Origin of the sequence: Pararobbsia silviterrae, from assembly GCF_003628125.1 — a bacterium.
GTDB classification, from domain to species: Bacteria; Pseudomonadota; Gammaproteobacteria; order Burkholderiales; family Burkholderiaceae; genus Pararobbsia; species Pararobbsia silviterrae.
This window is the reverse complement of record NZ_RBZU01000008.1, coordinates 117,419-174,948: the sequence shown is the minus strand read 5'-3', so window position 1 is coordinate 174,948 and position 57,530 is coordinate 117,419. Positions and strand designations below refer to the sequence as shown.

The window sequence follows — 57,530 nt, the reverse complement described above, 5'->3', positions numbered from 1 at the left end:
GGCAAGCGCGAGATCGAGACGATACTTGCCGCGCTTGTCGACGATGCGTCCCCAGACGAGCATGCAGAGCGCGCCCACCGTGAACGGCACCGCGTTGACGAAGCCGATCGAATGCTCGTCGACGAGCGTCTTGAGGATCTGCGGCTGCCAGAGCACGAGACCGTTGTTCGCCGTGACGATCGCGAAGTAGATAAAGCCGAGGATCAGCACGTGCGGATTCGTCAGCGCCTGGAACACGCTCATCTTGTGACGCGCCGAACGCTCGGCCGCTTCCGCCGCGATGGTCTGGTCAAGCCAGTCGCGCTCGTCGTTCGCGAGCCACGTCGCTTGCTTCGGCGAGTCGATCAGATAACGCAGCGTGATCACGCCGAGCACGACCGAAGGCAGCCCTTCGACGACGAACAGCCATTGCCAGCCGGCGATATTGAACACGCCGTCGAGGCGCAGCACGTAGCTCGACACGACCGAGCCGAGCGCCGTCGAGATCGGATTCGCCAGCATGAACATCGCGACGACCCGTGCGCGATAGCGCGCGGGAAACCACGTCGTCAGAAACAGAATCACGCCGGGGAAAAAGCCGGCTTCGGCCGCGCCGAGCACGAAGCGCACGACCATGAAGCTCGTCGCGCCGCTCACGAGCGCACCGCAGGCCGACACGACGCCCCAGGTCATCATGATCCGGGCCAGCCAGATCCGCGCCCCGAACTTCGAGAGCGCCACGGTGCTCGGCACTTCGAACAGGAAGTAGCTGAGAAAGAAAATGCCCGCGCCCCAGCCGAACGTGTAGGCGGTCAGGCCGATGGCCTTGTTCATCGTGAGCGCGGCGAAGCCGACGTTGACGCGATCAAGGAAGGCGAAGAAATAGAGCAGGATCAGAAACGGCAGCAAGCGGCGCATGACCTTGCGCATCGTGCGTTGTTCCAGCGTGTTTTCAATGTTCATCGTGTCTCCTGACGATGCGGTGGCTGATCCACCTGTTCTTGTCCAACGATGACCGCTACACCGCATGACGCGGTGAGCGGTACGGTCCACAACGTTCACCTGCCCGCGCTTGCGCGCGTCCTTTTGAAGCCGGCTCAGGTCGGCTTTTCAAGTCACCGTCTTAGGTCGGCTTTTCAGGTCACTTTCTCTGGCCACCTTTTCAGGCCGCCGTCTCGAGCAACGCATACACCGCATCGGGCCGCGGAATCGGTGCGACCGCGCCGTAGCCCGTGGTCGCGAGCGCGGCAGCCGCGTTCGCATAACGTGCCGCATTCGCGATCGAATCGCCGAGCGCGATCCGCGTGATGAACGCGCCGTCGAAGCAATCGCCGGCGCCGGTCGCATCGACCATCGCGACGCGATGCGCGGGGAAGTGCGTGCGTTCCCCCTCGTGCGCGACGATGACCCCGCGCGAGCCCAGCTTCAGACACACCTGCTCGAGCCCCATCGACACGAAGCGATCGAGGATCGCGTCAGGGTCGCTGAGTCCGGTCAGGATCTGTGCGTCCTCGAAGCTCGGCAAGAAATAGTCGACGTATTGCAGCGTCGCTTCGACGATCGCCTTGGCCCGCGCCTGCGGCCAGAGCTTCAGGCGGACGTTCGGGTCGTAGGCGATCGCGACGCCCGCGGCGCGTGCGCGTTCGACCGCCGCGAACACCGTGTCGCACGCGGTTTCGCTGATGGCCTGGCTGATGCCCGACACATGCAGGAATTTCGCCTGGTCGATGAGGTCGAGCGGCAGATCCTCGGGCCGCATCCGACTCGCGGCCGAACCCTTGCGCATATAGCTGAACTCATGCCCGGCTTCGCTATGCGTGACGAAATACAAGCCCGTGTGCGCATGCGGATCGATTGCGACGCCGCGCACATCGATCTGCTCCTCGTGCCACAAGTCCAGAAACCGCCGTCCGAATGCATCGTCGCCGAGCCGCGTGATATAGCCGACGCTGCCGCCCTGCCGCGCGACCACGCAGCAGAAATTCGACGTATCGCCGCCGAATCCCTGCAGAAACTGGCGCGGTTCGACCGGCGACTGATTCAATTCGAGCATCGGCTCGCCGATCGAAAGAATCGCCGGTCCGCGCGCACGCCCGACGTCGTCAGATGCGGCCATATTTCTCGATTCCCTTTTTGAACGACTTCTCGTCGATGATCAGGCGCGCTTGCTTGAGTTCGCGATCGTCGATGTCCTGTGCGAGCTTCAGCACGGCTTCGGCATGCGCGAGCGGCACCACGACGACGCCGTCGATGTCGGCCACGATGATGTCGCCCGGATGCACTTCGATATCGCCGCAGACAACGGGCACATTCGCCGCGAGCGTTTCATAACGACCGACCGTCGTGCCGGGCGTGATCGAACGCGCATAGACGGGGAATCCGTAGTCACGACGAATTTCGGTGATGTCGCGCACGCCGCCGTCGAGGATCGCGCCCGCGTGTCCGTTGGCCACCGCGCCCGCGGTCATCAAACCGCCCCATACCGCGACGTTGAGCTCGCCCGCCACCGAAATCACGAACACGCTGCCTTCGGGCGACGTGTCGATCGCGTCGAGCGCGAGCTGCGGCGGCAGCTTTTCGGTCGTCGGTCCTTCGAGGATCGTCACCGCGGGGCCCACCACTTTCTTCTCGTTGATTCGCGGCTTGATCGATTGATCCATATAGCCGCGCTTGCCCGTGATCTGGTCAATCGCGTCGGCAACCGAAGCGGTCGCGACGCCGTGAAATGCTTTGATCAAATCGACGTTTTCCATAAATGACTTTCCTGAAGGTTAAACACGCGTTAAATACGGTCCGTGTCGACGGCGTCCGTCGACACGCAACCCACAACTCGGGATCCGCATTGCATTACGCGGACTGCGTTTCCCACTTGTTGAGCCAGCTTTTGGGCAATTCGCCGCGCAGCACGCGCGCGACTTCTTCGGCGGCCTTGCGCTGAAGTTCCGCGACGGAATCTTCCGAATACCAGCCTGTGTGGTCGGAGAGCACCGCGTTCTCGCACGAGAACAGCGGATGATCGGCCGGCGGCGGTTCGCCTTCGAACACGTCGATGCCCGCGCCGAAAATGACACGGTGTTTGAGCGCGTCGACCAGTGCGGCTTCGTCGATCAATCCGCCACGCGCGGTATTGACGATGATGGTCGTCGGCTTCATGAGCGCGAGACGCCGCGCGTCGATGATCCGGCGCGTGTCGGGCGTCAGCGGCGAATGCAACGAGATGTGGTCGCTCTGCGCGCACAACGTATCGAGGTCGACCATCTCGACGCCCGGCGCGCCGCTCGCATTAAGGAACGGGTCGTACACGAGCACGCGTTCGACGCCCATGCCGCGCATCTTGCGTTCGAAGGTCCGTGCGATGCGGCCATAGCCGACCAATCCCAAGGTGCTTCCGGCAATGCGGTACATCTTTTCGCTGCGCGACACATTCCATGCGCCCGCGCGGACCGCGCGATCGCGCACGACGGTGTGCCGTGCGACGGACAACAACAGCGCAAGCGCCTGATCGCTGACCTCCTCGACGCCGTAGTCGGGCACGTTCGCGACGTAGATCGCGCGGTCGCGCGCGGCGGCCAGATCGATGTTGTCCACACCGATGCCGTACCGCACGATCGCGCGCAAACGCGTCGCGGCCTGAACGACCTGCGCATTGACGGGCGACTCGCGCACGAGGATCGCATCGGCCTCGGCGACCGCCGCGATCACGCGCGTCACGTCGCCGCGACACGGTTCGAGAATCACATCCGCATCGACAGCGTTCAGGATGCGTTGTTCGGTTTCATAGGTCCCGTATCCATCGTCGATGATCACGACGCGTTTGCGGCCACTCTGTTCCATCCACCTCTCCACGACGAGCGAGCCTAAGCCCGCGTTAACCAATGTGACCCACGTAATCCATGCGCGCATCGCGCGGGCGCGGACCCGAAGGCCCGCGCCGCCTGCTTAATGAGCCGTATAGCTCGGGCCCTTCGCTTGAATCTTCCAGATGCGGAAGTTGGGGACTGCGGGATGATCGAAGTCCATCGCGTTATCGACGAACAGATTCAAATGTCCCGATGCGAGATACAGACTGCCGTCCGGCGCCCAGCTCAGCGTGTCCGGCCACACCATTTCCGGATTGATCACGTAAGTGGAAATCGCACCTGTCTTCGCGTTGCGGAACATCAGGCCGTTCATTTCGAGGGCGGTCATGTACAGATTGCCTTCGCGATCGGCCGTCATGCCGTCCGTGTTCGACGGCAGCGTGGCGACACGCTTGACCGATGTCCGCAGCACGGCTTCGCTCGTATCGAAGTCGCGCAGCAGCGCCGTGTCGATCGAATAGAGCGTATGGCCCGACAGGTTCGTCCAGTAGAGCGTGCGCTTGTCGCCCGACAGCGCGATACCGTCGGCGCCGGTACGCATCGGCGACTTGCTCGTCACGTCCTGATTGTCGATACGGAAGTGGAAATTCGCTTCGTCGGTCGTGAAGACGGTCTGATCGAGCACGCGGCGCGCGCGGTTGTTCTTCGCGTCATAGGCGATGAGGCCGCCGTGCAAGTGATCGCAGAAAATGCCCGAGTCCGTGATGTACGCGAAGTTCTTGTCGTTATCGACGACTACGTCGTTGAGGAACGAACACTTCTTGTCCGAATCCTGATCGTTGAACTCATAGCGCTGAATCTCGCGATTGGTCTTGAGATCCCACAGCACGAGCTTCTCCGCGCCGGGCGCCGACGGCTGACCCGCGATATGCCCTTGATCGAGAATCCACATCACGTCGTTGCGGTCGATTTCGAAGCCGAGCACGGCCTGCAGCGCCTTGCGGTCGCCGACCTTGTTCATCTCGACGCTCGGGAACGGCTGCAGCACCCACTGGCCGTCCTTCTTGACGAGCTTCGACAGCGTGGCGGGCACTTCCGGGCCGCCCCAACGCGCGGTGCTCACATACATATTGCCCTTCGAGTCGACCTTGACGCCTTGAAGCAGGACCTTCTTGTAGATCTGATTGTCGTTATAGGCCTTGTCCGCCGCGGCATCGCCCGTGTCGAACGGCAGACGATTCCATTCGGCGACGACTTCCGTCTTCGGAATCGCCGGTTCGGCCGCGGCAATCGATGCGGAACCCGCGAAAAACAAGGCGCCCAATGCGGCGGCGATCTTCACGCGGCGCGACAACACCGCGCGGCCCACGAATGAAGTGATGCGTGTCGACGAAATATGACGCTGTGCGCTCATCTGTCCCCTCCTGAGGATGTCCCGATGATTCGTTGTTCGGTACGTTTTTAAATGGCAGCGGATACACGCATCGTCATCCGTCACACATCTCGCGATGTCGTCGAACGACGTGTCGAACCCGCTGAACTGATATCTTAGATATCAGTTCAGCGGGTGGCAAGTAGATGCGTGGTATATTTCGTCTCACGTCGGGACTTCCCCTATCCGCCACATCGATCACCATGAGCATCGACACGATGGCCGCGAACGCAAAAGTCGAGCGGCCCAGGTCATTGACAGCCATTGCAAAGGACAGCATCCGTCGCGCGATCGTCGACGGCGAGCTTGCGTTCGGGACTCAACTTTCGGAAAGTGCGCTTGCCTTGCGACTGGGCGTCAGCAAGACACCCGTGCGCGAAGCGCTGCTGCAACTCAAGCTTGAAGGACTCGTCGAGATTCAGCCGCAATCGGGCACGTTCGTGCTCGATCTGACCGAGGACCAGGTCCGCGAAATCTGTCGTTTCAGGGAAATCATCGAGCTTTCCGCGCTCGAACTGGCGATCCAGCGTGACGCGAAAGACCTCGCGCAACACATGCAGGCAGCGTTAAAAGTGCCCAAGGCCGTATCGTCGACCCAAGCGGCGCCGCGCGATGTCGACGCGCGGTTTCATGGCGCGATACTCGAATGCTGCGGCAACACGTACCTGCAGTCGGCCTATCAATTGATCGCGGACAAGATTCAGTCGTTGCGCTCGCGTCTGTCGAGCGACGACACGCATGTCGATGCGTGCCACGACACCCATTCGGGCATCGTGGCGCTCGTGCGTGAAGGCAACGTCAAGAAGGCGTGCGCGGAATTGCGTTCGCATATCCGCAGCACGGAAGAGTCGTACATTCGCGCGAGCCGCGGTCCGCGCGGCGCGTAGCACGCAACGCGGCCGCGCGGCGGCTTAGCCCATGAGCTGCTTGTAGTTTTGCGGCGTGATGGGCATGACGCCCGTCGAGGTCATTTCGGGCAGCGGATTGATGCCGATTGCCTGCGGATTGTTGGCGACCTTCAAGGCATTCGTGTTGAGCCAGTGCAGGAAGTGCAGGCCCGTGAACGATTCCGTGTAACTCTTTTGCGCCACGGAACCCACGACGATCCCCTCGTCGAAGAACTTGAGCATGTCGGGATTGCGGTCCATCGCAATGATCTTGACCTTGCCGGCCAGACCCGCTTCCTTGACCGCGATCGCGGCGCCCTTGCCGCTGTCGCCATCGGTGCCGCCGATGCCGACGACGCCCGGATGCGCTTGGAGCGACTGCGCATAGGCGGTCGGCGCAAACGACGGATCGGCCTTGTCGTTGACGACATCGACGACTTCGATGCCCGGATACTTCTCCTTGAACACGGCCTTGTAGCCTTCGACGCGTTCAAGCACGTTCGGCGCGGGGAACATGCCGAGAATCACCTTGCCCTTGCCGCCGATCGCCTTCGCGAGCATCTCGCCGCCGACGCGTCCCGCTGCGTGACCGTCGATGCTGATCGTCGCGACGCGCTTGCTCTTCGGTACGTCGCCCGTCAGCGTAATGACCGGAATCCCGGCTTCGACGGCGCGATTGATGCCGCCCACGAGCGCATCCGCGTCGCCCGGGAAAATCAGAATGCCTGCGGGCTTGTTCGCGACGATCTCGTCGAGTTGTCGCGCCTGGCCCGCGGTATCGAAGTCAAGCGGCCCCGTAAACGACGCCTGCACGCCGAGCAGCTTCGCCGCATCCTGCAGACCGCGCCGATGCTCGCTCCAGAACGGCACCTGGGTCACGATCGACAAAAACACATAGTTGCTGCCGGTCGCCGCCTGAGCCGCGAGCGGCAATCCGCCGCTCGCCACGGTCGCGGCCGCCGCCGCGCTCAACTTGAGCAGATTGCGCCGGCTCAAGCCGCGTTCTTCGATTTCGTCCATCGTTTGTCTCCTGGGTTTGATGGGTATGACTCAACATCAAGCGGCGCGCCGTTGCAGCACTCGGTCGAGTGCGACAGCCGCGACGAGGATCACGCCCGTCACGACCATTTGCCAGAGCGCCGACACCTGCAACATCGTCATGGCGTTATTGATGAGCCCGACGAAGACGACCCCGAGGAACGCACCGAGCACGGTGCCCGCGCCGCCGCCCAGGCGAGCGCCTCCGATGACCGCGGCCGCGAGCACCTGCAGTTCGAGTGCATTGCCCGCGGTCGGCGTGCCCGCGTCGAGACGCGAGGCGAGCAGAATCCCCGACAAGGCCGCGAGTACCGACGTCAGCGCGTAGGCGACGGTCCGGACACGATCGACGAAGATGCCCGAGAGCTTCGCGGCGTTCTCATTCGCGCCGATGTAGTACACCTGGCGCAGATAGCGTGAATGGCGTAGCGCGACATCGCCGATCGCGACGACGACGAGCATGATCAGCACGATCATCGGCACGCCGGACACCGATGCGCTGCCCACATAGCCGAACGCGTCGGGCAGGCCGCTGATCGAAAAGCCGTCGGTCAGCACGAGCGCGGCGCCGCGTGCGACGGACATCGTGCCGAGCGTCGCGACGAGCGGATTGACGCCGACCTTGGTCACGAGCCAGCCGTTCGCGATGCCGACCGCCACACCGAGCACGAGCGTCAACAGGACCGCGACGGAGATGGGCACGCCGTGCAGCATGAGCATGGCGGCGACGGTCCCCGACAACGCGAGCACCGACCCGACCGACAGATCGAAGCCCCCGGAGACGAGCAACACGGTCATGCCGACCGAGATGATCGCGGTCGGCGCGAGGCCGATCGTGAAGGCGCGGAAATTCGCGGGCGTGAGGAAGTTCGGCGAGATCACCGACATCACGATCATGATGGCGACGATCAGCAACAGAAGCGCGAGCTCGCGCGCTTTCGCGAGCGAGCGCAGCGGGTTCTTGAGCGAAGCGGCGAGACGCGTGTCTCGAATCGGATGCAAGGGCGCGGTCATGACAGTGGATGTTCAGCGTCGGAGAATGAAATGCGCGCGGCGCCGACCGCGCAGCGCATGATGTCGTCTTCCGTGGCTTGCGCCGCGGAGAGGTCGCCGGACAAGGCGCCTGCATGCATCACGAGGATCCGGTCGCACAGTCCGAGCAACTCGGGCAGATCGGACGAGATCACGAGGATGGCCATGCCCTGCTCGGCGCGATCGCGAAGCAGCTTGTGAATATCGAGCTTGGCGCCGATATCGATGCCCCGCGTGGGTTCATCGATGATCAATACATGAGGATCGGTCAACAGCCATTTTGCGAGCAGCACCTTCTGCTGGTTGCCGCCCGACAGGCGACCGACGGGCTGCTGAATGTCGCGCGATCGGACATTGAGGCTGCGGCGCTGCGCCTCGGCGACTTCATCGCGTCGCGCATACGCGATCATGCCGCGATGCGCGAATCGATCGAGCGACGCCGCGATCACGTTGTCCGCGATCGACTGCTCGAGAAACAGCCCCTGCGTCTTGCGTTCGGCCGGCAGATACGCAATGCCGAGCGCCATTGCATCGTGAATCCCGCGCAGATGGCGCTTCGCGTTGTCGATATGAAGTTCGCCCGCGCTCGGCGCCTGCACGCCGGCCAGCACCTGACCGAGTTCGCTGCGGCCGCATCCCGCGAGTCCGGCCAGACCGACGATCTCGCCACGCCGCAACGTCAGATCGATGTCGTTGAAATGCGGCGCATGGCTCAGCTTGCGCGCCTCGATCGCGGGCAAGCCGATCCGCGTCGCGCGGGGCAACTGGGTCGACGCCATCTCGCGTCCGACCATCTTCCGGACCACGTCGTCATGCGTGGTGTCGGCGGTCTTCATCGTGTCGATCCGGCGTCCGTCGCGCAGCACGGTGATCCGGTCCGACAAGCTGAAGATCTCGTGCAAGTGATGGCTGATATAGACGAGCCCGATGCCGCGCGCCTTGAGGCGCGCGATCACGCCGGACAGCGCTTCGACTTCATCGGGGGTCAACGCCGACGTCGGCTCGTCGAGAATCAGCACACGCGCATCGAGCGACAACGCCTTGGCGATTTCGACGAGCTGCCGCGTGCTCGTCGGCAAACGATCGACGGGCGTGCGCGGATCGACATGCACGCCAAGCGTCGCCAGCACGTCGCGCGTCGCATCGTGAAGCTGCTTCCAGCGGATCAGCCCGCGCCGCACGGGAGCGCGATTCGGGAAGACGTTTTCGGCGACGCTGAGCTCGGGCATCAGGCTCAACTCCTGAAACACGGTCCCGATGCCCGCGAGCTGCGCCGCGCGCGGATTGTCGAACTGCACGGGCGCGCCGTCGATCGTGACCGAACCCGTATCCGGCGACACGACGCCGGACAGGATATTCATCAACGTCGACTTGCCGGCGCCGTTCTCGCCGACGATCGCATGGACTTCGCCCGCGAGCAGATCGAAGCTGACGGCGTCGAGCACCTTCGTGTCGCCGAACGACTTCGAGATCCCCGTGACGGACAGGAGCGGCGCTTGCATGATCAGATGCGGCCGAATTCGGCGAGCAGGTCTTCGACGGTCTTGCCGCGGCCGACCCACTCGCGCGTCTTCTGTTCGCGCTCGGCCTGTTCGGCCGCGAGATCGAGCAACGCCTCGGCGCGCGCGAGCGGCACGACGACGACGCCGATCGTGTCGGCCACGATGAAATCGCCGGGCGAGACGAGCACGCCGCCGCATGCGATCGGCACGTTCAGCGAGAGTTCTTCCTTGCGTTGCGAGAACATCGTGTGCGTGCCGCGCGGCGTGATGCCGCGTGTCCAGATCGGCCAGTTGATGTCTTCGAGTTCGTCGATATCGCGGCCCGCGCCGTCGACGATCATCGCGCGAATGCCGCGATTCTTCGCGAGACCGCCCATCAAGCCGCCGCACACGGACGTGTCCGTGTCGCCGCCCGCATCGACGACGATCACGTCGCCGGGCTGACCCATTTCGAGCGCCTTGAGCGGATCGACGAGATCTCCGCCCGACAGTTGGACCGTCAAGGCCTGGCCGACCACCTTCGCCTTGAATGCGGGCTTGATCGACGCGCTCATGACGTTCTGCCGATACATGACGTCGGCGAAGATGCACGAGATCGAATAGCTCGGCAGCAAGGCATCGAAACGCGCGAGAAGATCGGGACGTCGTTCGAAATCGTTAAAGACTTTAAGCATCGCTTACGCCCCGGTGGTGTGAGCCGGCTGGTTCACGGGATTGTTCGGCTTCTGACCCGACAGCACGCGCGCCACTTCCGACGCGGCGATTTCACGCGCCTGCTGGATCGACTCTTCCGAGTAGTACGCCGAGTGCGGCGTCACGATCACGTTCGGCAACCCGAAAATCGGGTTGTCGTTCGGGGACCACTGCTTGCGCTTGGCCGGCTCTTCTTCGGGATCGTCGAGCCCCGCGCCCGCCACATGACCGGATACGAGCGCGCGATAGAGCGCGGCGTTATCGACGGTCGGACCGCGGCCCGTATTGACGATGAACACGCCCGGACGCATCGCGGCGAATTCGGCATCGCTCAGGAAGTGCCGCGTTTCGGACGTCATCGGCACCTGCACCATCAGATAGTGCGCATTCGCGAGCAACGTCGCCTTGTCGACGCGCACGGCCCCATGCGACGCGACGAATTCGTCGGTCACATAGGGGTCGTACACGATCGTCTCGACACCGAACGGGCGCACGCGCGCGGCGATCGCGCGACCGATCGGGCCGAACGACACGATACCCATCGTGCGTCCCTTGACCCGATGCACCGGCGCGCCCGACTGCCACTTCCAGACGCCCGAATGCGTCGCGCGGTCGTACTGGGGCAACTTGCGCAACAGCGAAAGCCAAAGCGCGACCGCGTGATCCGCGACCTCTTCGGTGCAGTAGTCGCGCACGTTCGTGACTTGAATGCCGCGCCGCGTGGCGGCGTCGACGTCGACGATGTCGACCCCGACGCCATAGCGCGCGATGACCTTGCATCGCTGCATGACGTCGATGGTGCGTGCGCCGACGCGCGCGTACTGGTTCATGATCGCATCGCAGTCTGCTGCATGCTCGAGCAGCTGATCCTCGCTCTTGGCCTGCAACGCCACGACTTCAGCGCCGATTTTTTCGAGGATGCCGCGCTCGATATCGACATTGCCGTAGTCGTAGTCCGTGATGACCACTTTGAATTTCGCCATTTCGGTGTCCGTGCGTGTTCTTGTATTTGCGCGCCGTGCTTAGTAAGCGCCGGCCGAGTACGTCAGTTCGTACGAGTGGCTGTACAACTCGACGATGTTGCCGAACGGGTCTTCGCAATAGACCATGCGGTACGGCTTCTGACCCGGGTAGTAGTGACGGACCTTTTCCATGCGCTGGCGTCCGCCGTGCTGCTCGATGAGCTTGATGCGCGCTTCGAGATCGGGATCCTGGACGCAGAAATGGAACAGGCCCGGACGCCAGTATTCGAACGGACGGCGCTCGTCGGTCGTCTTCGGAAACTCGAAAATCTCGATGCCGATGCGATCGGCCGTCGCCATATGGGCGATCCGGAACGAACCCCAGCCCGGACCGAACACGTCGTCGCACATCACGCCGATCGCGCTATCGTCCTGCTTGATCTCGGTCGGGGCCATGATCAGATAGAGGCCCAGCGCCTTCGTGTAGAAATCGACGGCCTTCTCGAGGTCCGGGACCGTGATGCCGATGTGCGAAAAGCTGACGGGTGCTGACATTGCAAGACTCCTGGTGAAAAAACAAAGAATGAAAAGGGATCGCGGTCACGCGCTCTTGCCGCCCACGAGGCGCGACACGCCATGGCCGAGTTCGCCGCGCCACATGTCGACGCCGACGGCCGCCACGATGATCACGCCAATCACGACGTTCTGCACGGAAGGGGGCACCGCGTTGAGGTTGAGCCCGTTCTGCACGACGACGATCGTCATCGCGCCGAATGCCGTGTTCACGATATGGCCGCGTCCGCCGTTGAGGCTCGCGCCGCCGATGACCGCGGCGGCGATCGCCGACAGCTCCATGCCGACGCCGTAGTTCGGCGAGCCCGAATTCAAACGCGCGCTCATGAGCACGGCGCCGATTGCCGCGGCAAGGCCCGCGATCAGAAACGCGAGCAGTTGCGTGCGGCGCACATGAATGCCCGACAGACGCGCCGCGTTCACATTGCCGCCCACGGCATAGATCGAGCGGCCCGGCGCCGTGTAAGTCAGGAACGCATAGGCGATGCCGTAGAGCACGACGACATAGATCAGCGGCAGCGGAATGCCGAAGAGCGTGCCGTAAAACAGGCGTTCAAGATCGGACGACACCGAGAACACCGGCGACCCGTTGTTGAATGCGAACGCGATGCCGCGATAGGCCGACAATGCCGCAAGCGTCGTGATGAACGGTGGAATGCGCAGGTAGGCCGACAAGAACCCGCAGACGCCGCCGAGCACAATGCCGAGCACCAGCACTAGGACGATCGCCACACCGAGCGGCACGCCCCAGTTCCGCACCATGAGCGCGAAGACCATCGTCATCAGCGCGATCGCCGAACCCGGCGAGAGATCGATGCCGCCGCTGACGATCACGATCGTCGAGCCGATGGCCACGATCGCGACGATCGACACCTGCAAGGCGAGATTCGACAGATTGCCGAGGTCGAGGAAGCGTGGCGTCGTCAGCGCGACCAGCAGGCTCACGAGCAGCAATGCGACAAGTGGTCCGACCAGCGGACTCGAAAGACGGCTCTTCGTTTTCATACGATGCTCAACTCAATGGAATGAACGGGCGCGGCGCCCGCTTCGGACTCGCCCCATACGCCGCGCTGGCCCGCCTCGCGCAACTCGGCGGGCGTACGCTGCGCGACGAGACGGCCGTGGCGGATCGTGCAGACGCGATCGCTCATCGCGACGAGCTCGTCGTAGTCCGACGAGATCAGAATCACGCCCTTGCCCGCGGCCGTCAGTCGATTGATCAATCGATAGACCGCGATCTTGGCGCCGATATCGATGCCTTGCGTCGGTTCATCGAGGATGAAGACGTCGGCATCGGCATGCAGCCAGCGCCCGATGACGACCTTCTGCTGGTTGCCGCCCGAGAGCAGTCCCACGGTTCGATGTTCGGCATGCGGGCTCAATTCGAGTTCGCGCAGCAGTTCGCGGCACTGCTCGCGCTCGCGCGCGGGATGCAGCGTGCCGTACCGGCCCAGACGCCGGAGATTGGCGATCGAGATGTTGGGAAAGCCCGTGAAATTGAAAAACAGACCGTCGCTCTTGCGGTTTTCGGGGACCAGGGCGATGCCCGCCGCGATCGCGTCGCGCGGGTGCCGAAGACGCAGCGGTTCGCCGCGCAGCACGATCTGTCCCGCCTTCAGACGATCGAGCCCGAAGATCGCGCGCGCGATCTCGGTACGCCCCGAGCCGAGCACGCCGCCCAGGCCGAGCACCTCGCCGCGATGCAAGGTGAAGCTCACGTCGCGCACGCGATTGTCCGTCGAGATCGAGCGTGCTTCGAGCAGCACCTCCGTGCGCGCATTGCGCTCTTTCGGATAGTGCTCGCCGACGTCGCCGACCATGCACTTGACGATATACGGAATGTCGATCTTCGACTGCGCCGCGCTCGATACGACCTGTCCGTCCTTGAGGATCGTGGCGACATCGACGAGCTCGACGACTTCGTCGAGCCGGTGCGAGATGTAAAGGATCGCGCGGCGTTCGGCCTTGAGCCGCTTCAGCAATCGATGAAGCACGTCGATTTCCTCGACGCTCAGCGCCGTCGTCGGCTCGTCTAGAATGATCAGACTCGCGTCGGCGGCGAGCGCTTTCGCGATCTCGACGAGTTGCTGCTGCGCGACCGGCAACGATGCGACTTCCGCATCGACGTCGAGCTCGACGGCCATCGATTCAAGTACGCGGCGCGCCGATTCGCGCATCGCCGCCCAATCGAGCTTGCCGCCCTTCGTCGGCGGACGGCCGAGATAAATGTTCTCGGCCACGCTCAACGCGCCGACGACCGAGAACTCCTGAAACACCGTGGAAACGCCGAACTCGCGCGCCGCGCTCGGACTGCTCAGCACGACCGGTTCGCCATGGCGCAGCAACCGCCCCGAGTCGGGCTGATGCGCGCCCGACAAGGTCTTGATCAGCGTCGATTTCCCGCTTCCGTTTTCGCCGAGCAATGCGTGGATCTGTCCCGCGTGGAGCTGCAGACAGATGCCGTCATTGACCTTGACGCCCGCGTAGGCCTTCGTGACATCGACGACTTCCCAAAGAGGTGGACTCGTGTTCATGCGTTTCACCGGCTGACTCGGATTCGCTCAAATTCGCTCAATACGCCTTCGAGGGCTTCGGATAGAGGCTGGCCGGATCCTTGAGGATCGGCAGCACATTGGTCTTGTCGACGATCTGCGCCGGCGTTTCGACAAAGCCGCCCTTGTACTTGTGGGACAGCACGTCCATCGTGACGTCGAACGCCGTTTCGCCCATCTGGAACGGTGCGGTATTGACCGTGGCCGTCACCGTGCCCGCGGCGATCTGTTCGAGGCCCGCGGTGTCGCCGTCGTTGCCGAGCAGCATGACCTTCGAGCGGCCGAGCGCCTTCGCGGCTTGCGACGTGCCCATGATCATGTAGTCGTTGGCCGCGAAGATGACGTCGATGTCGGGGTTCGCCTGCAGCATGTCCATCGCGGCCGTGTTGCCGCCTTCGACGTTCCAGTTGCCGCTGAGCGTCGACACGATATTGATGCCGGGCTTGCCCTTGACCGCATCGAGGAAGCCGCCGACGCGCTCGGTCGAGTGATAGCCTTCCTGGCCTGCGATCACGCCGATCTTGACCGACTTGGCGGGCATGTGCGCGAGCAGGTAGTCGCCCATCAGATGCGTGCCCTTGCGCTGCGAATAGCCGACGACCGCGTGCACGGGGGTCGGGAAATCGAGAATGTCGGAGTTCACGATGACGACCGCGATCCCCTTCGCGACGGCCTGTTTGACGAGCGGCGCGGCGGCGGCTTCGTCGTGGGTCGACAGGATGATGGCGTCGACCTTGCGCGTGATCGCGTCCTGGATCATCCCCATCTGCCCGTTGATGTCCGCGCCCGATTGCGGCGCGAGCATGAAGGTATTGACGCCTGCCTTGGCGGCCTTGGCCTTGATCCCCTCACCGATCGCGATGTAGTAGTTGAACTCCGTCGCGGGCGGCATGTACGCAATCGTGTATCCGCCGGACTTCGAGGGCAGCTTGCCGATATCCGCTTGCGCCGTCGGCTTGAGCGGCTGCGGCGCGGGATAGTCGGCGGCGTGCGCGATGACCGTGGACACGGCAAACGCGGCGGCAATCGCTGCACGGGCGAAGATCTTCATGGGTTGTCTCCTGCTTTTATTGGACTGTCGATGTTGAATGGACGTCGCGTCAGCCGGCGAAGGACGGGTCGGCAAGACCTCGCACGCCGGGCCGGATCGCGAAAAGCGCACCCGCGAGCGGATCGCGGGCCAACTGCTCCGCGCTCGACTGCAAGCGCGATGTCGTGATGAACAGCGTGTCGAGCTGCTCACCTCCGAATGCACAACACGTCGGCTTGATGGTCGGCATCGGGATCACACGATCCAGCGTGCCGTCGGGCGCGCGACGCTCGACCCGGCTGCCGTTCCACACGGCATTCCATACATACCCTTCGGCGTCGACGCACGAGCCGTCGGGAAGTCCGCTGCCCTCTTCGAGTTCGTAGAGGGTTCGACGCGCATCGAGCGTGTCGTAGTCGAAGGCCTCGACGCGGCGCGTCGCGCTGTCGGCGAAGTACATCGTCGATCCGTCGGGACTGAAGCAGATCGAGTTCGCGCATGCGACGCCCGTGAAGAGCGGCGTCACCGAGAAATCCGCTTCGAGACGGCAGACGGACGACACCGGCTTGCCGTCGCGCTCGTCCATACCGCCCGCGACGAGACGTCCGGCACGATCGGTCCGGCCGTCGTTCAAGCGTGTCTGCGGCAGATCACTTTCAAATGCCACGATCGGATCCCACGACGCGATACGCGGATCCCATGCGACGAATCCGCTCGCGGCGCCGAGCACGAATCCGCCGCCGCTGCGCGGCGCGAAACAGCAAATGCGCTCCGGCATCGCATGACGCTTCGACTCGCGCGTGACGGGATTCAACGACCACAACAGCTTGCTTTCGATATCGGTCCACCAGAGCAAGCCGTCTTCCGGATTCCAGAAGACGCCCTCGCCATGGTGATTGCCGGCGTCGACGGCCACGCTCAGTGACGCATCGACGATTTGAATACGGTGCCCTGCTTCGTTGAGAACCATCCTCGCCTCTCGGATTGGCATATGACATCTGGTACACCAGTTAGTCTAGGCAGATCTGAGGAGAGAACCATCCGGGTTTACGCTTTATTTTTTATTTATCAGGCATAAACCAATAATTCCTCATCCCATATGATCGAACAACTGGTACACCAGTTCCAGATCATGAGCAGAATGACACGATCGCCAACGAGGAGGCGAGAGCACGCGTCAGGCAAGACCGATTCAGGACGAAAGGCGCTCAAGTACGAGAATCCCACATTGTGCGAGGGACAAAGCCGGGTAATTTTCCCTGCGGCGCCGAAACCATGGAAGACACCGATCTTCATTTTTACCGGCTTCACCGGTATGATCCAGGCATCTGGTATGGCAGATTATTTATCATGGAACCGATCAAACGGGCTGCATCGCTGAAAGACTCGGTCGCCGACACGATTCGCATGTCGATCGTGACCGGAGAACTGGCGCTGGGCCAGCCGCTGTCCGAACGCACCCTCGCCGAAAGGCTCAATGTGTCGAAGACGCCGGTTCGTGAAGCCCTCGCTCAACTGCGTCTCGAAGGCCTCGTGCATGCGTATCCGCAACGCGGCGCCTTCGTCTTCACGCCGAATCGCACGGAAGTCGTCGAGATGTGCGAGCTGCGCCAGGCGCTCGAAGCGGCCGCGCTAAAGATGGCGATCGAACGGCATCCCGATGATGCGAAACGCGCGCTCGAAACCATCGTGCATCGCATGGAAGCCGCGCTCGGTCACGAGGATCGACGCGCCTACCTCGCCGAAGACACGCAGTTTCACCAGGCGCTGTTCATGACGTGCGGCAACGGCCTGCTGATGCGCACGTACGAGATGCATGTCGGCAAGATTTCCGCGCTGCGGACCCATCTCGCGCAACGTCAGGGACATACCGCGCTGTCGTTTGCGGAACACAAGAGCATCCTGCAGGCCGTCAAGGATCGCGACTCGGAACACGCGCTCGCCATTCTCGACACGCATATCGCGCGAACGCGCTTGAGTTATTCGGCCGAAGTCGAGCGCTCGAACGACGCGCAGTCAAACGATTCAGACGATTCGAAATCCGCCGGTTAGTCGCCGGTTATTCGCCGCTTAGTCGATCAATACGCATCCGTCGGTGAATGCGACCGCGAAGCCTGCTGCCGCACCGCATGGATATTCATGCGCCGCGAGACATCGAATGCCTGCCCTCGGTCTCCGGCGCGTCCCCCTTTCGAGGAGTCCGTCATGCCCGATATCGACGACCGTTCGCCGATGACCCCGTATCAGTTGCCGTTTCCCAAAGAGGCGCAAAAGGAGATCGTCGTGCCGTTCGCGATCCCGACCGACGAGCGCGTCTGGGTCCCGCAAGCGCCCAACGTGAGCTTCCGCCCGCTCTGCCTGAACGCGTCGCAAGGGTATTGGATGAACCTGCTGCGCGTGCGCAAGTCCGGCGTGCTGAGCCGGCATCGCCATCCTCAGGGCGTGCACGGCATGGTCCTCAAGGGACGCTGGCGGTATCTCGAACATGACTGGGTCGCGACGGAAGGCAGCTACGTCTATGAGCCGCCCGGCGAGACGCATACGCTCTACGTCCCCGAAGACGTCGAAGAAATGATCACGTATTTCCAGGTCAACGGCGTCATGTTCTATTGCGACCCGTACGGCAATTACACGGGCTATGAAGACGTCTTCACCAAAATCGACATGTGCCGCAAGCACTATGCGGCCGTCGGTCTCGGCGAAGACTACGTCGACCAGTTCATTCGATAAGTACACGAAGCGGACACAGATACCATGACATTTGAAGCTCATCTGCTGGCCGGCAAGATCGCGCTCGTGACGGGAGGACACTCCGGCATCGGCGCCGCCATTGCAAACCAGCTTGCGCAGCTCGGCGCGCACGTCACCGCGGCGGGCTTGCCCGCGCCCGCGCACGTTCCCGATGCCTTGCGTCCGGACGTGCACCGCCGAGAACTCGACGTCCGCTCGACTGACGACGTCAATCAGCTCGTCGGCGGCTTCGAGCGGCTCGACATCGTCGTCAATTGCGCGGGCGTGATCCGGCGCGGCGACGAACATTCGCCGGACGTCTTTGAAAGCGTGCTCGACATCAACCTCAACGGCACGATGCGCGTGTGCTCCGCCGCGCGGCCCTTGCTCAAGGCCGGTGCGGGCTGCATCGTCAATACGGCTTCGATGCTGAGTTTCTTCGGGGGCGGTCTCGTGCCCGGCTATAGCGCGAGCAAAGGCGCGGTCGCGCAACTCACGAAATCGCTTGCGATCGCTTATGCGTCGGATGGCATTCGCGTCAATGCGATCGCCCCGGGATGGATCGCGACGCCGCTCACGCAGGCGCTGCAGGACGACGGCGAGCGGTCCAAGACGATTCTCTCGCGCACTCCGCTCGGCCGCTGGGGCAATCCCGACGAGGTCGCGCAGGTGGCGGTGTTTCTCTGTACGCCCGCGGCGTCGTTCATGACGGGCGCGATCGTGCCGATCGACGGCGGGTATCTGATCGCGTAAGCGATGCACGCGGCGCGCGTCGAGGCTCGGCCTCGCGCCGCATTCGGTGCATTCGGCGCACGCGGTGCATCCGTCGCATCGCGACGCCGCGCGATCCGTTTCGATCGTCAGGCGTGCGGTGCGGCGACCGACTCGCGCGTCACGAGACTGCACTCGATCTTCGTGACCGGATAGTGCCGCCGATCACGGGGCTGACGCTCGGATTCCTGCAGATGTTCGACAGCCCAGCGCCCCATCGCGCGATGCGGCAGCACGCACGTCGTGAGCTTGGGACGCAGATGACGCGACACGTCTTCATCGTCGTAACCGACGACCGACACATCGTCAGGCACGGACAGCCCCGCTTCACGCAACGCATCGTAGCAACCGAGCGCCGTGCGGTCGTTCTGGCAAAAGATCGCGGTCGGCGGATGCGGCAGCGCGAGCAGGCGGCGCGTGGCGTCGTAACCGCCCGTCGTCGACCAATCGCCTTGCATGACGAGACTCGGATCGAACGGAATATCGGCGGTCGCCAACGCGCGCCGATAGCCTTCGAGGCGACTGCTCGCGGCATCCATCCACATCTCGCCGACGATCGTCGCGATACGGCGATGCCCGTGTTCGATCAGATGGCGCGTGGCCGTCTGGCCGCCCGCGATCTCGCTCGGAATGACCGACGCGAACGCATGGTCCTGCGTATAGCAGTTGAGCAGCACGACGGGAATATCGAGCGTGTACAGCATCGGATGCGGCCGAAGCTCGCGCGTGATGATCGTCATGTAGATCAGCGACGTCGCGCCGAGCGACAGCAGCGTTTCGATCGCCTTGGGTTCCATGACGGCGTCCGAGCCGGTCTGCGCCGAGACGAGCACGCGGCCCGTGCGCCAGGCTTCGTGATGCGCGCTGTCGATCGCGATCGCGGCTTCGGGACTCGTCGCGATCTGATCGACGAGAAACCCGATCGTCCCGTCTCCGGCCGGCTGCGGGGAGGGCTGTTGTTCGAGCGCGCGGAACGTGGTCGCCGTGTAGCCCATCGCCAAGGCGATCTTGACGACGCGCTCGCGCGTCTCGGGCGAGATTTTCACGCCGTCGACCCCATTGAGCACGAACGAAACGGTCGCCTGCGAGCATCCGGCTTCGCGCGCCACGTCGACCATCGTCACGCGCCGGCCCTTGCGCCGTACGGCGCCCGGCGCGGGCGGCGAGGCAGACGGTGGAGCAGACGGTGAAGCGGGCAGCGAAGCAGACTCTGAAGCCGCCTGTGAAGCGACTTCGGGCTTCGCGCTGTCGTCGGCAGCTTTTCTTCCCATGAGAAAAGGGTCGGTGATCGAAAAGCTTAGGATTGTAGCGTCAGGCCGCGCGCGTCGAGCGGCGTCATTCGAGATTCGTGTGGTTCGCGCGCATCTGCGCGTCGCCGACGCCGAGCTTGGCCTTGAGACGCAGGATTGCGATCTCGAACAGCACGAACAAGCTGCCTTCGAAGATCGAACCCATCGGCAGGATCGACGTCACTTGATCGCCCTGGTCGTCGGCCATGGTCTGCGCCGGTACGACGACGACGTCGGTCGCGGCGGCCGGCACCGATCCCGCCGGCTGCGCGGTGATGACCAGCACGCGAGCGCCCGCGCGACGCGCGACCTGCGTCATCGTCAACGCCGTCGGCAGTTCGCCGGGACCGGCCGTGACGAGCAGCAGATCCTCCGGTCCGAGGGCCGGCGTCGTCATGTCGCCGACGACGGACACCGAGCGGCCCAGATGAAACAGCCGCATGGCAAAGCCCTTGATTTGCAGGCCTTCGCGCCCGCAACCGAAGACGGCCACGTGACGCGCCTGCGCGATGCGTTCGATAAGTCGCTCGATATCGTCGTCGCGGATCCGGGTGACGGTGCGGCCGAGTTCGGCGAGGGCGGCTTCGAAAAGAGAATGGGAGGTGGACATGGGGAAGCAGCGTGGTTTCAGGTTGCGTGTTTTTGACGGCGGCGCTGCGTGACCGTGGCTTGCAGCACGACGACGGCGAGCAGCATCAGGCCGCGGATCACGCTTTGCCAGTAGGCCGACAGCGAGATCACGCCGAGCCCGTTTTCGAAGTTGAGCACCGTGAAGAGCGTGCCCATCAGCAGCACGCCCGCGAGCGTCGCGAAGACCGAGCCCGCGCCGCCGCTCAGCAGCGTGCCGCCGATCACGACCGAGGCGATCGCGAACAATTCCCAGCCGACGCCCTCGGTCGGCTGGCCCGCGCCGAACTCGGCGGCAAGCAGGACGCCCGCGAGGCCCGCGAGTGCGCCGCTCGCCGCATAGACGGCGAACTTGATCGTGTCGGGGCGCAGCCCCATCAGACGCGAGGCTTCCTCGCCGCCGCCGGTCGCAAGCACGCTGCGTCCCGCGGACGTCCGGTTCAGGACCAGCGAGCCGAGCGCGTAGAGCGCGAGCGCGATGACGGCCGGAATCGGGAACGGACCGACGTCGCCTTGGCCGATGTCGATAAAGCCGCTCGTGTACGACACCGCGATCGACTGATTGTCGGCGAGCAGCAACGCGCAGCCATCGGCGGCGAGCATCGTCACGAGCGTCGCGATAAACGGCAGCAGCCGCGCGCGCGTGATCAACAGGCTGTTGACGATCCCTGCCGCGAGCCCGACGCCGACGCCGGCCGCGAGGCCGGGCACGAGGCCGTACGGACTCGCCTTCGCGGCCGCGACGCTCGCGCAGGCGGCCACGGCGCCGACCGACAGATCGATGCCGCCCGTCATGATCACGAAGCACATGCCGAGCGCGACGAGCGCATACATCGCGTTGTTGCGGCACACGCTCATCACGTTGTAGAGCGAGAGGAAATTGTCGTAGCGCAGCGCGCCGAATACGACGAGCGCGACCAGCGCGATGACCGCGCCGTGCTTGTAGAGCTGTTCGAGTCGAGACGACACCATCAGGTCCTCCGTTGCGCTTGTTGGAGCCATACGGCCAGCGCGATAACCGCCGCCTTGACGACGAGCGCCGCGGCATCGGGCACGCCGTTCGCGAGCAGCGTGTAGCGGATCAGCTGGATCGTGAGCGCGCCGAGCACGGTGCCGAGCAGACGCGCCTGACCGCCCGTCAACGCACTGCCGCCGACGGCGACTGCGGCGATCGCATCGAGTTCGTTGCCCAGTCCGATCTGGTTCGAATCGCTCGCGGAATTGATCGCGATGACGACGAGGCCCGCGACACCCGCGCACAGCCCCGACACCGCATAGACCGCGATCTTGATCCGGCGCACGGGCAGCCCCGCCATCACGGCGGCCCGTTCGTTGCCGCCGACCGCGAGCACATAGCGGCCGAAGCGCGTGCGCCGCATGGTCCAGACCGCCGCGAACACCATCGCGGCCATGACGAACACCTGCGTCGGGATGCCGAACAGCGCGCCCTGGCCGATCCAGGCGAATTCCGGCACCGTGAACGTCTGGAGATTGCCGTCGACGAGCACTTGCGCGATGCCGCGTCCCGCGATGAACAGGATCAGCGTGGCGACGATCGGCTGAATGCCGAATCGCGCGACGAGCCATCCGTTGAACACGCCGAGCAGGCCCGCGACGGCGACGGCCGCGACGACCGCGAGCGCGACCGCGATGCCGATATGACCCGCGCCGGCCCACGCCCCCATGAAGATCATCGGTGCGATCACGCCCGAGATCGCCATCAGCGAGCCGACCGACAGATCGATGCCGCCCGTCGCGATCACGAGATTCATGCCGACCGCGACGATGATGATCGTGCAGACCTGCGTGAGGTTGATGTTGAGCGTCTGGACCGACAGGAAGTGCGGCGTGATCGCGATATTGAGGATCAGCAGCACGGCGAACGCGGCCAGCGCGCCGTGACGCGACCACCAGGCGAGTCCGCCCGCGGCGCGTGCGCGCGTCGGCGCGGGCGACGGGGAAGCCTTCATCATTGCGATGTTCCTTCAACTGAAGCCGTGCGACCGTGCGCCATCGCATCGACGATCGATGCACGACTGATGTGTTCGCCTTCGAGATTCGCGACGCTGCGACCGTCGCGCAGCACGACGATGCGATCGGCGCCTTCGAGCAGTTCATCGAGTTCCGACGAGATCATGAGCACCGATTGCCCCTGATCGACGAGACCGCGAATCAGACGCTGGATCTCGGCCTTCGCGCCGATGTCGATGCCGCGCGTCGGTTCGTCGAGGATCAGCAGCTTGGGCTGCATCGCGATCCAGCGCGCGAGCAGCACCTTTTGCTGGTTGCCGCCCGACAGCTCGCGAATCTTCTGCGCGGGCGAGCTGCACTTGATGCCGAGCTGCGCGATCAGCGTCTGCGCGCGTTCGGCGAGCTTCTGCTCGTCGAGCACGCCGCCGCGTCCCGTCTTCGCGAGCACGCAGATCGTGATGTTGTCGGCGACGCTCATGTCGGGGAAGATGCCCTCGACCTTGCGGTCTTCGGTGCAGAAGGCCATGCCGGCTTCGACAGCATCGGCCACCGCATGCGGGCGGTAGGCCTCGCCGGCGAACCGCATCGAGCCCCGCGTCGGCGCGTCGGCGCCGAATACGAGACGCGCCGTTTCCGAACGCCCCGATCCGAGCAGACCGGCCATGCCGAGGATCTCGCCCCGCCGCAGCTCGAAACTGACGTCGCGCGCGAGACCGTCGGCGCCGATCGAATCGACGCGCAGCAGCGTGTCGCCCGCGTGGCCGCCCGCGCCGTGCGTGAACGCGGTCGTCTTGCCGTGCGCTTCGTTCACGTCGCGACCGAGCATTGTCGAGATCAGCTCGGATTTGCCGAGCGCATGCGCATCGGCGGTGTGGACCCAGCGGCCGTCGCGCATGATCGTGATGCGGTCGCTGACCGCGTAGACCTCATCAAGCTTGTGGCTCACGAAGATCACCGACACGCCGTCGGCCTTGAGCTGGCGAATCACCGTGAACAAGCGCTCGACTTCGCTGTCGTTGAGCGACGAGGTCGGCTCGTCCATGATGACGAGCTTCGACGAGAAGCCGATCGCGCGCGCGATCGCCGTCATCTGCTGCACGGCGGTGCTGAATTCGCCGAGCGGCCGGCTCACGTCGATATCGATATCGAAGCGGCCCAGCAGCGCCTTCGCCTCGTGGCGCATCGCGCGCCAGTCGAGCAAGCCGCGCCGGCGCGGCGCGCGACCCAGACAGATGTTCTCGGCCACCGACAGCAGCGGCACGAGATTGATCTCCTGATAGATCGTGCTGATGCCGCGCCGCTGCGCTTCCTGCGGCGAATGCACCTCGAACGGTTCGCCGAGAAAACGGACCTCGCCGCCGTCGCGTTCGATATAGCCCGTCAGCGCCTTGATCAGCGTGGATTTGCCCGCGCCGTTCTGGCCCATCAGCGCATGCACTTCGCCGTGACCGATGCGCAGACGCGCATCGGCGAGCGCGACGGCGCCGGCGTAGCGTTTCTGGAGGCCGCGGATCTCGAGCAGCGCGCCGGCATCGGGCGCGCTCGGGTCCGTGCGCCTTGCGCGCCCTTCGCCTTCGTCAGCCGCGGGCGATGCGGCGTTCAATACGCCCATGCGAGCGCTTCCTTGGCATTCGACGCGTCGTAGAAGCGGTCCTCGTTCTTGATGAACGGCGGCAGCGTGCCGCCGGCGGCATACGCCGACAGCGCGGCGAACGCCTTCGGTCCGAACATCGGGCTGCATTCGCACGAGCAGCCGAGCTTGCCGTCGACGATCGCCTGCACGGCTTGTTTCTCGCCGTCGATCGAGACGAACAGCACGTCCTTGCCCGGCTTGCGGCCCGATGCTTCGAGCGCGGCGATCGCGCCGAGCGTCATCTCGTCGGTATGCGTGTAGATGATGTCGGCTTCCGGGTGTGCCTGCAGCAGGGTCTGCGCGGTCTGGCGGCCCTTGTCCCGCGAGAAGTCGCCGCTTTGCGAGGCGACGATCTTGAATTGCGGATGTTGCTTGATGAATTCGTCGAAGCCTTTCTTGCGATCGTTGGCCGGCGTCGAGCCCGTGGTGCCCTCGATCTCGAGGATCGTCGTGCGCTTGCCCGCGTTGGCGACAAGCCACTGCGCGACGCGGCGGCCTTCGTCGACGAAGTCGGAGCCGATGAACGTCACATAGTCCTCACCGGGTTTGGCGAGCGCGTGGTCGACGTCGCGGTCGAGCAGGATGACGGGGATGCCGGCCTTCTTGGCGTTGAGCACGGCGGGCACGAGGGGCTTGTCCTCGCGCGGCGTGAGGAAAATCAGGTCGACGCGCTGCGCGATCATCGAATTGACGTCGGCGGCCTGCTTGGCGGCGGAGCTTGCCGCGTCGGTATAGACGAGCTGGTGACCAAGCCGGGCCGCCTCGTCGCGCATGCTCTTGGTCTGCGCGATACGCCACGGGTTGTTGCTCTCGCTTTGCGCGAAACCCACACGGTATTTGTCCTTCTTCGCGAGTTTGGGCAGCGACGCAAAGGCTTGCGACGGCAACCAGCCTGCGGCAGCGGTGATGCCGGCGGCAATGAGTAACTTTCGACGGGTCAGCTCCATGCGGGTCTCCTGTTGGCGTAGGGGAGTGAACGCGCGGTCATGTGCGTTCAGGCGGAGCGCAGTATATAACAAGGTTATTTATATTTATAAGTTAGGGTTAGCACGCAGCACGCAGCACGCAGCACGCAGCACGCAGCGCGGATGGGCGGATGGGCGGATGGGCGGATGGGCGGATGAGCGGATGAGCGGGTCGGCGGGTCGGCGGGTCGGCGGGTCGGCGCAACGTCGCATGAAAGCGACGCGCCCGAGGGACCCCGTTGTCTCCCGCGCGCTTTCCGGCAATAATCGGCTCTCAATTGAGAATGGTTGTCATTCTCAATTCAAACGAACGCCAGCCGCCGCTGGCTTTAGGGATGAAGGAGCCCGACCGTGGTCCATCTTCGACGCATGAGCGCCCGTCCTCCGGGCGTGCCCGTCTAGGCGCGCGGCCATGATGTCTCAGACACGCCGACCCGACCTTTGGGACGCCGCGCTGGAACAAGCGGCCGAGTGGTACACGCTGCTGCGCTCCGACGAAGCGATGGACCACGACAGGCAACGCGGATCGAACGAGCTCGCGAAGCACGACGCGCACCGCGACGCACGGTCGCCGGTCGAACGCGCGAGCCTCCGATTCCAGCCGCTCGCGGCGGGTCCGCGGCGTCATGAAGCCGCGGATGCGTATCTCCCGGCCCATGCCAGCCTCGCGCGTCGTCTCATCATCGTGTGCCTCGCGCTTCTGAGCAGCGCGGGCGTGTCGCGCGAGCATCAGACGTGCTTCACCCAGGACGCCCCGCCCGATCGCGAACCGGCAGACATCGCCCGTGAGGCATCAAGCCAAGGCGTGCTGATCACCGAAAACGCGCCCCTCGAAACGTCGACGACGAACTGCGACGGTATCGCTCAGGCAACCTGTCGCGCGATCCGATTGACGCGACGCATGTCGCTTAGCGGTTAAACGCCGTATATCGACATCGAAGCTGGGCGATGGGTGAAGCGGCCATCTACGCCACGCACGGATCTCCCCCGAAATGATCGAGGGAATTCCCTAATGGCTGCGTATAAGGCCGCCCTAAAGTATTCGCAATTTAAGACGCGATGCGCCGATCACTGTGTTTTGATCGGCTTATCGGATATGACATTAAAAAAAGCGAATGCGAACCCTCGCTTTGATTCGGCGTATCGCCAGCGCTGGGATCGGCGCATCGCGCATCGCGACACGCCGTTTGTTTTCTCTGCGCTCGTGATTCGTGATCAATGATTTCCCAAGCGTCACGATTCCACGGGCCAGCGCATGAGACGACGCACAAAGCACATGGTGTCGCATACATGCTCGATTGCCTCATCAGACCCACGAGACCAAATACATGGAACACGACGTCTTTCAAGAACATCCACGAAAGTTGTCGATCTACCCGACCGTCAAAGCAAGCTTTCTATACGTTTGGCAACAGCGACGATCGTTCGCGATGCCGTTGATCGTCCTGTGCCTGTTTCAAATCTTGGCGTTGCTCCTGCTTCCGAGGCTGTCCGTTTACGGCCTGGGTCGCGCGAATGTCTGCGCGTTTGTGCCGTTATGGCTCCTCGAAGTCGCGTTCCTGGTCGGACTGCAACGCAAGCTCCATCGACATGCGGCCGGCAACGACGAGCGGATGTTTGTCTTTGACCGTACGTGGCGTCACAGTCTGCTCGCCGTCGCCAAAGTCTTTCTCTGCGCCTCGGTCATCCCCTCCGCGATCGCCGGCATCGTGATTCTGCTAAGCGTGATGATTTTTCATCCGCGCTATGTCATCGCCATCACGATTGTGCTGCTTGCCGCGAGTGTGATCGTCTCGATCGTGTTGTTGATGAAGCTGGTCCTCGCCCTTCCCGCGGCGGCGCTCGATCGATCGAACTACCTGTCCTTGTCGTGGAACGCGATGCGGGGCAATGCATGGCGCGTGTGGTTCGCGATGGTTTTGACCTACGGACCCTTCCTCGTCGTGGGGAGCCTGTTATCGTGGCAACGGCTCGCGAGCTTCTTTCATCCCGCAGCCCTTGCAACCACGCCCCTTAACGCCACGTACTGGCTATCGTGGATCGGCGGCACAACCATCGAAACCATCGGCACGATCACCACAAACGTGATGCTATGCATGACCTACGGAAGCCTGATTGGCGATGTCAGGTCCGGCAAGGACGTCGATGACCATCCGCTCGGCATCTGAACCCCGATCGCACCTACCGCTGCAGCTCGACGACGAAGTCGTAGTGTTCGTTGAGACAGTAGGTGTTCGTATATTCGATCGGCACATCGTCGTGTGAATACGCGGTGCGCGTGACGAGCAGCAACGGCGTGCCTTCGGCGATGTGCATGATGCGAGCAAGCTCGGCGTCCGCGACCGCCCCGTTGAAATGCTGCCGCGCCCGCACGACGGGCCGCCCGATTTCCTCGAAGTACGAATACAGCGAATCGCCGATCAACGCCGCGTCGGACAGAATGCCGTAGGGCACGGTCGTACGGTGAAGCGAAATGATCGTCTGATCGGCGCGCCGCAAACGCGCGACCGCGACGACCTCTTCGTCCGCCCGGAGTCGAAGTTCGCGGCGCTCGTCGGGGTCCGCCGTGCGGCGCTGAAACGAGATGAGTTCGCTGCGCGGCACGAAGCCCGACGGCCGCACCATCTCCGTGAAGCTGTCGAGCCGACCGAGCGTTTGTTCGAAGCGCGGGGGCACGCGACGCTCGGCAATGAAGGTGCCCGAGCCCTGATTGCGCGTGATGTACCCATCGTCGCCCAACTGCTTGAGCGCACGCCGCGCCGTCACGCGCGAGATGCCGAGCGACTCCTCGATGGTCCGCTCGGAAGGCAGGGCATCGCCCGCGCGCCATTCTCCGTTGTCGATGGCCGCGACCAGCTTGCGGACCAATTGGAGATACATGGGCGTCGGGTCGTTCTCGTCTGGCTTCAGGCGTCGAAGTCGTCGATCCATAACAGTGTGCGCAATTGACGGCCGGATAATACCACTTCAAACCCACTGCGCTGCCTCTGCGATCCGGCGGACGCGATGCCCGCCGGATCGGATGTTCGCCGCGGTCGCGGCGTCCTCGCAACGCTAGTGCGTACGCGTGACCTTGCTCAAGTGCATCGGCGCATCGGGATTGCGCCCGCGCGCAGACGCGAGCCGCTCCGCCATCAGATAGAACGATTGAATGGCCGCAACGGGATCGAGCATCGCATGGGCCGTTTCGACGAGCGGCAAGGCAGCCGCGCGGACGGATGCCGGTGCCGCCAGCAACACGCGCGCGCCGCGTGCGCGCATCGCGTCTGCGAACGCGATCAAGCCGCTTTGTTCAGGACCGCGCGGCGCGAAGACGAGCAGCGGATACCCCGCGTCGATCAACTCCATCGGACCGTGCCGGACCTCGGCGCTCGAAAAGGCTTCCGCCTGGATGCCCGACGTTTCCTTGAGTTTGAGCGCCGCCTCAAGCGCGATCGCGAGCCCCGCGCCGCGCCCGACGACCATCATGCGACTCACGCCTGCGTACGCCTCGACCGCCTCGCTCCAGTCGAGCGACGCCGCCTCTCGCATCGCATCGGGCAGCGTCGCGAGTCCTTCGAGCAACGACGAGCGATCGGTCACGCATTGCTGCCAGTGACCCACCAACTGCACGGCACGCGTGAGCATGCCGATATAACTCTTGGTGGCCGCGACACTGCGTTCTTCGCCGGCAAGAACCGGCAAATTCCACGACACGGCCTGAGCCAGCGGCGAATGATCGGCATTCACGCAAGCGAGTGTCGTCGCGCCAAGCCGATCGAGTGCTCGCATGGCATCGATGAGATCGGGACTGCGCCCGGACTGGGAAAACGCCACCGCCAACTGCCCTTCGACGCGTAACCGCGCCGCATGCAGATTCGCCGTCGACATCGGCAGCGAGAGTGCGGGCACGCCGAGCTGTGTCATCAGCAAGGTCGCGAAATACGCGGCCGCGTGATCCGAACTGCCGCGCGCCACGGTGAACACCGTCGTGGGATTGAGCCGCGCCGCGCGTTCGGCGAGCGTACGCGCCGTGTCGTCGTCGGCGAGTTGCGCCGCGACGCAGTCGGGCGCGGCAAGGGCTTCGTCATACATATACGTCAATCGGGTCTCCTTGCACACGTGTGCGAACAACGTTGAATTGACGATCTGACATCGGAGCGCGTGTGCTCATGCGCGCACCCTCTCGTCGCGGCTCATCTCGCGCGCGAGCACGAGCGCGCCGTGAGCGGCATCGCTCTCGGGGTCGACGAGCCGTCGGACCCAACTCCCCGAGACGCGCGAGCGCAGCGCAGCGCCCACGCCGCCGCACAGCGCGATCGGCAAATCGCCATGACGATCGAGTGCATCGACCATCATCCGTACCTGATCGACGGCTTCATCGAGAATCGCCGTGGCGACGGGATGCGTACCAAAGGCGAACACAGTGGGCGCGAGTCGCGCGTAGTCGCGTGCTTGCGCACGGCCTAGCCATGCGATCAACGCGTCGCGCGAATCGATCGGCATGCGCGCGGCGAGGGCTTGCGCGAATGCATCGCACGTCACCCTTGCGTCGAAGGCCTGTTGCACATGACGGCTTGCACGCAAGCCGATCCATGCACCGCCGGCTTCATCGCCCGCGGGAAATCCATAGCCGCCGACCTGCACGCGATTCCCGTCCGCGCGCATCGCCTCGCCCACGCTGCCCGTACCCAGCGCAATCATGGCGCCCGGCCGGCCCGCATGCGCGCCGGCCAGCGTCGTGAAGGCGTCGGTTTCCACGCGCAGACGCTGCATCGCCGGTGCATCGCGAAGGAACTGCTCGCGCCATGGCAGATGATGCGCGCCCGCCATGCCCGCCACCATGACGCAGCGTGACCAGGGCATCGCGTGGATCGAGGTATCGAGCGCCTGCGCGCACAACCCCGCAACGACATCCCACGCATTTGCGACACCCAGCGAAAGCGCGGACGCCGGTCCTTCAGCCAAGCGGATCGACGCACTGCCGGACCTCGATACGGCGATACGCGTGCCCGTGCCGCCTCCGTCGACACCGATCAGGATCGTCGAGTCCCATGCCGCTTCGCTCATGACTGAACCTTGCGTCGGCCGTGCTCGTCGAAACGCAGCACTTTGGCGGGCACGGGAGCAAGACCGACGCGGTGCCCGATCGCGAATGCCGCATGCCCGGACGCGCGTACGGTCACGTCGCCGGCTTCGGGGCTGTGGACAAAGAGATAGGTGTCCGCGCCGAGATATTCCATATGACGGATCTCGCCCGACCATCGCGCATCGCGATCGACGAGTCGAATATCCTCGGGCCGGATGCCGATCGCGCTCGCGCCGTCGCGGCGCGCCTCCTCGCCCTCGATCAGGTTCATTTTCGGCGAGCCGACAAATCCCGCGACAAAGCGGTTCGACGGCTGCTCATAGAGTTCGCGCGGCGTACCGATCTGCTGAACCCGTCCGCCGTCGAGCACGACGATCCGGTCGGCCAGCGTCATCGCTTCGGTCTGGTCGTGCGTGACATAGATCATCGTTGCGCCGAGCTTGCGATGCAGGCTCGCGAGTTCGAGCCGCGTATTCACGCGCAGCGCCGCATCGAGATTCGAAAGCGGCTCGTCGAATAGAAAGAGCTTGGGTTGACGCACGATCGCACGCCCGATCGCCACGCGTTGCCGCTGACCGCCCGACAACGCGGCGGGGCGACGCCGCATCAATGGATTCAGCGCGAGCATCTCGGCGGCGAACGCGATGCGTCGCGCGATTTCCGGCTTGGCGACGCCTTCACGTTTGAGCGCGAGGCTCATATTGTCGGCCACGCTCAAATGCGGATACAACGCATAACTCTGAAAGACCATTGCGATGCCACGGCGTGCGGGCGGCGTCGCGTCGACCACGGTTCCCGCGATCCGCACATGCCCCGACGTGTGATCCTCGAGGCCCGCGATAATGCGCAGCAACGTCGATTTTCCGCATCCCGACGGCCCCACGCAAACAATCAACTCGCCTTCTTCGACATCGAGATCGATGCCGTTGAGCACGTGCGTATCGCCGAAGCGCTTGGTCACGTGTTCGACATTCAATGCACTCATGGCTAGGCCTCGCGATCGGAAAAAGTGGCGCGCATCATGCGGGAAGATCGATCGCACGACCTTCGCGCATGCTCTGCTCGGCCGCGAGCGCGATTTTCAGCGAGCGGATCGCGTCGTCGTGATGTCGTGTGAGATCGCGGCCGCTTCGGATCGCTTCCGCGAGAAAAGCTTGCTCGCGATCGCATAGATCCTGATGCCCCGGTTCGTCGTCCATCGAGATCCATTCGTCGCGGACTGCCTCGGCGTTTTCCGATGGCCCCGGCGCACGGTGGATGCGCAGCTTGCCGGTCTTCGTATGGGTATCGACATCCGACGAACTCAGCGTGGGCTCCGTGACGATCGAGACGGCGCCGAACGGACCGATCACATCTTTGACGAAGCACGCCGTCTCCGACATCATCGGCCCCCATCCCGCTTCGTACCAGCCGAGCGATCCATCTTCGAAGAGCACTTGCAGGTGCCCGTAGTTGACCTGATGCTCGGCAATTTCCTCGGTCAGGCGCACGCCCATGCCGCGCACTTGAACAGGACGCGCATCGGTGATCTGACACATCACGTCGACATAGTGGACGCCGCAATCGACGATCGGCGGCGTCGTCTCCATCAGCCGCTTGTGGATGCGCCACGCGTCGCCCGTCGATTGCTGGTTCAGATTGAGGCGCATCACGTACGGCGGCCCCATCCGTCTCGACTGATCGATAAACGTGGTCCATGACGGATGGTGTCGGAGGATGTAGCCGATGACGAGCGTACGACGCGCGCGTCGCGCCGCATCGACGACGCTTTGCGCTTCGTCGAGCGACGCGGCAAGCGGCTTCTCGACAAACACATGCGCGCCCGCGTCGAGCGCGCGAATCGCGAGCTCGGCATGGCTATCGGTATAAGTGCAGATAGAGACCACGTCAGGCTTGAGCGCGAGCCCGGCGTCGAAGCTCGCGAGCCGCGCATAGCCGTGCAACGCGTCGGGCAACGCACCGGGACTTCGATCATAAAGACCGACGATCTCGTAGTCGGGATTGCTGTGATAGGCCAGCGCATGGGACCGGCCCATTTGCCCGAGCCCGGCCACGACGACGCGCAGCGGACGGTATTCAGAAACATCGTTCATGATTTCAACCTTCGATATCCAAGCCCTGTCGGGCGGGAGCGGCGCGCATTACTTGATCGCGCCGGATGCGATCCCGCGAATCAAGCCGCGCGAGAGCACGAGATACAGCGCGACAATCGGCACGATGCCGACCGTGAGCACGGCGAGCATCGCGTTCCAGTCGGTCTCGTATTGACCCAGAAAAATCTGCGCGCCGAGCGTGACGGTCTTCGTGGCTTCGCCGGGCGCGAGGATCAGCGGAAACCAGAGGTCGTTCCAGATCGGAATCATCGTGAACACCGCGACGGTCGTCATCGCGGGGCGCAGTAACGGCAGCACGAGCCAGAAGAAAATCCGGTACTCCGAGAGACCGTCGATGCGACCCGCGTTTTTCAGATCGCTCGATACCGTCTTCATGTATTCGGTCAGGATAAAAATCGCAAGCGGCAAACCTTGCGCCGTATAGACGAGAATCAGGCCCGTGAGCGTGTTCGCAAGATGCGCCGCGACAAGCATTTCGAGAATGCCGACCGTGCCGAGGCGGATCGGAATCATGATGCCGATCGCAAAGTAGAGCCCGGTCAGCGCGTTGAGCTTGAACCGGTACTCCGACAAAGCGAACGCCGCCATCGCGCCGAATACGATGACCGCGATCAAGGCGGTCACCGTCACGACGGTGCTGTTAAGAAAATAGCCGGCAAAACTCCCGTCTTCGACGAGCGCCGCATAGCCCGAAAAATCGACCGTCGATGGGCTCGGCCATGCGAGCGGCGCGCTAAAGATCGCGCTGCGCGATTTGATCGAATTCATCGCGATCAAGACGATCGGCCCGATCGAGATCAGCGTATAGAACAGCAACACGGCGTGCGTCGCGAGCAGGCGCGCATAGGAACGTCTAGCATGTGCCATGGTGCGAGCCCCTCAGTACGCGTGCCGGACGAGCCGGCGCTGGACCAGGAACAGGTAGGCCGAGACCACCGCGAGGATGATCGCGAACATGGCCGTCGCAATGGCCGCCCCCATATGCGGGTCGCCGAGCTGCAACTGAAAGCCGAAGAACGTGCGGAACAGCAGCGTGCCGAGAATATCCGTCGAATAGTCGGGGCCCGCGAGCGCGCCTTGCGTCGTATAGACAAGATCGAACGAATTGAAGTTGCTGACGAAGGTCAGGATCGCGATCAGTCCGATCGTCGGCCAGAGCAAAGGGAGCTTGATCTTGAAGAACTGCGCGACGCCGACGATGCCGTCGATCTCGGCCGCTTCGATGATCTCGTCGGGAATCGAAATCAGCGAGGCATAGACGAGCATCATCGGCACACCCGTGTATTGCCAGACCGAGATCAGACCCAGCGCCGTCAATGCATCGCGCGATGAACCCAGATACGGCGCAAACCACGCATCGAGATGCAGCGCGTGCAGAATGCTGGGCGTCACGCCCCAGAGCGGCGACAGAATCAACTTCCAGCCGAATCCGATGATCACGAACGACAGCATCGTCGGCATGAAGAATGCCGTTCGATAGACGCCGCTGGCGCTCAGACGCGGCAAGCACAAAAACGCCGCGAGTCCGATGCCGAGCGGAATCATGACGATCAGATGGATCGACAAGAAGTACGTGTTGTTCTTGAGCGCATTCCAGAACGCCTCGGACCATTGGGGATCGGTCAGCAGCGCCTTGAAATTCGCGAATCCGGCGTAGCGTTCGCGCCCATCGGGGGCCGATAGAAACGCGAGTCTCAGCGTATCGACGAGCGGTACGATCATCAGCGCCGTGTAGATCAGCGCCGCGGGTGCAAGGAACACGGCGATATAGAGGCGTCGCGGACGACGTGCGTGTCGCGCGCGATCTCCTCGATCCATGACAAGTGAGGCATTCATACGTTCTATCCAGGGTATCGGCGATCGGGGCATGTGCGGGGCATGCACCCGATCGTGTCGGCGACAGCCGGTGAATCGATGCGTGGTGCGACGCGTGGTGCGACGCGCCGTGCGGTCAATGCACAGGCGTGTACCAGCTATCGAGACCGGCCTGCAGTTTCTGCGCGGCGGCCTCCGGCGTCGTCGTGCCGTTGATGACGGCGGACCCTTCGACCCAGAACGCGTTCTCGAGATTGGGCGTGCCGCGGCTCAGGAATTGATACGTCGGACGGATCGTCGATGAACATGACTGGCGCCAGCTGATGAATGCTTTCGCGAGCGGATCCTTCAATTCGACAGGCGTCTTCTGGAGACTGAAGAAGCCGGGCAGCGCATTCGAATACAGATTCGCGAATTCGGGCGAGGCCACCCATTCGAGGAAGACCTTGGCCTGCGCAAGGTGGGGCGAGTTCGCGTTCGCGCCGAGCGCGATATCGGGGTGATCGGAGATAAAGCACGCGTCACCGGCCTTTTGCACGGGCGGCTTGAAAGCGCCCATCTTGAAGCCGGCCTGCTTTTCGAAATTCGCGATTTCCCACGATCCCGCGGGGTAGATCGCCGCGCGGCCGAGCGTGAAGAGATTCTGGCTATCGGGGTAGGTCTGCGCCTCGAAGCCGTTGCCCAGATACGGCTTCCAGCGTGCGAGGACCTTGAAGGGCTCGACCCATTGCGGATCGGTCAGCTTCTGCTTGCCGGCGATAAGACCGTCACGGCCCTGCTCGCCTTTGTAGTAGGTCGGGCCGATGTTCTGGTAACCCATCGACGCCGTTTCCCAGCCGTCCTTGGTGCCCATCGCAAGCGGGATATACGTGCCGTCGGCCTTGATCCGATCGAGTGCGGCAAAGAAGGCATCGACGGTCGCGGGCGGCTGAATACCCAGCTTGTCGAAGGCGTCCTTGTTGTAGATGAAGCCGTGAATCACCGATGCCATCGGCACGCAGTACGTCGTCTTGCCGTCATCCGTCGACCAGGCGGCGCGTGCGAGCGACGTGAAGTTGTCGAGGCCCTTGAGATCGTTCAGCGACGCGAGGTGGCCTTGCTGGAATTGCCGCAGCGACGCGTCGAACGGCCGGCACGAAATCAGATCGCCGGCGGTGCCCGCCGCGAGTTTCGAGTTGAGTGCTGCGTCGTACTGCGCGAGTGCGACGGGCGTGAAGCGGACCTTGATGTCCGGATGGGTCTTTTCGAACGCCGGAATGATCTGCTTTTGCCAGATCGCGAGATCGTCGTTACGCCAGCTTTCTATCGTGAGCGTCACGGGCTGTGCCGCCGCCGCGGCGGCATGGACACCGAGCACGACGCTCGCGGCGAGGGCCAAACGCTGCAGAAGGTTTCGATATTTCACAATCGTCGACTCCAATGGGAATGAGAGGTGAGACGCCGCTCAGACATCGTCTTTAGACGCCTTTATTAATCCACTTAAACACCTTTTAGATACCAATATGGACGCGATTAGACACCAAACAAAAAGGGATGCAAAGGGGATTTCGACGTTGGGAGGGGATCGTTTACCCGGACCGTTTCGCGATTTTTGAGTGCGATCGATCCGTCCGAGCGTGGGTCACTCGACGATCTGGTGTTGAAGTGGTGTTGTCAGGCTGAGCGGATAGGGAGCAGCCGGAGGATGTTGCCGACCGGCGAGCGTCGGCCGCCGGAATGGACTAGGAACGGGGTTTGGCTATGCCCGGGCCGAGCACGAGCACGAGTCTGGGACTGGGACTGGGACTGGGACTGGAGCGATCATCAGATCGCCCATGCTCCGCAGGAGAACGCTCTACCAGGGCGGCCATCGAACAGAAAGCGTCGCGGTCGCTCGCGGACGACCGCTTTCAAGACGCCTCACCCTGGCGAAACGAACCGCACGACGTCGCGCCCATCGCGGCGCGGAGGATGACCGCACGCAACGATGGGCAGCCAGTGGCCACGCAGGCGGCCGACGCTCTACGCTCCGGCGGCTTGCTCGCGTAGGCGACGCGCTTCGTCGCGCAGGAATTGCTGATAATCGTCGAGATCGCCGTCGAAGGGTTCGACACCGCCCTTGGTGACGAGCCAGAACTCGTCACAGACCGCACGCAGCAGGGACCGGTCGTGACTGACCAGCATCACGGTCCCCTCGAATTCATTGAGTGCGATGCCGAGCGCTTCGCGTGTGGAGAGATCGAGGTGGTTGGTCGGCTCATCGAGCAGCAGCAGATTCGGGCGCTGCCACACGATCATGCACAACACGAGCCGCGCCTTTTCGCCGCCGCTCATCGTGCGAACCGCCTGATGGACCATGTCGCCGCTGAAGTTGAACGTGCCGAGGAAGGTGCGCAGCGATTGCTCGGTGCCGCTCTGGCCGGGCGCGCGCATATGCGGCGGCGTGTCCTTGGCGAGGCGGATCATATGTTCCATCGGCGTATCGAGCGGGCGCAGCACGTCGAGTTCCTGCTGCGCGAAGTAGCCGATATTCAGGCCCTTGCCTTCGCTGATTTCGCCGGCGATCGGCATCAATGCGTGCGCGACCGTTTTCACGAGCGTCGACTTGCCTTGACCATTGGCGCCGAGGATGCCGATGCGCTGCCCGGCCAGCACGGAGCGGTTGATGCCTCGCACGATGATGGTCGGCGGCGTGTCCGGCGGTGCGTCGGCCGGCGCCGGATAGCCGAAGCTCGCGTCGAGCATCGACAACAACGGGTTCGGGACGTTGAGCGGCTCCTTGAACTCGAAGTTGAATTCAGCGTCGGCGAGCACGGGCGCGATCTTCTCCATGCGTTCGAGCGCCTTGACGCGGCTCTGCGCCTGCTTCGCCTTCGAGGCCTTGGCCTTGAAACGGTCGATGAATTTCTGCAGATGGGCGATCTTCTCCGCCTGCTTGGCCATCGCGGCCTGCTGCAACACGAGTTGCTCGGCGCGCATGTCCTCGAACTTGCTGTAGTTGCCGCCGTAACGCACGAGCTTGGCGTTGTCGACATGCACGGTGACCTGCGTCACCGCATCGAGGAATTCGCGATCGTGGCTGATCACGACCAGGGTGCCTTGATAGCGCTTGAGCCAGGCTTCGAGCCAGACCAGTGCGTCGAGGTCCAAGTGGTTGGTCGGCTCGTCGAGCAGCAGCAGATCGGACGGGCACATGAGCGCGCGCGCAAGTTGCAGCCGCATGCGCCAGCCGCCGGAGAAGCTGTTGACCGGGTGGTTCAGCTGCGCTTCCGTGAAGCCAAGGCCGAGGATCAGCGCTTGGGCGCGCGCGGGCGCATCGTGGGCACCGGCGTCGTGCAGGTCCATATAGGCGTGGGCCATGCGCATGCCGTCGTCGCTGGCCTCGGCGGCGGCGACTTCGGCCTGCGCGGCCAGCAGCACGGTGTCGCCTTCGACGACGAAGTCCGTCGCGCTTTGCTCGGTCTCCGGCATGTCCTGCGCGACCTGGCCCATTTTCCAGGCGGCGGGAATCGAGAATTCGCCGCTGTCTTCGTGCAGCGTCCCGTTGAGCAGGCCGAAAAAGGAGGACTTGCCGGCGCCATTGCGGCCGACGAGACCGATTTTTTCGCCGGGGGCGAAGGTGACGGACGCGCCGTCGAGTACGACATTCACGCCGCGGCGCAGCGTGACATTACGGACGGAAATCATAAGGAGCGACTTCGGAGAGGAGTGGCATGATAGCCGACCGGAGAGGCAGGACTATTTCTTTTCGGGCCGTGGCGGACGTCGAGTGTGGGCGGTTGGTCAGGTTGCGAACGGTCGACGTGCTATCGATTGCCGGGTGAACATGACCCGGTCGCGCAGGTACGTCGGATTGAAGACCGGTCGGGCGCCTCACCCACGCGAACGGTCGTCGTGCGGATGCGAGCGTTAACGTACGACTTCAGCGTTGAACGGTAGATGTAAGCCGAATCGCGCCGTGACCCGCTAAGATCGTCAACTCTCACACCCGTATACGCGCAGCGTCTTCATCGAGCGATCATGAAAATAATATTTCGCCCGTTTTTTGTGCTTGCCGCTTTACTCTGTACACCGCTGCTCGCCGCTGCGCAAAGCGACGATAACGCTGAATTCTTTAGTCATCTGTATTGGTCGCTATGCAAACCGAACGCGGCGAATCCTGATGCGCTGAGGGCAAAGTTAATCGCGGAAAGGCTGCCCAAGTTTCCTCAAGAACAGGCCACGCTATTCACCCATGACACCGACGGCGACGCGTGGCCCGTTCCTCACAACGGGGCAATGGGGAATTTCGTCTTGGCGTTGCCGGCGGGAAAGAAAATGTGCGCGGTCTACGCACGGCGTGCTGACGCGAATACACTCCAGATCATATTTTCACAATTTGCCGAGACCGCACCCTCGCCGAGGGTTTCCGACAGGCAGCGGGACGTTGACAGAGACACCGAGTCGAACGGAAAAACGCATACGATTTCATATATCTGGTCCACGCCCGGCGACCCCGAGAAATGGCTCTTTATGCTGACGACCTCCGAATCTCCGTCAGCTGAGCTACAGGCGCTCGCGACCGTATCGGTTATTGACCATTGACGCGATTCATCGCCCGAATTAGCTTCGGGACTCCACCTGTTGCTTTGCCGCGGTCGCGGATATCGATCTATCGTGGCAGGCTTCGTCGCTCATACGCTGCGACGAGATTCCGCTCTCGAACCGACTTACCGTTATCGCCGGCAAGGACACACTTGGATGGGATTGCGGACCGTATCGAAACCGGAAAGCACGTGGCATGCTTCAGAATCACGCGGCGAACCAATAAGGAAAACGACAACGTCATGACGAATATGTCCGCGCTGCGGATCGTATCCCTCTCCCTCGCACTCACGCTCTCCGTCGCCCGCCTGGCGCTCTGGGAACATTGGCACATCAGTTTCCCCGAGTTCGCGTTGATATTCGCAGCATTCGCGGTGATTGCGTTTGCAATACGCGGGCAGCAGTCGGAAAAACGATCCACTGAAGGGAACACACGGGGACCCGCGATCTCAAAGAAGCGGTTCGTGCTTGGAGCCGTCTTTTTTATAGCCATGTCGTTCTACGTCGCATATATGGGTGGCCGGATGTTTTACGTGGTCTTTCATATCGGGACGCTCGCGCAGGACGAACAAAGTTGGCCGATGACGGATGCGACGATCGAAGGTTACGCGATGCAATCGATGCAACAAAAGAACGTCGGTTTGCTTTGGTCGCCTGCCTGGACGTACACCTATTCGGTTGGCGGCCAGACGTATCGAAGCCAAAGCATGGCGCTAACGGGCGGATTCAGCGCGCACTGGTATCGGAGCAAGAACGAAGCCGCTCTCGGCGCTCAATTGCGCGCGGACGGCAGCGTGGTGACGGCCTACTACGATCCTGCGGATCCGTCTCGCTCCGTGCTGGACAAGCGAGCGAGCGGCAACCGCTACGTTGAGGGTGTGGCATTGGCGTTCGCCGTGGTGATCATGCTGTTTCCCGTCGGCATCGTTGCGTTGTTTTACGTCGCCTGGAAACAGCGAAATAGCGCGCCCGTAGCGCATTGAACACGCCGGGGCTCTTTAGAAAAATCGGATTCGTTTTGCTGCGTCCATCGCCGCCGTCGCTGACAGACGCGTCGATCGGCGTTCGCACATGGTGATCCGTTCTTACGACGGATTCCAGAACCATCGCTTTTGCTTGCTTATGACGCACTGGGTTTGTTCAGGGCATAAGAGATCCATTGCGTCTCTCAGCTCTTTCACCATATTGCGAGCGTTGCCGGGCCTTTGCTTCACGACAAAAATAATGAGCGCCCAAGAATTGAACAGATGCGCCTTGAACAAAGCATCGATAACGGTCCGGCGAACGAGATTGCGTCGATACAGGATCGACAGATCGACAAAGAAATGCTGAATGCGATCGAACCGATCCAAGTCGGCGCCGCGTAACTCGAGCGAACCCGGAGGGTACTTCGGTAGGCCATGGCCCTCGCCACATATTCTGAGAGCCAATTTATGACGTGCGTCCCACATACTGTCGGATATCCACGTTTCCCACATTTTCATCGCCAAATCGTTGGGGCGATACACGCGTCGTACGTAGAACGCCGAAATCCCGGCCACGGCGAGTGAAAAGAGCGCGACGATGGCGCTCGCACCCTCACCAAAGGATGCAAATGTGTCAATGCTGACAGATGTCGCCATCATGCTTCCCGTCAAGATAAAGACCATGGAGGTGACGAGCGTCACTTCAGACTTGCGCTGAAATGAAGACACGCTACCGAGCATTCAAAAGATCGCCAAAGAATGCCGTGGCTGCGATATTCCGAGTGTAGCGGCGATAATTCACTACGCTATGTGCGGCAGACCACCCATCATCAAAGCAGCTTAAAGCCCGCGTGATATCCACGCAGTTTGGCGACCCGCAGCGGCTCCAAAACGATCTGGCAAGGATGTCGGCTTAAAGTCGAATAGAGGTCACCGTCCCAAATCCGCCGACATATATTGCTGCGGCGAAGCCCCGAACAATCGTCGAAACATCACCGTAAACGCGCTCGGCGTGCTGTACCCCAACTCAAGCGCCACCTGCGTGACCTGCGCCCCGAGTGCAAGCCGCGTCGTCGCTTCGGCCGCGCGCATATGCTGGCGCCAATGCCCGAAGCTCATGCCCGTCTCGTCCCTGAAATGCCGCGCGAGACTTCGCGTACTCATGCCGATTTCGTCCGCCCACCGATCGAGCGTGTAGTCCGTCGCGGGGTCCGTCATCATGTGCTCGCACAACGCCAGCAAACGCGTATCGCGCGGCAGCGGCAATCCCCCCTCGCCCAGCGACGGCGCCTCCTCGAGCATCTTGAGAAGCAAAGGCACCGACAACGCCGTTCGACTATCGGCCTCGTACGTCCTCCCGTCGCGCAGCATGCCCGTCACCAGCTCGCGCATCAGCGGCTCGACCGTAATCACACGCCCCGCCTGCCACAGCCACGACGCCGCACCCGGATCGATATTGACCACGCACAAGTGCAAACGCCCGACCGCATGCAGCTCATGGTCGACGTTCGACGGAATCCATAACGCGCGCGACGGCGGCAACGTCCACGTCCGGTTCGGCGTCAACACGCGCACCACGCCGCTCAACGCGATCACGAGATGGCCGTGCTCGTGCTGATGCCATAACTCGCGCTGGTTGTCGTTGTATTGGATCGACCAGACCGTGACCTGCCGCGGCAAATGCCGCCGCTCGTGCGGGTAACGCTTGAGCAGGAAATCCTTCATCGCGCGCGCTCTCGTTGTGCGTTGCCGTATTTCGGCCAAAAACTGGCCGAAACTCGAAAATTTCTGGCAACCCTTGAAATTCGACAGCCGCTATTCTAGCCGCTGTCGCAAAAACCGTGAGTTTGATGCGATTCGAAATAGAAACGCTTCTCATTTATTATCACCACCCAGCACACCAAAGGCCGTATCGAATGAAGACCGGGGAACCGTTGCATCCGCTCAGAATGACCCTCATCGCCGCCCTGCTCTGCGGCGTCGTCATGCCGTCCTACGCCGCCGACGCCTCGGCCGCGGGCGCCTCCGGTTCGACCGATTCGTCCAGTGCGTCCAATTCGTCTGCTTCGTCCAATTCGACCGCTTCGTCCAACGGCAGCGCCGCCACGCGTAGCGCGAGCACGGTCGACACGCTGCCGACCGTTCAAGTCAACGCGAACGCCGAAGATCCGAGCGGCACCGGTGTCGGCTACGTGGCGAAGCGTTCGAAGACAGGATCGAAAACCGACTCGGCCATCATCACCAATCCGCAATCGATCTCGACGATCACGCGCGATCAGATGGACGACCAAGGCGTGCAAACCGTCGATCAGGCCCTGCGTTATACGAGCGCCGTCTACACGGAGGACAGCACGGATACGCGTTTCGACCAGATCCACGCACGCGGCTTCGACGTCGATTCGTATCTCGACGGCCTCGCGCTCTTCCAGTCGCCGCGCTTCGCGACGCCACGTATCGATCCCTATCTGCTCGATCGCATCGACGTCCTGCTCGGCCCGTCGTCGGTGCTCTACGGCCAGGGCAATCCCGGCGGTCTCGTCAATTTCGTCAGCAAACAGCCGACCGACACGCCGTACCACGAAATCATGCTGCAGGCGGGCAACCACGACAGCTATGAACTCGGTTTCGATTTCAGCGGACCGCTCGATCCGAATGGCACGGTGCTCTACCGCGTGACGGGCCTCGGACGCGACGCGAGCACACAGGTCAGCGACATCAAGGACGAGCGCATCGCGATCGCCCCCTCCGTGACGATCCGCCCCGATCGCGATACGCAACTGACCGTGCAGGCCGGCTATCAACGAGACCCCGAAGGCGGCCTCTTCAATGTGATCACCTCGAGCGGCACGCTGTACGCGAACCCGAACGGCCGCCTCGGACCTGATCAATACTTCGGCGATCCGAACACCGACGGCATGCAGCGCACGCAATACTGGATCGGTTACCAGTTCGATCACAGTTTCAACGATGTCTGGAGCGTGTCGCAAAACGTCCGCTACCTGCATATCGACCAGAACTACTACCAAACGTCGGTAACGAGTCCGCTCGCCGCCGATAATGCAACCGCCTATATGTGGGGCAACGTCGACGACGAAACGCAGAGCCAGTTCGAAGTCGATACGCATGCACAAGCCAAGTTCTCGACGGCCGATATCCAGCACACGGTGCTGTTCGGCATCGACTATCGCCACGTGGTCGGCGGCGACAACATGGCCAACGCGATCGTCGGTACGCTGAACCTGTTCGATCCCGACTACGCGAGCCTCGCAACGCTGACGCCCAATACGCGACTCGACTACGCGTTGACCCAGGTCGGCCTCTACGGTCAGGACGAACTGCGCTATCGCAACTGGGTGCTGACGCTCGGCATGCGCGAAGACTGGTCCCGTACCGAACAAACGCAGGACACGACGTATGAGCACGCGAACGATTCGGCGTTCACGTGGCGCGCCGGTCTCGCGTATGAATTCTCGAACGGCATCGTGCCGTACGTGAGCTACGCGAAGTCGTTCGAACCGGTGCTGGGTGCGACCGAAGACGGCACACCGTTCAGGCCGACGACCGGCGAACAATACGAAATCGGCTTGCGGTATCAGCCCAAGGGCTACGCTGCGTACTTCCGGCTCGCCGCGTACGATCTGCGTCAGAAGAACGTCGAGACGACGGATCCGAACAATCCGGACTTCGAGGTCCAGACCGGACAAGTGCGTTCGCGGGGCATCGAAGCCGAAGCGCACGCGAACATCACGGAAGCGCTGAAGGTCATCGCCTCGTATGCGTATCTCGACCAGCGCGTGACCGAAGACACCTCGCTCGAAGGCACGCGCCCGACGATCGCGCCGCGTCACAATGCCGCGTTCTGGGGCGACTACACGATGCAGGGCGGTCCGCTGCGCAATCTCGGCTTCGGCACCGGCGTGCGATACATGAGCGATACCGAAGGCAGCAGCACCGACACGTTCCAGGTGCCGGCTCGCGTGCTCGTCGATGCCGCCGTTCACTATGACTTGCAGAAATGGCGCCTCGGCGTCAACGTCAACAATCTGTTCAACCGTGAATACATTTCGTACTGCACGAATTCGTTCTTTTGCTACTGGGGCGCGACGCGCAGCATCGTCGGCACGGCACGCTATCAATGGTGATGCCGCGGACCCTCGCGACGCGAGCGGTCTCGCATGACGACGCATCGGCCGATCGAACCGCGGACGTCGATCTCGATGATCGAGGGTGATCGTCCATCGCGGGCGCGACGCCGTCTGCTCGCGATGCTCGCCGCCCTCCCCTGCGTGCCGGCGCTCGCTTCGCCCGCCGTACCGGTCATCGGTACGGCGGGCGTTGTGTCGTCCGCGCACGGTCCGTCGCGGCGCATCGTCGTGCTCGATTGGGACCTGACCGAGATCGTGCTGTCGCTCGGCGTCGTGCCCGTCGGCGTCGCGCGTCCGTCCTGGTATGCGCGAACCGACGGCGTACCGCCGCTGCCGGCGGAGGTCGTCGATACGGGCCTGCTGTTTCAGCCGAACTTCGAAGTGCTCGCGCGCATCGCGCCCGATCTGATCGTCATCACGCCGTGGCACGCGATGCTGCGCCCGATGCTCGAACGCATCGCGCCGACGTTGACCATCGGCCTGTTCGAACCGGACGCCGATGTATGGACGAGCCTTCGGATACAAACACGACGCCTCGGCGCCGCGCTCGACCGCGCAACCGAAGCCGATGCCTTGCTGCGGCGCGCCGACGCGTCGATCGCGGCGCATGCGGCGGCCCTGCACGCAAACGCGACCGCGGTCCGGCCCGTCTATCTGATCCAGCCCCTCGACGCGACGCATGTGAACGTCTTCGGTCCGCGCGGACTCTTCGGCTGCGTGCTGCGCGAACTCGGCATCGCCAACGCATGGCGCGATCCGACGGATCTGCGCGGCGTCGCCGAGACCGATCTCGCCGCGCTCGCGCGCGACGCCGACGCGCAAGCCGTCCTGATCGGACCGCCCCCGCCGGGAATCGGCGATACGCTTGCACACAGCCCGCTCTGGCGCGCGCTGCCCTTCGTCGATCCGGCACGGATCCATCAGATCGAGCGTCTGTCGGCGACCGGGGGCCTCGTGACCGCGATGCGATTCGCGACGCAGATCGCGGGCGTTCTGGGCGCGCAAGCGTCATGACACACATGAATGCAAATACGCGATTGCCGCACGCGCCCGCGGCCCATCTTGTGCAAGGGCATGCCCGGCCGTGGCGGCTGCCTGCCGCGCTCTTCGCGGCGACGGGCGTGTTGGCGCTCTATTCGCTGTCGCTGACGCTGCCGGTATCGGAGTGGTTCTCGCCGCATGCGGCATCGCCGGTCGCGACGATTCACGCGCTTGTCGCGCTCTACGCGTGGTTGCCGCGCCTCGCGATATCGATCCTCGCGGGGCTCGCGCTCGGTCTCGCGAGCACGATCTTTCAACAAGTCCTGCGCAATCCGCTGGCCGAACCGCTGACGCTTGGCGTGTCCGCAGGCGCGAACCTCGCGTTGACGAGCATGGCGATATGGGCGCCTGCGGCGCTCGCAAGCGCGCGATTCGGCATCGCGTTCGGCGGCGCGGCCTGCGCGATGTTCGTGACGCTCGCCATGACGCGCCGCAAGCGCTTTGCGCCAGTGCCCGTCGCGCTGGCCGGCATGATCGTGAATCTCTATTGCGGCGCGGTCGCGCTGGTTCTCACGATCGCGCATGAAAGAACGCTCGTCGCGATCTTCATCTGGGGAGCCGGCTCCTTGAGTCAGAACGGCTGGAGCGGCGTCGCGTGGATGCTGCCGCAGGTCGCCTTCGGCATCGCCTGTGCCGCGTGGCTCGTGCGTCCGTTGACGCTGTTCACGCTCCATGACGAAGGCGCGAACCAATTGGGACTGCGCGTCGTCTGCACGCGCCCGCTTGCCCTCGCGGTCGCCGTCGCGCTCAGTGCATCGGTCGTCAGCACCGTCGGCGTCATCGGCTTCGTCGGTCTCGCGGCGCCCGCGCTCGCGCGTTTGAACGGAGCGCGACGCCTGCGCGATCAACTCGTCTGGGCGCCGTTGACATGCGCGGGCTTGCTCGCGCTGACCGATCAGGTCGTCCAATGCATCCCCGACATCGCCGGCGCGACGCTGCCCGCCGGTGCGGCGACCGCGCTGTTCGGCGCGCCATTGTTGCTGTGGCTCATGCATCGCGCCCGTGCGGACCGCGGTCGAACGGTATCGAGCGAACCTTCGGTGTCGCAGCGTTGCTCCGCGGTGATCCCGGTGCTGCTCGGCGTCCTCGCGATCGAGACGATCGTCTCGCTGTGTTTTGCGCAGACGCTCGACGGCTGGCACTGGACCCCGATACACGAACTGACCAGCGTCGCTTACTGGCGCGTGCCGCGGATGGTCGCGTCATGCGGCGCGGGCATCATGCTCGCGGTCTCGGGCGCCTTGCTTCAACGTCTCAGCGGCAATCCGATGGCGAGCCCCGAACTGCTCGGGGTCAGCGGCGCGGCGATGCTCGGCGTCCTTGTCGCGACGATGGTCACGAGCACGCTCTCGACGGGCGGTCTGGTCAGTGCATCGCTCGCGGGATCGCTGTGCGGTCTCGTCGCGCTGATCGTGTTCGCGCGGCGCAGCCGGTTTTCCGCGCAACCGATGCTGCTTGCGGGCGTCGCGCTCGCCGCGTTGTCGCAATCCGCGATCGGCATCGTGATGGCGCACGGCAGCGCTTATGCGTCTTTGCTGCGCAGTCTAACGATGGGATCGACGTATCTGATCGAGCCCGCGCTTGCCTCGTGCGTCGCGCTCGCCGCCGTGCTCGCGCTCGTCGCCGCCGCCTCGTGTGCGCGCTGGCTCGATATTCTGCCGCTCGGCACGACGATCGCCGACGGCCTCGGCGTCAACAGCCGGCGCGCGCAAGGCGTGCTGCTCGTGATCGCGGCGCTCGCGACGGCGGGGGCGACGATCGTCGTGGGACCGTTGTCGTTCGTCGGCCTGCTCGCGCCGCATATCGCGCGGCTCATCGGGCTTTCGAAAGCGCGCTCGCAACTCATCGGGGCAGCCTTGATCGGAGCGGTCATCATGGTGTTCGCCGATTGGGCCGGGCGAAACATGATCTTTCCGCAGCAATTGCCTTCAGGGCTGCTTGCCTCGTTGATCGGCGGTCCCTACCTCGTGTGGCTGCTGCGGCGCTAACGGAGAACGTGGCGCGCGCTAGTTCACCGGCTCGTCACGTGAGCGGATCACGACACGGAATTCCGTCGGAGTGACGCCATTCGTATCGCGCGGCATCGGGTCGGATGCGCGCACCGCGGCGAGGACCGCCCGATCCCAATCGGCATTGCCGCTCGATTGCGTCACGCTGACCGACTGCAGATTACCGTCGCGCGTGCAATTGATGTCGACCGTGGTCGCGAGATCGCTCGACTGCGCCGTAAAGTGCATATTCGCTCGCACGCGTCGCTGCACGGCCGTCATGAAATCCACGGGCCGCCCCGGCGGCGGCATCGATGAGGGCCTCGCCGCCAGCGCGCCGAACTGCGATATCGCGGCAAGACCGACCTTGAGCTGTTCGATCTGGGCCACGATGGCCCAATCGCGATACGGTTCAGGCGTCGCCAGCACAGCCCGCACGCGCATCTGTTGCGCCAGACAACGCGCCTCGGGCGGGGCGCTCAACGGATCCACGAGCAGGGAGGCGATTTCGCGCGTGCCGTCGGGATCGCTCTTGAGAAGATCCTGCACGCGGTTGCCGAGCGCTTGCGCGGCTTGCTTACGCTGCTCGGGCGTCACCGACACGGTCGGCGTCTGCAGCGCAGCCTGCTTGAACATGTCGAACAGGACATCGAGCATCCGGCTCGCGTCACTGTCGGACAAGGCCAGGAACGCTTTGACATTGGCGATGGCGAACGGCTGCGCGGGATTGCACGTCACAGACGGCGTGTCGAACATCTTGGCGTTCACCGTGTACAACGTGTAGCGATCCTCGGCGGACACGCGCAGCAATGCGTCGATGAAAAAGGTACCGACCGCGAATACATTTTTCCCGGCAAACGGCGATGCGGCAGACTTGTCCGCGAGCATCCGCGAAATGTCCGGATCGTCATGAAAGCGGCGCGCCAGGCGCATGAACATCTCGGCCTTGGCCGGATCCTTGGCGGCATCGGCGCTCGGCAACGTACCGGTGAGGATCGATTGTTGCAGCGTCGGGATCCCTGCCGCAGACGCTGCGGGCAGCGCAAGCGTTGCGCCCGGCAGTCCGATCGCAGCACTCGGAGCGGCCACAGCGGGCGTTGTCGCGTCGTTGGACGCCGCGCCGAGCGCGCCATGCGCCGCGTCGTTCGATCCATCCCCCACATTGGCCCACGCATCGGACACACCGGTCCCATGCGCCATGGCAAGCAACAGAACGATACAACCCCGAATCACTCGTTCACGGATCGGCTTTTTCGTATGCATTGTTATTCGCGCGCATTGCGTAGTGCGGCGAATCTAGCACGCGCGCTCTACAGCCCACTATCTCGCACGCGATCCGCGCGTCGCGCACTGTTACAACCCATTACGCATCACGCGTCACACAGCGAGCTCGCCGAGCGCCTCCGTCGACGGCACGAGCGACACGCGCGTCGATAACGCGCCGATCGCGATCTTGTGAATGATTTCGCTGACCGTCGTGCAGCAGTCGGGCAAGACCGTCACCGCGTACCGCTCCGCAGTCTTCGATATGGCCGTATGCGTGACGCAGTTCTGCGTCATCATGCCGCACACGAGCAGCGATTCGACACCGAGCCGCTGCAACGTATCATCGAGCTGCGTCTTCCAGAAGCCATCGGCAAACGCTTTCTCGACAACCGGCGCATCCGGTGCGGCCGCGCGAATACGCGGGTGAATCTCGACGCCCGTCGTGTTCTCGACCAGAAAGCCGCCCGAGGTCCCGCGCGCGACGTGCTGAACGAGCACGACCGGAATCCCCCGCGCGTTCGCTTGTGCGATCGCACGCTCGACTTGCGTCAACGTTTCCTCGGCGTGCCAAAGCGGAAATGCGCCCTCCGGAAAATAATCGTTCTGTAGATCGATGACGACGAGCGCGCGCTTTTCATGAGCCATGGTGGTGTCCTTGATTGAATGCACGATGCATGCAGGATTGCATCATGACGTCCGGCGACGCGAACCGCGAGTGGCCCATGCGCCAGATAGCGATATGATCGGGCCATCCGCATCGTCCACGGAGCGCCCATGTCCCGGCTCGTGTCTCGGTCTATTTCCAGGCCCATTTCCGGACTTGATTCCAAGCCAATGCCCAAGCCGACGTCCAAGCCGACGGCCAAGCCCATTCCCGGGCCCATCTTCGCCGTCGTCGCCTTCGATCAGATGAGCCCGTTCCATCTGTCGGTCCCCTGCATTACGCTCGGCGATCAGGTCCCGGGAGAACCCGCGCATACGCTCAAAGTCTGCGCGGCCGAGCCCGGTCCGTTGCGCACGACGGCCGGCTTCGAGATCGTTGCGCGCCACGGCATCGCGGCGCTGCGCACCGCCGACACGATCATCGTGCCGACCTGGCGCGACCCCGCCGAGCGTCCGCCCGCGCGCTTGCTGCGCGAACTCGTGGCCGCGCATCGCCGCGGCGCGCAGCTGGTCGGCCTGTGTCTGGGCGCCTATGTGCTGGCCGCCGCGGGTCTGCTCGACGGCCGCAAGGCCACGACGCATTGGGCCTACGCAAGCGACTTCGCGTCGCGCTACCCGTCGGTCGCGCTGCTTCCCGACGTGCTCTACGTCGAAGACGGCACGATCCTGACCTCGGCGGGCTCAGCGGCCGGCATCGATTGCTGTCTGCATATGCTGCGTCAACGCTACGGCAGCGAGGCCGCCAACAAAGTCGCGCGGCGGCTCGTCGTCTCGCCGCACCGGCAAGGCGGTCAAACCCAATTCGTCGAACTGCCGATCCCTTCGACGCCCAAGGATTCGAAACTCACGGCCATGCTCGACTGGATCCGCGCAAACCTCGCGCAGACGCATACGCTCGACGCGTTAGCCGAGCGATCCCATATGAGCCGACGCACGTTCACACGCCATTTCCGTCAGCTCACCGGCACGACGGTCAACGCATGGCTCGTGCGCGAACGACTATCGATGGCGCAACGCCTGCTTGAAACCACGCACTATCCGGTCGAGCGCGTCGCGGAAGTCACGGGATTCGGATCGGCCGTATCGATGCGCCAGCATTTCAGCCGCGCTTTCGGCGTCTCGCCCGCGTCGTGGCGTTTGACCTTCAATGACCGGAGCGCCGCATCGCTCGACCGATGATGCGGCGCCTCGATATCGCACGATACGATACCTCGGTCGTATGAGCCGAAGCGACGCCGCCGACGCCGAAGTCACGAAGTCACGACGCGACGCGACGCCGCGACGCGATGGCATCGCCATACAACGCCCGAAAGACGCGGCTACGCCTCGCGGCGCGGGCCCGACGTAAAGAATTCGGACGGCGGCATGCCGAACTGCTTCTTGAAGGCCACGGCATAGGCGCTATGACTTTCGTATCCGCTGCCGAGCGCAACCTGCGTGATCGGCGCGCCTTCGAGCAGCAATGTCATCGACGACATCAGCCGCATCTGCTGACGCCATCGCCCGAAGGTCAGCCCCGTACTCTTCTGAAAGCGGCGATGAAAGGTCTTGGTGCTCATGGCCAGCGTCGCCGCCCACGCATCGCCCGCCGCCGAATGGGCCGGATCATGGACGAGCGCGTCGCAGACCTGCTGGATCTGAGGATCGGACGGCCACGGAAGATGGAACGGCAGCGAGCGCTGCAAACCCAATTCCTCCATGAATAAATCACCCAGAAGCGCGGCGCGTTTCGAAGGCGGCGCATGAATGTCCAGGCGCGTCAATTCGAGGATCAACGCTCGGAGCAACGCGGAAATCTGGAACACGCCGTCAACGGGCGGCAGACCCTTCGCCGTGTGTTCGTCGATAAACACGCCGTGGACCTCGACGGCGACCGGCATGACAAGCCGATGCGGCACACCCGCCCGCAACCAGACGGCCGCCGTCGGCGGCACCAGCCAGCGACCCGTGGCCGCCTCGACGCGCAAGACGCCTTCGGCCGCGTAGAGCAGATGTCCGCGACGATGCGCATGCTCGGGCACGACTTGACCCGCCGTATAGCGCGCCACCACGCCCGTCACGGGCCGATCGGAAGACTCGTGACCCGACAGATCGAGCCGCCGTGTGTCGCCGGACAAAGAAGCGCGCTTCATGGTGCCGTGTTCCGAATGACCATTTCGCTAAAGAAGATGTCTATTGTTTTGTAGATGGACACCCGCGGTCAAGCTTATAGTCGCATTCGACGATGCTGTTTCTTCCCACGCTCATGCGCGCTTTTCCGGTCCTTTCGCGGTCGCTACTACGTCTGATCCCTGGTCGGGGTCCGGACGCGTTCGTCTGCGTCGAGACCCATCCTGATTCCCCCTGACCCCGACCTCGGCCAGCTTCGTTCAAGCAGGGGAATCAGGTGTTTCCGATCCCTTGTTCGAGGTTTTTATGCTGGCCCATCCTTCCAATAAATATCGCGCCCATCCCGTCATCGAGATGCCGGATCGGCAATGGCCGTCGCGCACGCTGACCCATGCGCCGGTCTGGTTGTCGACCGATCTGCGCGACGGCAATCAGGCGCTGTTCGAACCGATGAATCGCGAGCGCAAGCTGCGCTTGTTCGATGAGCTCGTGCGCATCGGCTTCAAGGAAATCGAAGTCGGATTTCCTTCCGCGTCACGCACCGACTTCGAAGTCGTGCGGCATCTGATCGACACGAACCGGATACCCGATGACGTGACCCCGATGGTCATCACGCAGTTGCGCGAGGATCTGATCGAGGAAACCGTGCGCAGTGTCCAGGGCGCGCGTCGCGTGATCGTGCATTTCTATAACGCGATCGCACCTGCCTGGCGCGAGATCGTGTTCGGCATGAGCGTGCCGCAGATCATCGAACTGGTCGAACATCATATCGGCCTGTTCCGCAAGTTGATCGCGCAGCATCCGCAAACGGAATGGGTGCTCCAGTATTCGCCGGAGACGTTCTGCATGGCGGAGCTCGACGTTTCGCTCGCGGTCTGCAATGCCGCGATCCGCGCGTGGGATGCGGGACCGCAACGGCCCATGATCGTGAATCTGCCGACGACGGTCGAAGTGACCACGGCCAACGTTTTCGCCGATCAGATCGAATGGATGCATCGGCGGCTCGAACGCCGCGAGCATATCGTGCTGTCCGTGCATCCGCATAACGACCGGGGCACGGGCATCGCATGCGCCGAGCAGGCGATCCTCGCGGGGGCGCAGCGTGTCGAGGGATGTTTGTTCGGCAACGGCGAACGCAGCGGCAATCTCGACCTCGTGACGCTGGCCTTGAATCTGTACACGCAGGGCATCTCGCCCGAACTCGATTTCTCCGACATCGCCGCCGTCGCGCGGATTGCCGAGGAATGCACGGCCTTGCCGATTCATCCGCGACACCCGTATGTGGGCGATCTCGTTTTCACGGCGTTTTCGGGCTCGCATCAGGACGCGATCGCCAAGGGCTTCGCCGCTCAGGATCCAGACGGCATCTGGCGCGTGCCGTATCTGCCGCTCGATCCGCACGACCTCGGACGCACGTACGACAGCATCGTGCGCGTCAACAGTCAGTCGGGCAAGGGTGGCATTGCGTTCCTGCTGCAGCGCGACTATGGCGTGGTGATGCCGCGCCGCATGCAGATCGAATTCAGCGCGATCGTCCAGGAGCTGGCCGATGCGAGCGAGACCGAACTCACAAGCGAACAGCTCTGGGCGGTGTTCGAGAAGACCTATCTGACGCACGCGCAGCGCAACGACGGCTATACGTATCGGCGCCACCGTTTGTTCGACGCGGCCGACGGTCAGGGCATCGAGATCGAACTTGTCGCGCCCGACGGCACGGTGCACACGCGCCGCGGCGTCGGCAACGGTCCCATCGCGGCCACCGTCACGGCGCTCGGACTGCCGTTGCGGATCGACAGCTATGAAGAGCGCAGTCTGAGCACGGGCGCGGACGCCTCGGCGATGGCGATCGTCGAAACGGTGTGGCCGGGCGTACCGGGCTCCCGCTTCGGCGTGGGCAAGCATCCGAACATCATTACGGCGTCGGTGCTCGCGGTGCTGAGCGCGACCGCGCGCTTCGCCGACGCGGAACGCGCGGGCGCACCGGTCTAGGCGAGGCCGCACAGCCGTGCCGTCGCGCCGCGAACACGCGGCGACGGGATCTGTATCCGGATCCGTTTCGATTGGCGCGGCCGCGCGCTCCCGCGCATACCATTCGGGTCCGCATGCGAGCGGATCCGAATCGAACACCCGCGCTCCGACCGCCCGGAACGACAACTCGCAATCCCCCATCCGCCTTCCCCTCATAGCCGCATTCGCTGCCCGCCTGGCTCGGCTATCCAGCGTTCACGGCCATGTTGATCGTCTACGCGCTGATGGTGTTCAAGCCCACGTTCTGACCGGCGATCGCAAGCGGGACCGCATCAGGATCGCGTGCATGCCGCGTTCGCGGGCGCGCTCATGAACCTGTAGGGACTCGCTCATGGACTCATTCACGAACTCGCTTACGATGAGGCTGTCGCGCACATCGCGCGGCCACGCCGCATGCAGGCATCCGTCTTGCTGCGTCGCACGACGATATGAATGACGGAGCGCCCGATGAAATCGCGCAACATGCCCGACCGATGGATGCGCTCGCGACACGCAATCGCGGGCGCATGGATCGCCCTGACCGTCATTGCAGGCGTCCCGCACGCACACGCGCAATCGCCGTCGGGCGCACCGGTCATCGATGCGCCGCAGAGCACGCATCGCGCGGCCGATACGCTTGAACACACGCCGGCGCTCGTCGGCGCGCAAGATGCCGCTTCGAGCGCATCCGCCGAATCCGCGGGGTCCGCCGCGCAAAACACCGCGCCGCCGCCCGCCGTCGCCGCACCGCCACGCGCCTCGTCCGTGGCGAGCGTCTCGGGCGTCGCGACGCCCGAACCGCCGTCCGATCTCTACGGCGCGCTCTATCGCGATGTCGAACTCGCGCATCTGTTTCCCGACAGCAAGACCTTCGCCGACATGATCCCGGACCAGCCGCCCGCACGAATCGTGCGTCTGTATCATGCGCAGCGCGCGGTGCGCGGGTTCGATCTGCGGCGCTTCGTCGATGCGCATTTCACGTTGCCGCCGCGTCCGCCCGCGCATGCGTCCGTCGTCGCGAACGCAAGCGTCTCGGACCATATCCGCACGTTATGGCAGGTCCTGAAACGCGATCCCGATCGCAACACGTCGCCGTGGTCGTCGCTGCTCGCGCTGCCGAATCCCTATATCGTGCCCGGCGACCGGTTCGACGAGATCTACTACTGGGACTCGTACTTCATCATGCTGGGCCTCGAACAGGACGATCAACACGCGCTCGCGCGCGCCGAGCTCGACAACTTCGCTGCGTTGATCGATCGCTACGGCCACATCCCGAACGGCAATCGCAGTTATTACCTGAGCCGTTCGCAACCGCCGTTCTTCGCGGCGATGGTCGCGCTCATCGCCGATCGCGACGGCGATCAGGCGTATGTCCGGTATCTGCCCGAACTCGAACGCGAATACGCGTACTGGATGCAGGGCGCGGACACGCTGAAACCCGGGCATGCGACGCGTCATGTCGTGCGTCTTGCCGACGGTACCGTGCTCAATCGCTACTGGGATGCGCGCGACGTGCCGCGCGACGAGTCGTATCGCGAGGACGTGCTGACGGCACGCAGCATGCCGCAGCGCGCGTCCGCGGATCTCTGGCGCAACCTGCGCGCGGGCGGCGAGTCCGGCTGGGATTTCAGTTCGCGCTGGTTCGCCGACGGCAAAACGCTCGCGACGATCGAAGTGACTTCGCTGATTCCGATCGACCTCAACACGCTGATGTTCAATCTCGAACGCACGCTCGCGATCGCGCATCACGCGCGCGGCGATGCGAAGCTCGCGCGGCAGTATCAGGAGCGCGCCGACGCACGCGCGGATGCGATACGACGCGTGCTCTGGGATCCGGATCTCCACGCGTTCGGCGACGACGATTTCGTCGCACGATCTCTCACGCATCGGCTCAGCGCGGCGACGGTCTATCCGCTGTATTTCGGCGTCGCGACGCGCGACGAGGCGCGCGACATCGCGCAGACGATCGAACGGAAGCTGCTGCAACCCGGCGGCATCGCGACGACCACAGTGCAATCAGGCCAACAGTGGGACATGCCCAACGGCTGGGCGCCGCTCGAATATCTCGCGGTCATCGGCTTGCGTCGCTATGGATACGACGACCTCGCGAAAACGATTGCGATGCGCTGGATCGCGACCAACCTGGATTTCTATGCGCGTACCGGCAAGCTTGTCGAGAAGTACGACATCGAGTCCGGCAAAGCCGCGAGCGGCGGCGAATATGCATTGCAGGAAGGCTTCGGATGGACCAACGGCGTGCTCGCGACGCTTCTCGCGCTCTATCCGGATGCCGCGAAAATCGCACAACCTGCCGCGCGCACCGCGTCGCCGAATGCGACGAGCCTGCCGATCGGGGCATCGAGTACATCTACTCATTGACGCATCGCTGAATACGACACCCCACGACGCGACGACGCGTCAATAAGCACATCGCGCAACGCTCAAACACATGCGCGATCGCATTCGCGCACCTGCTAAGCGATGCAAAATTGAAGGCTCAAATGCTCGGTAATCTATTTAGATATTCAATTCCGAGACACCATGTAAGACATAATCCTTCCCTCTTATTGTTTTCACACCTAAGATGCGTGGACCGTCACCCACGGTCTTGGGACACATCGCATAACGTGACACGTATGAACGTAGTAGAAAGCATCGTATACCCGACAGAGCGCGTGGGAATGGCCCGAGCACATCATCCGAGTCGCTCGAGCGGCATCCCTGCAGCCATACGAGAGCGCGGCCGACAACGCCGCGACATTGTCGTTTCCAGTGCATTCGATTTCGCCTTCCAGCCCATCGTCGATATCCGTACCGGCGTCCCCTATGCCTATGAAGCGTTGATTCGCGGCCCGCGCGGCGAATCGGCAGGCAACGTGCTCGCAGGCGTCGCCCTTCCGCTCCGATATCACTTTGATCAGGCCATTCGTGAACGCGCTTTCAACGCCGCGATGTCGCTCGGCCTGTCGACGCGGCTGTCGATCAATTGTCTGCCGAATGCGCTGCTGCGCCATGACCGCAATATCCAGCGCACGGTCGAAGCGGCCGAAGCCAGCGGTATGTCGATGCGCGACGTGATCTTTGAAATTGTCGAAGACGAACATATCGACGATCAGAAAGCCCTCGCCCATGTGTTTCGCGCGCACCGCGATCTCGGCTTCAAGACCGCGCTCGACGACTTCGGCGCGGGCTATGCAAGCCTGTCGCTCCTCGCCGATCTGCATCCCGACATCGTCAAAGTCGATATTGCGCTCGTCAAGGGCGTCGATATCGATACGACGCGCCAGAAAATCGTGCGCGGCGCGCTCGCGATCTGCCGCGATCTCGGCATTGAAATCATCGCCGAAGGCGTTGAAACGACGGGCGAGCGCGATTTCTTCGCATCGGAAGGCGTCACGCTCATGCAGGGCTTTTTGTTTGCGCGTCCCGCCATGCGCGCCTTGCCGCTCCCCTTGCTCTAAACGGTTCGCGCACGGCTGCGTGCGCTCGACCGCCGCGTCGCGAGCGCATCACCATCGGCTGTCACAATGCATGGCGATAATCAGCGTGCTCCGAATGCCGGGCCGCGCTGTCCCGATCGTGCCCTCTACGCCGGTCATGGCGGGCCATGCCGGCCCCGGCCCTCGGTTAAGACTATGATTGAAGCTCACGCGAGCGGCATCTCAAGCCGCCGGCCGAAGACCCGGATTGAAGACCTTATCTGACGATCACTATCGAACGGCGGAAGAATTGTCGTTCGCCTTTTCCATCCTGCTGGTACGGCCGCTGCCGCACCTGGAAGCCGCGTTGTTGTTCGAGAAACTCTGGGACGAAGCCAATGCGGCCGCCGTCGCCTGCGAGACCGAACGCGCCGCGCTGTCCTACGTGGAATTGCTCAAGGACATGGATCGGCGCTGGCGCAATATGCGCGCGTTGAACTGAGCCTCGATGCACGCGGCGACGCTTAACGTCGCGCGCACTTCACGTTTGCCGTCATTTCCGCATTGCAACGTCGCGCAACACTCGCGCGAACACGTATGACGCTCCTGCATGCGCTTAAAGATTCGTTGCGCGACGCCGTTATTGAAATAGAAATCGGTTGTACGCCTTCGTCGAGGATCGACGCATGACGCAGCGGATTGGATCGGTTTGCGCCGCATGACGGTAGGGCGCGATGGAATTTACGGTTTGCAAAGGACGTTTGACATGCGCTGGAGCTGCTTCAAGAAGCCGCTGAGCTTCGCCGCGCACGTCTGGGCGGCGATCGGCGCCGCGCTCTTCGCATTTTCCGCATGCGCGCCCGCGCACGCGGAGGATACGCTGCGCGTGCTCGCCTGGCCC

The 57,530-nt window shown here is 63.4% G+C and carries 53 protein-coding genes (2 of these 53 running past the window's edge); 18 read left to right on the top strand and 35 right to left on the bottom strand.

The window, feature by feature from the left end:
* The 5 genes from D7S86_RS18135 to D7S86_RS18115 form a co-directional block, all read right to left on the bottom strand.
* On the bottom strand, window positions 1-942 hold the 5' portion of the coding sequence (locus D7S86_RS18135; protein WP_240648260.1) for an MFS transporter. Its footprint begins 369 nt before the window's first position; only the first 942 of its 1,311 coding nucleotides appear in the window; it begins with the start codon at window positions 940-942; its stop codon lies off the left edge, out of view.
* Between the two features lie 199 nt (window positions 943-1,141).
* Complete coding sequence (locus D7S86_RS18130; protein ID WP_121088272.1) at window positions 1,142-2,095, bottom strand: sugar kinase; 954 nt, start codon at window positions 2,093-2,095, stop codon at window positions 1,142-1,144.
* Complete coding sequence (locus D7S86_RS18125; protein ID WP_121088271.1) at window positions 2,082-2,732, bottom strand: RraA family protein; 651 nt, start codon at window positions 2,730-2,732, stop codon at window positions 2,082-2,084. Before D7S86_RS18125 ends, D7S86_RS18130 begins: the two co-directional genes overlap by 14 nt.
* Window positions 2,733-2,826: 94 nt before the next feature.
* Window positions 2,827-3,813 (bottom strand): C-terminal binding protein, encoded by a 987-nt coding sequence (locus D7S86_RS18120; protein WP_121088270.1) that lies wholly within the window; start codon window positions 3,811-3,813, stop codon window positions 2,827-2,829.
* 105 nt (window positions 3,814-3,918) lie between these two features.
* A complete protein-coding gene (locus D7S86_RS18115) occupies window positions 3,919-5,193 on the bottom strand; it encodes a major royal jelly family protein (protein ID WP_240648259.1) in 1,275 nt (424 codons plus the stop codon).
* 221 nt (window positions 5,194-5,414) lie between these two features.
* Here D7S86_RS18115 and D7S86_RS18110 point away from each other — a divergent pair, with 221 nt between their 5' ends.
* Window positions 5,415-6,098: a GntR family transcriptional regulator gene (locus D7S86_RS18110; RefSeq protein WP_158602018.1), complete on the top strand. Its 684-nt coding sequence runs from the start codon at window positions 5,415-5,417 to the stop codon at window positions 6,096-6,098.
* A gap of 24 nt (window positions 6,099-6,122) precedes the next feature.
* Here D7S86_RS18110 and D7S86_RS18105 read toward each other — a convergent pair whose 3' ends face one another.
* Genes D7S86_RS18105 through D7S86_RS18060 form a run of 10 tightly spaced genes read right to left on the bottom strand, consistent with a single transcriptional unit; the run spans window position 6,123 to window position 16,450 of the window.
* On the bottom strand, window positions 6,123-7,118 hold the full coding sequence (locus D7S86_RS18105) for a substrate-binding domain-containing protein (protein WP_121088377.1): 996 nt from the start codon (window positions 7,116-7,118) through the stop codon (window positions 6,123-6,125).
* Window positions 7,119-7,154: 36 nt separating this feature from the next.
* Window positions 7,155-8,150, bottom strand: coding sequence for an ABC transporter permease (locus D7S86_RS18100; RefSeq protein WP_121088268.1), 996 nt, complete (start codon window positions 8,148-8,150; stop codon window positions 7,155-7,157).
* Window positions 8,147-9,670: a sugar ABC transporter ATP-binding protein gene (locus D7S86_RS18095; RefSeq protein ID WP_121088267.1), complete on the bottom strand. Its 1,524-nt coding sequence runs from the start codon at window positions 9,668-9,670 to the stop codon at window positions 8,147-8,149. Before D7S86_RS18095 ends, D7S86_RS18100 begins: the two co-directional genes overlap by 4 nt.
* 2 nt (window positions 9,671-9,672) lie before the next feature.
* Window positions 9,673-10,344, bottom strand: a complete 672-nt coding sequence (locus D7S86_RS18090; protein ID WP_121088266.1) for an RraA family protein — start codon at window positions 10,342-10,344, stop codon at window positions 9,673-9,675.
* Window positions 10,345-10,347: 3 nt separating this feature from the next.
* Complete coding sequence (locus tag D7S86_RS18085) at window positions 10,348-11,346, bottom strand: C-terminal binding protein (RefSeq protein WP_121088265.1); 999 nt, start codon at window positions 11,344-11,346, stop codon at window positions 10,348-10,350.
* A 39-nt stretch (window positions 11,347-11,385) separates the two neighbouring features.
* Window positions 11,386-11,880: a lactoylglutathione lyase family protein gene (locus tag D7S86_RS18080; RefSeq protein ID WP_121088264.1), complete on the bottom strand. Its 495-nt coding sequence runs from the start codon at window positions 11,878-11,880 to the stop codon at window positions 11,386-11,388.
* Between the two features lie 45 nt (window positions 11,881-11,925).
* Window positions 11,926-12,903 carry an ABC transporter permease gene (locus D7S86_RS18075; RefSeq protein WP_121088263.1) on the bottom strand — a complete coding sequence of 326 codons (978 nt, stop codon included), beginning with the start codon at window positions 12,901-12,903 and terminating at the stop codon, window positions 11,926-11,928.
* Window positions 12,900-14,432 (bottom strand): sugar ABC transporter ATP-binding protein, encoded by a 1,533-nt coding sequence (locus tag D7S86_RS18070; protein ID WP_121088262.1) that lies wholly within the window; start codon window positions 14,430-14,432, stop codon window positions 12,900-12,902. Before D7S86_RS18070 ends, D7S86_RS18075 begins: the two co-directional genes overlap by 4 nt.
* 37 nt (window positions 14,433-14,469) lie before the next feature.
* Entirely contained in the window at window positions 14,470-15,501 is a 1,032-nt protein-coding gene (locus tag D7S86_RS18065; protein WP_121088261.1) for a sugar ABC transporter substrate-binding protein, read from the bottom strand.
* A gap of 49 nt (window positions 15,502-15,550) precedes the next feature.
* Window positions 15,551-16,450: an SMP-30/gluconolactonase/LRE family protein gene (locus D7S86_RS18060; RefSeq protein WP_121088260.1), complete on the bottom strand. Its 900-nt coding sequence runs from the start codon at window positions 16,448-16,450 to the stop codon at window positions 15,551-15,553.
* A gap of 380 nt (window positions 16,451-16,830) precedes the next feature.
* Here D7S86_RS18060 and D7S86_RS18055 point away from each other — a divergent pair, with 380 nt between their 5' ends.
* The 3 genes from D7S86_RS18055 to D7S86_RS18045 all read left to right on the top strand — a co-directional run bounded on the left by D7S86_RS18055 (window position 16,831) and on the right by D7S86_RS18045 (window position 18,963).
* Entirely contained in the window at window positions 16,831-17,532 is a 702-nt protein-coding gene (locus tag D7S86_RS18055) for a GntR family transcriptional regulator (protein WP_158602017.1), read from the top strand.
* A 153-nt stretch (window positions 17,533-17,685) separates the two neighbouring features.
* A complete protein-coding gene (locus D7S86_RS18050) occupies window positions 17,686-18,210 on the top strand; it encodes a 2,4'-dihydroxyacetophenone dioxygenase family protein (RefSeq protein ID WP_121088258.1) in 525 nt (174 codons plus the stop codon).
* Window positions 18,211-18,234: 24 nt separating this feature from the next.
* Entirely contained in the window at window positions 18,235-18,963 is a 729-nt protein-coding gene (locus D7S86_RS18045; protein WP_121088257.1) for an SDR family NAD(P)-dependent oxidoreductase, read from the top strand.
* A gap of 107 nt (window positions 18,964-19,070) precedes the next feature.
* On the opposite strand, the gene D7S86_RS18040 is transcribed toward D7S86_RS18045, so the two are convergent.
* From D7S86_RS18040 to D7S86_RS18015, 6 genes are all read right to left on the bottom strand, one after another.
* Entirely contained in the window at window positions 19,071-20,252 is a 1,182-nt protein-coding gene (locus tag D7S86_RS18040) for a LacI family DNA-binding transcriptional regulator (protein ID WP_205962842.1), read from the bottom strand.
* A gap of 64 nt (window positions 20,253-20,316) precedes the next feature.
* A complete protein-coding gene (locus D7S86_RS18035; protein WP_121088255.1) occupies window positions 20,317-20,880 on the bottom strand; it encodes an SIS domain-containing protein in 564 nt (187 codons plus the stop codon).
* 17 nt (window positions 20,881-20,897) lie between these two features.
* Window positions 20,898-21,869, bottom strand: a complete 972-nt coding sequence (locus tag D7S86_RS18030) for an ABC transporter permease (RefSeq protein ID WP_121088254.1) — start codon at window positions 21,867-21,869, stop codon at window positions 20,898-20,900.
* Entirely contained in the window at window positions 21,869-22,870 is a 1,002-nt protein-coding gene (locus tag D7S86_RS18025) for an ABC transporter permease (RefSeq protein WP_121088253.1), read from the bottom strand. Before D7S86_RS18025 ends, D7S86_RS18030 begins: the two co-directional genes overlap by 1 nt.
* Window positions 22,867-24,480, bottom strand: a complete 1,614-nt coding sequence (locus tag D7S86_RS18020) for a sugar ABC transporter ATP-binding protein (protein ID WP_121088252.1) — start codon at window positions 24,478-24,480, stop codon at window positions 22,867-22,869. The genes D7S86_RS18025 and D7S86_RS18020 overlap by 4 nt, the downstream gene beginning before the upstream one ends.
* Complete coding sequence (locus tag D7S86_RS18015; RefSeq protein ID WP_121088251.1) at window positions 24,468-25,448, bottom strand: ABC transporter substrate-binding protein; 981 nt, start codon at window positions 25,446-25,448, stop codon at window positions 24,468-24,470. The genes D7S86_RS18020 and D7S86_RS18015 overlap by 13 nt, the downstream gene beginning before the upstream one ends.
* 430 nt (window positions 25,449-25,878) lie before the next feature.
* On the opposite strand from D7S86_RS18015, the gene D7S86_RS18005 reads away from it, so the two are divergent.
* The 3 genes from D7S86_RS18005 (at window position 25,879) to D7S86_RS18000 (ending at window position 27,634) form a co-directional block, all read left to right on the top strand.
* Complete coding sequence (locus tag D7S86_RS18005; RefSeq protein WP_121088249.1) at window positions 25,879-26,385, top strand: hypothetical protein; 507 nt, start codon at window positions 25,879-25,881, stop codon at window positions 26,383-26,385.
* A gap of 93 nt (window positions 26,386-26,478) precedes the next feature.
* Window positions 26,479-26,688 carry a hypothetical protein gene (locus tag D7S86_RS29215; protein WP_147432383.1) on the top strand — a complete coding sequence of 70 codons (210 nt, stop codon included), beginning with the start codon at window positions 26,479-26,481 and terminating at the stop codon, window positions 26,686-26,688.
* Window positions 26,689-26,794: 106 nt separating this feature from the next.
* Entirely contained in the window at window positions 26,795-27,634 is an 840-nt protein-coding gene (locus D7S86_RS18000; protein WP_121088248.1) for a hypothetical protein, read from the top strand.
* Window positions 27,635-27,647: 13 nt separating this feature from the next.
* Here the strand turns inward: D7S86_RS18000 and D7S86_RS17995 are convergent, their stop codons facing one another.
* The 9 genes from D7S86_RS17995 to D7S86_RS17955 all read right to left on the bottom strand — a co-directional run bounded on the left by D7S86_RS17995 (window position 27,648) and on the right by D7S86_RS17955 (window position 38,129).
* The gene (locus D7S86_RS17995) at window positions 27,648-28,346 is read right to left on the bottom strand and encodes a GntR family transcriptional regulator (RefSeq protein WP_240648258.1); all 699 of its coding nucleotides are present in this window, start codon (window positions 28,344-28,346) and stop codon (window positions 27,648-27,650) included.
* Window positions 28,347-28,520: 174 nt separating this feature from the next.
* A complete protein-coding gene (locus tag D7S86_RS17990) occupies window positions 28,521-29,540 on the bottom strand; it encodes an SIS domain-containing protein (RefSeq protein ID WP_121088246.1) in 1,020 nt (339 codons plus the stop codon).
* 75 nt (window positions 29,541-29,615) lie between these two features.
* Window positions 29,616-30,515: a glucosamine kinase nucleotide-binding domain-containing protein gene (locus D7S86_RS17985; protein ID WP_121088245.1), complete on the bottom strand. Its 900-nt coding sequence runs from the start codon at window positions 30,513-30,515 to the stop codon at window positions 29,616-29,618.
* Window positions 30,512-31,519 (bottom strand): ABC transporter ATP-binding protein, encoded by a 1,008-nt coding sequence (locus tag D7S86_RS17980; RefSeq protein WP_121088244.1) that lies wholly within the window; start codon window positions 31,517-31,519, stop codon window positions 30,512-30,514. The genes D7S86_RS17985 and D7S86_RS17980 overlap by 4 nt, the downstream gene beginning before the upstream one ends.
* 34 nt (window positions 31,520-31,553) lie before the next feature.
* Entirely contained in the window at window positions 31,554-32,627 is a 1,074-nt protein-coding gene (locus D7S86_RS17975) for a Gfo/Idh/MocA family protein (RefSeq protein ID WP_121088243.1), read from the bottom strand.
* 48 nt (window positions 32,628-32,675) lie between these two features.
* Window positions 32,676-33,515 (bottom strand): carbohydrate ABC transporter permease, encoded by an 840-nt coding sequence (locus tag D7S86_RS17970; protein ID WP_121088242.1) that lies wholly within the window; start codon window positions 33,513-33,515, stop codon window positions 32,676-32,678.
* 12 nt (window positions 33,516-33,527) lie between these two features.
* Window positions 33,528-34,484, bottom strand: a complete 957-nt coding sequence (locus D7S86_RS17965; RefSeq protein ID WP_121088241.1) for a carbohydrate ABC transporter permease — start codon at window positions 34,482-34,484, stop codon at window positions 33,528-33,530.
* 115 nt (window positions 34,485-34,599) lie between these two features.
* Window positions 34,600-35,868, bottom strand: coding sequence for an ABC transporter substrate-binding protein (locus D7S86_RS17960; RefSeq protein WP_240648257.1), 1,269 nt, complete (start codon window positions 35,866-35,868; stop codon window positions 34,600-34,602).
* A 596-nt stretch (window positions 35,869-36,464) separates the two neighbouring features.
* Window positions 36,465-38,129, bottom strand: coding sequence for an ABC-F family ATP-binding cassette domain-containing protein (locus D7S86_RS17955; RefSeq protein ID WP_121088240.1), 1,665 nt, complete (start codon window positions 38,127-38,129; stop codon window positions 36,465-36,467).
* A 333-nt stretch (window positions 38,130-38,462) separates the two neighbouring features.
* Between D7S86_RS17955 and D7S86_RS17950 the strand changes: the two genes are divergently transcribed.
* Window positions 38,463-39,026, top strand: a complete 564-nt coding sequence (locus D7S86_RS17950; RefSeq protein WP_121088239.1) for an NMCC_0638 family (lipo)protein — start codon at window positions 38,463-38,465, stop codon at window positions 39,024-39,026.
* A 242-nt stretch (window positions 39,027-39,268) separates the two neighbouring features.
* Window positions 39,269-40,009, top strand: coding sequence for a DUF3592 domain-containing protein (locus D7S86_RS17945; protein WP_147432382.1), 741 nt, complete (start codon window positions 39,269-39,271; stop codon window positions 40,007-40,009).
* Between the two features lie 102 nt (window positions 40,010-40,111).
* Here the strand turns inward: D7S86_RS17945 and D7S86_RS17940 are convergent, their stop codons facing one another.
* Together D7S86_RS17940 and D7S86_RS17935 are read right to left on the bottom strand one after the other, a co-directional pair.
* Entirely contained in the window at window positions 40,112-40,720 is a 609-nt protein-coding gene (locus D7S86_RS17940; protein WP_147432381.1) for a hypothetical protein, read from the bottom strand.
* 201 nt (window positions 40,721-40,921) lie between these two features.
* Complete coding sequence (locus tag D7S86_RS17935; protein ID WP_121088236.1) at window positions 40,922-41,716, bottom strand: AraC family transcriptional regulator; 795 nt, start codon at window positions 41,714-41,716, stop codon at window positions 40,922-40,924.
* Between the two features lie 191 nt (window positions 41,717-41,907).
* Between D7S86_RS17935 and D7S86_RS17930 the strand changes: the two genes are divergently transcribed.
* From D7S86_RS17930 to fhuB, 3 genes are read left to right on the top strand one after another with little or no spacing between them, the layout of a single operon-like run.
* Window positions 41,908-44,133 carry a TonB-dependent siderophore receptor gene (locus D7S86_RS17930; RefSeq protein ID WP_240648256.1) on the top strand — a complete coding sequence of 742 codons (2,226 nt, stop codon included), beginning with the start codon at window positions 41,908-41,910 and terminating at the stop codon, window positions 44,131-44,133.
* A gap of 33 nt (window positions 44,134-44,166) precedes the next feature.
* Window positions 44,167-45,150, top strand: coding sequence for an ABC transporter substrate-binding protein (locus D7S86_RS17925; protein ID WP_240648255.1), 984 nt, complete (start codon window positions 44,167-44,169; stop codon window positions 45,148-45,150).
* 5 nt (window positions 45,151-45,155) lie between these two features.
* Window positions 45,156-47,165: a Fe(3+)-hydroxamate ABC transporter permease FhuB gene (gene fhuB, locus D7S86_RS17920; protein WP_158602016.1), complete on the top strand. Its 2,010-nt coding sequence runs from the start codon at window positions 45,156-45,158 to the stop codon at window positions 47,163-47,165.
* Between the two features lie 18 nt (window positions 47,166-47,183).
* Here the strand turns inward: fhuB and tolA are convergent, their stop codons facing one another.
* Window positions 47,184-48,365: a cell envelope integrity protein TolA gene (gene tolA / locus D7S86_RS17915; RefSeq protein ID WP_158602015.1), complete on the bottom strand. Its 1,182-nt coding sequence runs from the start codon at window positions 48,363-48,365 to the stop codon at window positions 47,184-47,186.
* A gap of 177 nt (window positions 48,366-48,542) precedes the next feature.
* Window positions 48,543-49,076: a cysteine hydrolase family protein gene (locus D7S86_RS17910; RefSeq protein WP_121088233.1), complete on the bottom strand. Its 534-nt coding sequence runs from the start codon at window positions 49,074-49,076 to the stop codon at window positions 48,543-48,545.
* Window positions 49,077-49,265: 189 nt separating this feature from the next.
* Between D7S86_RS17910 and D7S86_RS17905 the strand changes: the two genes are divergently transcribed.
* Complete coding sequence (locus D7S86_RS17905) at window positions 49,266-50,273, top strand: helix-turn-helix domain-containing protein (RefSeq protein WP_121088232.1); 1,008 nt, start codon at window positions 49,266-49,268, stop codon at window positions 50,271-50,273.
* Window positions 50,274-50,413: 140 nt separating this feature from the next.
* On the opposite strand, the gene D7S86_RS17900 is transcribed toward D7S86_RS17905, so the two are convergent.
* On the bottom strand, window positions 50,414-51,226 hold the full coding sequence (locus D7S86_RS17900) for an AraC family transcriptional regulator (protein ID WP_121088231.1): 813 nt from the start codon (window positions 51,224-51,226) through the stop codon (window positions 50,414-50,416).
* Window positions 51,227-51,509: 283 nt separating this feature from the next.
* On the opposite strand from D7S86_RS17900, the gene D7S86_RS17895 reads away from it, so the two are divergent.
* From D7S86_RS17895 to D7S86_RS17875, 5 genes are all read left to right on the top strand, one after another.
* The gene (locus tag D7S86_RS17895) at window positions 51,510-53,192 is read left to right on the top strand and encodes a 2-isopropylmalate synthase (protein WP_121088230.1); all 1,683 of its coding nucleotides are present in this window, start codon (window positions 51,510-51,512) and stop codon (window positions 53,190-53,192) included.
* Window positions 53,193-53,678: 486 nt separating this feature from the next.
* Window positions 53,679-55,589 carry an alpha,alpha-trehalase TreA gene (treA, locus tag D7S86_RS17890; protein WP_240648254.1) on the top strand — a complete coding sequence of 637 codons (1,911 nt, stop codon included), beginning with the start codon at window positions 53,679-53,681 and terminating at the stop codon, window positions 55,587-55,589.
* Window positions 55,590-55,699: 110 nt separating this feature from the next.
* Window positions 55,700-56,671, top strand: a complete 972-nt coding sequence (locus tag D7S86_RS17885) for an EAL domain-containing protein (RefSeq protein WP_158602014.1) — start codon at window positions 55,700-55,702, stop codon at window positions 56,669-56,671.
* 178 nt (window positions 56,672-56,849) lie between these two features.
* Complete coding sequence (locus D7S86_RS17880) at window positions 56,850-57,131, top strand: hypothetical protein (RefSeq protein ID WP_240648253.1); 282 nt, start codon at window positions 56,850-56,852, stop codon at window positions 57,129-57,131.
* Between the two features lie 264 nt (window positions 57,132-57,395).
* Window positions 57,396-57,530: the 5' end (the start) of an ABC transporter substrate-binding protein gene (locus D7S86_RS17875; RefSeq protein ID WP_205962840.1), read on the top strand. Its footprint extends 945 nt past the window's final position; only the first 135 of its 1,080 coding nucleotides appear in the window; its start codon is at window positions 57,396-57,398; its stop codon lies off the right edge, out of view.

Bases quoted from the DNA above. Each gene is read 5' to 3' on its own strand.
- D7S86_RS18130 (WP_121088272.1), bottom strand. From the start codon at position 2,095: ATGGCCGCATCTGACGACGTCGGGCGTGCGCGCGGACCGGCGATTCTT.
- D7S86_RS18125 (WP_121088271.1), bottom strand. From the start codon at position 2,732: ATGGAAAACGTCGATTTGATCAAAGCATTTCACGGCGTCGCGACCGCT.
- D7S86_RS18120 (WP_121088270.1), bottom strand. From the start codon at position 3,813: ATGGAACAGAGTGGCCGCAAACGCGTCGTGATCATCGACGATGGATAC.
- D7S86_RS18115 (WP_240648259.1), bottom strand. From the start codon at position 5,193: ATGAGCGCACAGCGTCATATTTCGTCGACACGCATCACTTCATTCGTG.
- D7S86_RS18110 (WP_158602018.1), top strand. From the start codon at position 5,415: ATGAGCATCGACACGATGGCCGCGAACGCAAAAGTCGAGCGGCCCAGG.
- D7S86_RS18105 (WP_121088377.1), bottom strand. From the start codon at position 7,118: ATGGACGAAATCGAAGAACGCGGCTTGAGCCGGCGCAATCTGCTCAAG.
- D7S86_RS18100 (WP_121088268.1), bottom strand. From the start codon at position 8,150: ATGACCGCGCCCTTGCATCCGATTCGAGACACGCGTCTCGCCGCTTCG.
- D7S86_RS18095 (WP_121088267.1), bottom strand. From the start codon at position 9,670: ATGCAAGCGCCGCTCCTGTCCGTCACGGGGATCTCGAAGTCGTTCGGC.
- D7S86_RS18090 (WP_121088266.1), bottom strand. From the start codon at position 10,344: ATGCTTAAAGTCTTTAACGATTTCGAACGACGTCCCGATCTTCTCGCG.
- D7S86_RS18085 (WP_121088265.1), bottom strand. From the start codon at position 11,346: ATGGCGAAATTCAAAGTGGTCATCACGGACTACGACTACGGCAATGTC.
- D7S86_RS18080 (WP_121088264.1), bottom strand. From the start codon at position 11,880: ATGTCAGCACCCGTCAGCTTTTCGCACATCGGCATCACGGTCCCGGAC.
- D7S86_RS18075 (WP_121088263.1), bottom strand. From the start codon at position 12,903: ATGAAAACGAAGAGCCGTCTTTCGAGTCCGCTGGTCGGACCACTTGTC.
- D7S86_RS18070 (WP_121088262.1), bottom strand. From the start codon at position 14,432: ATGAACACGAGTCCACCTCTTTGGGAAGTCGTCGATGTCACGAAGGCC.
- D7S86_RS18065 (WP_121088261.1), bottom strand. From the start codon at position 15,501: ATGAAGATCTTCGCCCGTGCAGCGATTGCCGCCGCGTTTGCCGTGTCC.
- D7S86_RS18060 (WP_121088260.1), bottom strand. From the start codon at position 16,450: ATGGTTCTCAACGAAGCAGGGCACCGTATTCAAATCGTCGATGCGTCA.
- D7S86_RS18055 (WP_158602017.1), top strand. From the start codon at position 16,831: ATGGAACCGATCAAACGGGCTGCATCGCTGAAAGACTCGGTCGCCGAC.
- D7S86_RS18050 (WP_121088258.1), top strand. From the start codon at position 17,686: ATGCCCGATATCGACGACCGTTCGCCGATGACCCCGTATCAGTTGCCG.
- D7S86_RS18045 (WP_121088257.1), top strand. From the start codon at position 18,235: ATGACATTTGAAGCTCATCTGCTGGCCGGCAAGATCGCGCTCGTGACG.
- D7S86_RS18040 (WP_205962842.1), bottom strand. From the start codon at position 20,252: ATGGGAAGAAAAGCTGCCGACGACAGCGCGAAGCCCGAAGTCGCTTCA.
- D7S86_RS18035 (WP_121088255.1), bottom strand. From the start codon at position 20,880: ATGTCCACCTCCCATTCTCTTTTCGAAGCCGCCCTCGCCGAACTCGGC.
- D7S86_RS18030 (WP_121088254.1), bottom strand. From the start codon at position 21,869: ATGGTGTCGTCTCGACTCGAACAGCTCTACAAGCACGGCGCGGTCATC.
- D7S86_RS18025 (WP_121088253.1), bottom strand. From the start codon at position 22,870: ATGATGAAGGCTTCCCCGTCGCCCGCGCCGACGCGCGCACGCGCCGCG.
- D7S86_RS18020 (WP_121088252.1), bottom strand. From the start codon at position 24,480: ATGGGCGTATTGAACGCCGCATCGCCCGCGGCTGACGAAGGCGAAGGG.
- D7S86_RS18015 (WP_121088251.1), bottom strand. From the start codon at position 25,448: ATGGAGCTGACCCGTCGAAAGTTACTCATTGCCGCCGGCATCACCGCT.
- D7S86_RS18005 (WP_121088249.1), top strand. From the start codon at position 25,879: ATGATGTCTCAGACACGCCGACCCGACCTTTGGGACGCCGCGCTGGAA.
- D7S86_RS29215 (WP_147432383.1), top strand. From the start codon at position 26,479: ATGGCTGCGTATAAGGCCGCCCTAAAGTATTCGCAATTTAAGACGCGA.
- D7S86_RS18000 (WP_121088248.1), top strand. From the start codon at position 26,795: ATGGAACACGACGTCTTTCAAGAACATCCACGAAAGTTGTCGATCTAC.
- D7S86_RS17995 (WP_240648258.1), bottom strand. From the start codon at position 28,346: ATGTATCTCCAATTGGTCCGCAAGCTGGTCGCGGCCATCGACAACGGA.
- D7S86_RS17990 (WP_121088246.1), bottom strand. From the start codon at position 29,540: ATGTATGACGAAGCCCTTGCCGCGCCCGACTGCGTCGCGGCGCAACTC.
- D7S86_RS17985 (WP_121088245.1), bottom strand. From the start codon at position 30,515: ATGAGCGAAGCGGCATGGGACTCGACGATCCTGATCGGTGTCGACGGA.
- D7S86_RS17980 (WP_121088244.1), bottom strand. From the start codon at position 31,519: ATGAGTGCATTGAATGTCGAACACGTGACCAAGCGCTTCGGCGATACG.
- D7S86_RS17975 (WP_121088243.1), bottom strand. From the start codon at position 32,627: ATGAACGATGTTTCTGAATACCGTCCGCTGCGCGTCGTCGTGGCCGGG.
- D7S86_RS17970 (WP_121088242.1), bottom strand. From the start codon at position 33,515: ATGGCACATGCTAGACGTTCCTATGCGCGCCTGCTCGCGACGCACGCC.
- D7S86_RS17965 (WP_121088241.1), bottom strand. From the start codon at position 34,484: ATGAATGCCTCACTTGTCATGGATCGAGGAGATCGCGCGCGACACGCA.
- D7S86_RS17955 (WP_121088240.1), bottom strand. From the start codon at position 38,129: ATGATTTCCGTCCGTAATGTCACGCTGCGCCGCGGCGTGAATGTCGTA.
- D7S86_RS17950 (WP_121088239.1), top strand. From the start codon at position 38,463: ATGAAAATAATATTTCGCCCGTTTTTTGTGCTTGCCGCTTTACTCTGT.
- D7S86_RS17945 (WP_147432382.1), top strand. From the start codon at position 39,269: ATGACGAATATGTCCGCGCTGCGGATCGTATCCCTCTCCCTCGCACTC.
- D7S86_RS17935 (WP_121088236.1), bottom strand. From the start codon at position 41,716: ATGAAGGATTTCCTGCTCAAGCGTTACCCGCACGAGCGGCGGCATTTG.
- D7S86_RS17930 (WP_240648256.1), top strand. From the start codon at position 41,908: ATGAAGACCGGGGAACCGTTGCATCCGCTCAGAATGACCCTCATCGCC.
- D7S86_RS17925 (WP_240648255.1), top strand. From the start codon at position 44,167: ATGACGACGCATCGGCCGATCGAACCGCGGACGTCGATCTCGATGATC.
- fhuB (WP_158602016.1), top strand. From the start codon at position 45,156: ATGAATGCAAATACGCGATTGCCGCACGCGCCCGCGGCCCATCTTGTG.
- tolA (WP_158602015.1), bottom strand. From the start codon at position 48,365: ATGGCGCATGGGACCGGTGTGTCCGATGCGTGGGCCAATGTGGGGGAT.
- D7S86_RS17910 (WP_121088233.1), bottom strand. From the start codon at position 49,076: ATGGCTCATGAAAAGCGCGCGCTCGTCGTCATCGATCTACAGAACGAT.
- D7S86_RS17905 (WP_121088232.1), top strand. From the start codon at position 49,266: ATGCCCAAGCCGACGTCCAAGCCGACGGCCAAGCCCATTCCCGGGCCC.
- D7S86_RS17900 (WP_121088231.1), bottom strand. From the start codon at position 51,226: ATGAAGCGCGCTTCTTTGTCCGGCGACACACGGCGGCTCGATCTGTCG.
- D7S86_RS17895 (WP_121088230.1), top strand. From the start codon at position 51,510: ATGCTGGCCCATCCTTCCAATAAATATCGCGCCCATCCCGTCATCGAG.
- treA (WP_240648254.1), top strand. From the start codon at position 53,679: ATGAAATCGCGCAACATGCCCGACCGATGGATGCGCTCGCGACACGCA.